The 57,671-nt window shown below is 59.9% G+C and carries 42 protein-coding genes and 1 tRNA gene (2 of these 43 running past the window's edge); 24 read left to right on the top strand and 19 right to left on the bottom strand.

The features are described from left to right. From JF535_RS01170 to JF535_RS01125, 10 genes are all read left to right on the top strand, one after another. Positions 1 to 297, top strand: partial view of a polysaccharide biosynthesis/export family protein gene (locus tag JF535_RS01170; RefSeq protein WP_206998122.1) — the 3' portion only. Its footprint begins 246 nt before the window's first position; the window shows 297 of its 543 coding nt (coding positions 247–543); its start codon lies off the left edge, out of view; the stop codon is at positions 295 to 297. A gap of 7 nt (positions 298 to 304) precedes the next feature. After that, positions 305 to 2,488 carry a GumC family protein gene (locus JF535_RS01165; protein ID WP_206998120.1) on the top strand — a complete coding sequence of 728 codons (2,184 nt, stop codon included), beginning with the start codon at positions 305 to 307 and terminating at the stop codon, positions 2,486 to 2,488. A gap of 101 nt (positions 2,489 to 2,589) precedes the next feature. Continuing rightward, positions 2,590 to 3,336 carry a tyrosine-protein phosphatase gene (locus JF535_RS01160; RefSeq protein WP_206998113.1) on the top strand — a complete coding sequence of 249 codons (747 nt, stop codon included), beginning with the start codon at positions 2,590 to 2,592 and terminating at the stop codon, positions 3,334 to 3,336. A gap of 229 nt (positions 3,337 to 3,565) precedes the next feature. Further along, a complete protein-coding gene (locus JF535_RS01155; RefSeq protein ID WP_206998112.1) occupies positions 3,566 to 4,021 on the top strand; it encodes a hypothetical protein in 456 nt (151 codons plus the stop codon). A 36-nt stretch (positions 4,022 to 4,057) separates the two neighbouring features. Further along, a complete protein-coding gene (locus JF535_RS01150) occupies positions 4,058 to 4,726 on the top strand; it encodes a PspA/IM30 family protein (RefSeq protein ID WP_206998110.1) in 669 nt (222 codons plus the stop codon). Next, a complete protein-coding gene (locus JF535_RS01145) occupies positions 4,726 to 5,385 on the top strand; it encodes a YqiJ family protein (RefSeq protein ID WP_206998108.1) in 660 nt (219 codons plus the stop codon). The genes JF535_RS01150 and JF535_RS01145 overlap by 1 nt, the downstream gene beginning before the upstream one ends. 15 nt (positions 5,386 to 5,400) lie before the next feature. After that, positions 5,401 to 7,095: a flotillin domain-containing protein gene (locus JF535_RS01140; RefSeq protein WP_206998106.1), complete on the top strand. Its 1,695-nt coding sequence runs from the start codon at positions 5,401 to 5,403 to the stop codon at positions 7,093 to 7,095. A 342-nt stretch (positions 7,096 to 7,437) separates the two neighbouring features. After that, on the top strand, positions 7,438 to 8,532 hold the full coding sequence (gene hppD, locus JF535_RS01135) for a 4-hydroxyphenylpyruvate dioxygenase (RefSeq protein ID WP_206998104.1): 1,095 nt from the start codon (positions 7,438 to 7,440) through the stop codon (positions 8,530 to 8,532). A 37-nt stretch (positions 8,533 to 8,569) separates the two neighbouring features. Next, positions 8,570 to 9,118, top strand: coding sequence for a VOC family protein (locus JF535_RS01130; protein WP_066959569.1), 549 nt, complete (start codon positions 8,570 to 8,572; stop codon positions 9,116 to 9,118). A gap of 31 nt (positions 9,119 to 9,149) precedes the next feature. Then, positions 9,150 to 10,157, top strand: coding sequence for a fumarylacetoacetate hydrolase family protein (locus JF535_RS01125; protein ID WP_206998102.1), 1,008 nt, complete (start codon positions 9,150 to 9,152; stop codon positions 10,155 to 10,157). Positions 10,158 to 10,214: 57 nt separating this feature from the next. Here the strand turns inward: JF535_RS01125 and JF535_RS01120 are convergent, their stop codons facing one another. From JF535_RS01120 to JF535_RS01075, 10 genes are all read right to left on the bottom strand, one after another. Then, positions 10,215 to 11,069 (bottom strand): carbon-nitrogen hydrolase family protein, encoded by an 855-nt coding sequence (locus JF535_RS01120; protein WP_206998100.1) that lies wholly within the window; start codon positions 11,067 to 11,069, stop codon positions 10,215 to 10,217. A 96-nt stretch (positions 11,070 to 11,165) separates the two neighbouring features. Then, on the bottom strand, positions 11,166 to 12,857 hold the full coding sequence (locus JF535_RS01115) for a hypothetical protein (RefSeq protein WP_206998098.1): 1,692 nt from the start codon (positions 12,855 to 12,857) through the stop codon (positions 11,166 to 11,168). Continuing rightward, positions 12,854 to 15,136 (bottom strand): hypothetical protein, encoded by a 2,283-nt coding sequence (locus tag JF535_RS01110; protein ID WP_206998096.1) that lies wholly within the window; start codon positions 15,134 to 15,136, stop codon positions 12,854 to 12,856. The genes JF535_RS01115 and JF535_RS01110 overlap by 4 nt, the downstream gene beginning before the upstream one ends. After that, positions 15,129 to 16,328 (bottom strand): BatA domain-containing protein, encoded by a 1,200-nt coding sequence (locus JF535_RS01105; RefSeq protein WP_206998094.1) that lies wholly within the window; start codon positions 16,326 to 16,328, stop codon positions 15,129 to 15,131. The genes JF535_RS01110 and JF535_RS01105 overlap by 8 nt, the downstream gene beginning before the upstream one ends. Positions 16,329 to 16,353: 25 nt before the next feature. Further along, positions 16,354 to 17,250: a DUF58 domain-containing protein gene (locus tag JF535_RS01100; RefSeq protein WP_206998092.1), complete on the bottom strand. Its 897-nt coding sequence runs from the start codon at positions 17,248 to 17,250 to the stop codon at positions 16,354 to 16,356. Between the two features lie 13 nt (positions 17,251 to 17,263). Beyond that, positions 17,264 to 18,271 (bottom strand): AAA family ATPase, encoded by a 1,008-nt coding sequence (locus JF535_RS01095; protein ID WP_206998090.1) that lies wholly within the window; start codon positions 18,269 to 18,271, stop codon positions 17,264 to 17,266. Between the two features lie 6 nt (positions 18,272 to 18,277). Next, entirely contained in the window at positions 18,278 to 18,991 is a 714-nt protein-coding gene (locus JF535_RS01090; RefSeq protein WP_206998088.1) for a DUF4159 domain-containing protein, read from the bottom strand. A gap of 86 nt (positions 18,992 to 19,077) precedes the next feature. Then, positions 19,078 to 20,709, bottom strand: coding sequence for a TldD/PmbA family protein (locus JF535_RS01085; protein ID WP_206998087.1), 1,632 nt, complete (start codon positions 20,707 to 20,709; stop codon positions 19,078 to 19,080). Between the two features lie 32 nt (positions 20,710 to 20,741). Continuing rightward, a complete protein-coding gene (locus JF535_RS01080; protein ID WP_206998085.1) occupies positions 20,742 to 22,073 on the bottom strand; it encodes a TldD/PmbA family protein in 1,332 nt (443 codons plus the stop codon). A 33-nt stretch (positions 22,074 to 22,106) separates the two neighbouring features. Continuing rightward, positions 22,107 to 23,738, bottom strand: a complete 1,632-nt coding sequence (locus tag JF535_RS01075; protein WP_206998083.1) for a TldD/PmbA family protein — start codon at positions 23,736 to 23,738, stop codon at positions 22,107 to 22,109. A gap of 359 nt (positions 23,739 to 24,097) precedes the next feature. Between JF535_RS01075 and JF535_RS01070 the strand changes: the two genes are divergently transcribed. The 4 genes from JF535_RS01070 (at position 24,098) to JF535_RS01055 (ending at position 28,559) form a co-directional block, all read left to right on the top strand. After that, positions 24,098 to 24,892 (top strand): SDR family NAD(P)-dependent oxidoreductase, encoded by a 795-nt coding sequence (locus tag JF535_RS01070; RefSeq protein ID WP_206998081.1) that lies wholly within the window; start codon positions 24,098 to 24,100, stop codon positions 24,890 to 24,892. A gap of 194 nt (positions 24,893 to 25,086) precedes the next feature. After that, positions 25,087 to 26,862 carry a DUF885 domain-containing protein gene (locus JF535_RS01065; RefSeq protein ID WP_206998079.1) on the top strand — a complete coding sequence of 592 codons (1,776 nt, stop codon included), beginning with the start codon at positions 25,087 to 25,089 and terminating at the stop codon, positions 26,860 to 26,862. Positions 26,863 to 27,102: 240 nt separating this feature from the next. Continuing rightward, on the top strand, positions 27,103 to 27,801 hold the full coding sequence (locus tag JF535_RS01060) for a pirin family protein (RefSeq protein ID WP_206998077.1): 699 nt from the start codon (positions 27,103 to 27,105) through the stop codon (positions 27,799 to 27,801). Positions 27,802 to 27,818: 17 nt separating this feature from the next. After that, positions 27,819 to 28,559, top strand: coding sequence for a sulfite exporter TauE/SafE family protein (locus tag JF535_RS01055; RefSeq protein WP_206998075.1), 741 nt, complete (start codon positions 27,819 to 27,821; stop codon positions 28,557 to 28,559). A gap of 38 nt (positions 28,560 to 28,597) precedes the next feature. Here JF535_RS01055 and JF535_RS01050 read toward each other — a convergent pair whose 3' ends face one another. From JF535_RS01050 to JF535_RS01025, 6 genes are all read right to left on the bottom strand, one after another. Next, positions 28,598 to 29,377: a CLCA_X family protein gene (locus JF535_RS01050; protein ID WP_206998073.1), complete on the bottom strand. Its 780-nt coding sequence runs from the start codon at positions 29,375 to 29,377 to the stop codon at positions 28,598 to 28,600. Positions 29,378 to 29,389: 12 nt separating this feature from the next. After that, positions 29,390 to 31,882 (bottom strand): ATP-dependent DNA helicase, encoded by a 2,493-nt coding sequence (locus tag JF535_RS01045; protein WP_340674097.1) that lies wholly within the window; start codon positions 31,880 to 31,882, stop codon positions 29,390 to 29,392. After that, positions 31,879 to 33,543: a VRR-NUC domain-containing protein gene (locus JF535_RS01040; protein ID WP_206998069.1), complete on the bottom strand. Its 1,665-nt coding sequence runs from the start codon at positions 33,541 to 33,543 to the stop codon at positions 31,879 to 31,881. Before JF535_RS01040 ends, JF535_RS01045 begins: the two co-directional genes overlap by 4 nt. A gap of 216 nt (positions 33,544 to 33,759) precedes the next feature. Beyond that, on the bottom strand, positions 33,760 to 36,504 hold the full coding sequence (locus JF535_RS01035; protein WP_206998063.1) for a TonB-dependent receptor: 2,745 nt from the start codon (positions 36,502 to 36,504) through the stop codon (positions 33,760 to 33,762). A gap of 264 nt (positions 36,505 to 36,768) precedes the next feature. After that, positions 36,769 to 37,602, bottom strand: a complete 834-nt coding sequence (locus tag JF535_RS01030) for a LytR/AlgR family response regulator transcription factor (RefSeq protein ID WP_206998061.1) — start codon at positions 37,600 to 37,602, stop codon at positions 36,769 to 36,771. Next, complete coding sequence (locus JF535_RS01025; protein ID WP_206998059.1) at positions 37,589 to 38,713, bottom strand: sensor histidine kinase; 1,125 nt, start codon at positions 38,711 to 38,713, stop codon at positions 37,589 to 37,591. Before JF535_RS01025 ends, JF535_RS01030 begins: the two co-directional genes overlap by 14 nt. 239 nt (positions 38,714 to 38,952) lie before the next feature. On the opposite strand from JF535_RS01025, the gene JF535_RS01020 reads away from it, so the two are divergent. Beyond that, positions 38,953 to 41,565: a glycoside hydrolase family 3 protein gene (locus tag JF535_RS01020; RefSeq protein ID WP_206998057.1), complete on the top strand. Its 2,613-nt coding sequence runs from the start codon at positions 38,953 to 38,955 to the stop codon at positions 41,563 to 41,565. A 246-nt stretch (positions 41,566 to 41,811) separates the two neighbouring features. After that, positions 41,812 to 44,067, top strand: a complete 2,256-nt coding sequence (locus tag JF535_RS01015) for a carbohydrate-binding protein (protein ID WP_206998055.1) — start codon at positions 41,812 to 41,814, stop codon at positions 44,065 to 44,067. A gap of 96 nt (positions 44,068 to 44,163) precedes the next feature. On the opposite strand, the gene JF535_RS01010 is transcribed toward JF535_RS01015, so the two are convergent. After that, complete coding sequence (locus tag JF535_RS01010; protein WP_206998052.1) at positions 44,164 to 44,865, bottom strand: putative glycoside hydrolase; 702 nt, start codon at positions 44,863 to 44,865, stop codon at positions 44,164 to 44,166. Between the two features lie 152 nt (positions 44,866 to 45,017). Between JF535_RS01010 and JF535_RS01005 the strand changes: the two genes are divergently transcribed. From JF535_RS01005 to JF535_RS00990, 4 genes are all read left to right on the top strand, one after another. Next, complete coding sequence (locus tag JF535_RS01005; protein ID WP_206998051.1) at positions 45,018 to 46,046, top strand: zinc-binding dehydrogenase; 1,029 nt, start codon at positions 45,018 to 45,020, stop codon at positions 46,044 to 46,046. 432 nt (positions 46,047 to 46,478) lie between these two features. Then, entirely contained in the window at positions 46,479 to 48,653 is a 2,175-nt protein-coding gene (gene katG / locus JF535_RS01000) for a catalase/peroxidase HPI (RefSeq protein ID WP_206998049.1), read from the top strand. Between the two features lie 143 nt (positions 48,654 to 48,796). Next, entirely contained in the window at positions 48,797 to 49,927 is a 1,131-nt protein-coding gene (locus JF535_RS00995) for a low temperature requirement protein A (RefSeq protein ID WP_206998046.1), read from the top strand. 44 nt (positions 49,928 to 49,971) lie between these two features. Beyond that, the gene (locus JF535_RS00990; protein ID WP_206998044.1) at positions 49,972 to 50,370 is read left to right on the top strand and encodes a GFA family protein; all 399 of its coding nucleotides are present in this window, start codon (positions 49,972 to 49,974) and stop codon (positions 50,368 to 50,370) included. Between the two features lie 258 nt (positions 50,371 to 50,628). Here JF535_RS00990 and JF535_RS00985 read toward each other — a convergent pair. Next, a tRNA-Arg gene (locus tag JF535_RS00985) sits at positions 50,629 to 50,705 on the bottom strand. Between the two features lie 633 nt (positions 50,706 to 51,338). Here JF535_RS00985 and JF535_RS00980 point away from each other — a divergent pair. From JF535_RS00980 to JF535_RS00970, 3 genes are all read left to right on the top strand, one after another. Beyond that, positions 51,339 to 53,576: a TonB-dependent receptor gene (locus JF535_RS00980; RefSeq protein WP_206998042.1), complete on the top strand. Its 2,238-nt coding sequence runs from the start codon at positions 51,339 to 51,341 to the stop codon at positions 53,574 to 53,576. A 150-nt stretch (positions 53,577 to 53,726) separates the two neighbouring features. Next, a complete protein-coding gene (locus JF535_RS00975; protein ID WP_340674096.1) occupies positions 53,727 to 55,217 on the top strand; it encodes an adenosine deaminase family protein in 1,491 nt (496 codons plus the stop codon). A gap of 24 nt (positions 55,218 to 55,241) precedes the next feature. Further along, a complete protein-coding gene (locus JF535_RS00970) occupies positions 55,242 to 56,354 on the top strand; it encodes a purine nucleoside permease (RefSeq protein WP_242523544.1) in 1,113 nt (370 codons plus the stop codon). Between the two features lie 25 nt (positions 56,355 to 56,379). On the opposite strand, the gene JF535_RS00965 is transcribed toward JF535_RS00970, so the two are convergent. Beyond that, on the bottom strand, positions 56,380 to 57,342 hold the full coding sequence (locus tag JF535_RS00965; RefSeq protein ID WP_206998040.1) for a transporter: 963 nt from the start codon (positions 57,340 to 57,342) through the stop codon (positions 56,380 to 56,382). A 306-nt stretch (positions 57,343 to 57,648) separates the two neighbouring features. Between JF535_RS00965 and JF535_RS00960 the strand changes: the two genes are divergently transcribed. Then, a protein-coding gene (locus JF535_RS00960) for a c-type cytochrome (RefSeq protein ID WP_206998038.1) crosses the window boundary here: on the top strand, positions 57,649 to 57,671 show its 5' end (the start). It continues 397 nt past the right edge of the window; 23 of the gene's 420 nt are visible here — the first part of the coding sequence; the start codon lies at positions 57,649 to 57,651; its stop codon lies off the right edge, out of view.

Here is a 57,671-nt window from a genome sequence, read left to right as displayed (position 1 = left end):
ATTTTGAATGGCCTTAAAGGTGACTATCTGATCAATCCTAGTGTGACCGTATCTATTACTCAATATCGCCCGGTGTTTATCTACGGAGAAGTGCAAGCACCGGGAGGATATAGCTATCAGCCGGGACTGACAGTCGGAAAAGCCACAGCCCTCGCCCAAGGAATCACCGAGCGAGGATCGGAAAATAGAATCTTTCTTACACGAGAAGGTGCTTCGGAAGAGGATAGGCAGCGTGTGGATATGTCCACCAAGCTCCGGCCCGGTGATGTAGTGACAATAGAACAGGGGTTTTTCTAGAATACCTATGGAGAATCGCACACATATCGACGAAGAGGGCGATGCCTCCCCTCTGGGCAACATCGACATCATTGCCCTGATTTTTGCCGTCTATGAAAAGAAGTGGTATATCGTCGCTTTCGCTTTGCTCGTCACTACAGCGGCCTATTTTTCAGTGCAAAGTATACGCGACAGGTATCAGGCCACCGCGACACTGTTGCTATCGCCAAGCCAAGCCAATCTGGTTTCCATCAGAGATGTATACGAGGCTGGCGCGCAACGTCGAGAGTTTCTAATGACCCAGGTAGAAATGTTACGGTCACGAGCAATCGCTGAGAGGGTCGTAGATGCTATCGGTCTTGAGAACCATGAAGAATTCAATCGGCCGCCAAAACCCTCATTTTCGTTAAAATTTAAGCGATGGATCGGAATTGAGCCCGAGCCAACGTCAATGGACCCAGAAGCTTTATCTCGTCGCAAGCGCGAGCAGATCGTGAATCACATCGTCAGTAAAATAAGTGTGAAACCGGTCAGGAATACCCAGCTGATCAAGCTTTCCTACGAAAGTTATTCTCCCCGGTTGGCGGCGGAACTCCCCAATGCAGTTGCTCAAGCCTATATAGCGGAGCAGCAGAGCGTCCGTACAGATGTGACAGAGAAGGCCACAAGCTGGCTGAGTGAGAGGCTAGAGGGTCTTCGAGAAAAGCTAGAGTCTTCCGAACATGCTCTTAACGCATTTCAGCAGCGCGAAGACCTGGTTGATCTACAGGGTGTACGCGGGCTGGCGTCTCAGGAACTGAACGAGACAATGAACCAGTTATTAGAGGCAAAGCGGGAGCTCAAAGACGTCGAGGCAATCTACCGTCAGGTAAAGAGGAAAGATGTCACTGCGGAGTCGTTACTCAGTCAGCCCGAAGTTCTTAGTAATCCTCTGATTCAGGCCGCACGGCAGGCAGAGAATTCTGCTTTGCTAGGCGTCACTGAGCTGGGACGCCGCTATGGCCCCAAGCATCCAGCTATGCAGGCCGCGCATGATGAGCTCGACAGTGCACGCGCAAACCTACGCGGTGAAATCAACAATCTCGTTGCGAGTATCGAAATTAACTTCGAGCAAGCGCGAGAAAAAGTGAGCGCGCTTGAGAATGAGCTGGCGATGGCCAAAAACGACCTGCAAACGGTGGCGCAAAAAGAGGTGCACTACGACGAATTGAAGAGAGAGGTTGAGATCAATAGCCAGCTCTACAATACATTCTTGACTCGATTCAAGGAGACTCGCGAGGTTTCCGGCTATGAGACGGCTGCCGCTCGGCTCGCGGACCCTGCGATCACGCCAAGACGCCCCCTGGCCTCCAAAAAAAGACTCCTGATCTTGTTTGCGTTCGTTGCAAGTGCCGGCTTGGGCGTTGCGCTTGTAGTTCTGATGGATCTTCTAAAAAACGGTATTCGTGATCCACAGGACGTGAGTAGAAAACTCGGTCAGCCGTTAATGGGTATGGTCCCGAGAGTGCCAACAAAAGATACTGATGGATTGGCGTTGTATAGCTACTTTGATGGGCAGGATAAACACTTTTCAGAAGCCATAAGGTCCTTGCGTACTGGTGTTGTGCTCTCACGATTAGATGATAAGGCAGAAATAATCTGTATCACTTCGTCAGCGCCAGAGGAGGGTAAAACCTCTATGTCTATTAATCTTTCTTTTTCGCTTGGGCAGCTCGAAAAAGTTCTGTTAATTGACGCCGATATGCGGCGTCCATCTATTGGAAGAAAATTTGATATTTCACCAAACCGGCCCGGTCTTGCTGATCTTCTGTCAGGTCGTTTTTCAACGGAAGAATGTATTGTTCGGGATGAAAGAAGTGGGATAGATCTGATGCCCTCGGGCATTCGTCCAGAAGATCCTCAGCGTTTGCTGGGCTCGGTGCAGTTCCAGAATATCTTGAAAGAGCTCAGGGGAAAATACGATCGTATTATTATCGATACGCCTCCGGTACAGGCGGTGAGTGATGTGATGGTAATCGCCAGGTTGGCCAACTCGCTGCTCTATGTGGTCCGTGCAGAGGAGACGAGGGTCGGTGTTATTCGTGCGGCAATCTCACGTTTGGCAAATATAGGGATCAGGCCAGAAGGTGTGATACTGAATTGCGTTTCAATGGAGAAGCGGGGCGCTTATTCTGATCAACATTATGGTTATTATCCCGAATACTCACAGTAAAATCGGCGTTAAAAAAGCATTATTTCAGGGTTGGCCTAACCGGCTTCATGGAGTACTCATGACGGCGGGAACACATACCCAAAATGCGATAATATACGTCAATGATTGATCTCCATTGCCACATACTTCCGGGCGTCGATGACGGACCCCAGACATTAGAGCAGAGTTTGGCGCTAGTTCGAGCGGCAGCCACGGATGGCATTACACACATGGTGGCAACACCACATATTCATCCGGGGCGCTATCCGAATACCGCAAGTTCAATTGCTCAGGCGTTTCGAGGTTTTCTTGACTCACTGTCTGCTCGCGAGGATCTCGGGGTTAAGTTCGCACTGGCCGCTGAGGTGCGCGTTTCGGACGAATTGATTTATCTTGCTTCTGCAAACAAGTTGCCAGCACTTGGATACTGGGAGGGAGATCTCTTGGTATTGCTCGAGATGCCGCATAGTCATATACCGGCAGGTCTGACCAAGTTGCTCGACTGGCTTGCACGACAGAACATTCGGCCGTTGATTGCCCACCCAGAGCGGAATAAAGACATTATCCGTGACTACGACCAGATAAAGCCGCTGGTGCATGCCGGTTGCCTTTTTCAGGTTACCGCAGGATCCCTTGTGGGACAGTTCGGGCAACCGGCGCGCATACGTGCCGAACAGATCGTGAAGCAAGGTCTGGCGACAGTCCTTGGGACGGATACCCACCATATACAACGACGCCCCCCAAATTTGGCGGAGGGACGACGTGCTGCCGAAGCATTAGTCGGAGAGAAGTCGGCCTGGGCACTGGTTCGCGAGAATCCGGCAAAAATCGTCGGCGATCGTGTTTTTGTCTCGCGGCTTGCCGATTGACGCTTCAGTAGTCGACTCCACTGCACTGTCGCGCTGCCAAGTTCTTAACTCCGGATTACTCCTTTTCTCATCTTCTTTCGCGCTCCTCATCCTCCCATTCATCTCATTACTGTATTTTTCGTGAATATGTGGCGAAGGGAGCAACCGCGTCCAGCAGGTGTAATGGCCTGTAATTGACGCGCCCGGGAACTGTGTGTACTTTTGTATACATTGCAAGCAAGGGAATATCATGCTCAATAAAAGTCAGTCGATTTCTGCGCGCCTTTCTGCCCAGGACTACACGTATCTTATGTCTATCGATCGCAATGGCGCGGTGACGCAGAGTGAGAAGGTACGTGAGCTCATTGCGATGGCGCGCGAATCCTTGGGGTCCGATAGTTTTGTGCGCACCTATCTCGCCGCTAGCGAGACTATGTTGCCAATCAGGGCGAAATATATCGAAGATGAGCAGCGCAGCTTGCTGGTCGAGGCATTGTTCGATCTGGTTACCGAAGGCGCAGCGGCAATTCAAGCCTGTGCGGATGACGAATCCTTTGCCTCTACTCTGGAGGACGTATCTCTGCCTGCGATCACAGCATTTCTGGAAAAAATTTCTCTGGTCTCTCTCCAGGAAGAACCACGCCTGGCTAACCCACAAACGTCGGAAAAAATACGGCGGTCGCTCAGGCAGCTCGTCAAGTCTTGACCGCCCAATTTTCGTTTCACAAGAGGAAGGAAAAAAATGAAAGAAGGATTGATGACACGTATTTCTCGAATCATCTCAGCCTCCGCCAATGCTGTAGTGGACTCCGTTGAGAATGCGACACCACAACTGGTAATGGAACAGGCTATCCGCGAAATCGAAGCCGCTATCGTCGATGTGCGAGATCAGCTCGGTAAGGCCGAGGCTGCCAAGTATCTCAGCAGCAAGGCGCTGAATAACGAAAACAGCCGTCATACGAGTTTGGCCGAGCAAATAGAGCTGGCGGTGCAGGAAGGACGCGATGACCTGGCGGAAGCTGCGATCGCGAAGCAGATGGATATCGAGGCGCAAATTCCGGTACTGGAGAAGGCCGTCGCTGAGGCTGACCATGAGATCAATGAGCTGAATTCCTATATTTCTGCACTGCAGGGTAAAAAGCGTGAAATGCGTCAGCAGTTGAACGAATTCATCAAGGCGAGCGAGCATGTTGTAAATGGGGCGACAGGCGACCAGCCTGGTGCCAGCCGCACTACTGAGCGAAAGGTGGAGCAGGCCTCCGGCGCGTTCAATCGAGTTCTCGAGGGTGCAGGTGTGCCTACGTCTGATTCAAGCGCCGATGCCAGCAAACTCGCGGAGCTTGAGGAGCTGGCACGCAGTAATCGCATCAAGGAGCGTCTGGCAAGAATCAAGAGTGAAACGGAGGCCTGATGGGTTTCTTCCTGCAGGACGGTAACCAGCTATTTACCGGCGCTCTCGTACTTATGCTAATGATCGCGGTACTTGAGGGAGTCATGATGCTGATCGGAGTTGGTATCTCCGACATGCTGGACAACTTGTTGCCCGACATGGACGTGGAGCTGGATGCGCCAGAAACAGAAGCTGGAGGCGTATTGACCAAGCTGCTCGGCTGGTTGCGTTTTGGTGAGGTCCCGGCGCTTATCTTGCTCGTGGCGTTTTTGGTCAGTTTCGGTGTAACCGGATTATCGATCCAGATGTTAAGTGAATCCATGCTCGGATTCCTCTTGCCTGGGTGGCTGATCGCTATTCCGGTCCTGGCGCTGGCACTGCCGCAGGTCCGCTTCGTAGGTAATGTGCTGCGCCGCTTCGCTGTTGGGGATGAAACCGAGGCGGTTGGCCGCAACACCTTTATCGGACGCGTAGCGGTGATCACCATTGGTGAGGCGAGGGCTGGATCGCCGGCGGAAGCGCGTTTTAGTGATGAATTTGGAACTACGCACTATGTCATGGTAGAGCCCGATACTGGAGAAATATTTTCACAGGGAGAGCAGGTGCTTCTAGTGGAAGAGCGAGGAGCGCATTTCCGTGTAATTCGCCCGCATAACGAACACCTGCTGGCAAAAAATTAAATGGGAGGCAACTCAGTGATTCATAATCTTTCCAATATAGCGATCATGGCCGGGGCAGTACTCATAGGCCTGATTGTCATCGGCACCATTTTTGCGCGCCTGTATACCCGTGCTTCCAAGGAGCGTTCTTTCGTCCGCACGGGTATGGGTGGCCAGAAGGTCATCATGAACGGTGGTGCGCTGGTGCTGCCGGTGTTGCACGAAATTATCCCGGTAAATATGAACACCCTTCGTCTGGCTGTGTCGCGTAAGGAGCACCAGGCATTAATTACCAAAGACCGTATGCGGGTGGATGTACTGGCAGAATTCTACTTGCGGGTAAAGCCGGATACCGATGCGATTGCCAACGCCGCTCAAACGCTCGGTGTGCGCACCCTGGACCCGGAAGCGCTGAAGGAGATGATCGAGGGCAAATTCGTTGACGCCCTGCGTTCCGTCGCTGCGGAAATGGAAATGGCGGAGCTGCATGAACAGCGCAGCCAGTTTGTGCAGAAAGTACAGCAGGTGGTATCCGAAGATCTGCTGAAGAATGGCCTGGAGCTGGAGTCCGTTTCATTGACCGGCCTGGATCAGACCGGCAAGGAGTTTTTCAACCAGGATAACGTATTCGATGCGGAAGGTCTGGCGAGTATGACTCGCTCCATCGAGGCCCGTCGTAAGGAAGTGAATGATGTTGAGCAGGAGACGCGGGTCCAGATAGAAACAAAAAATCTGGAAGCTGAGCGCCAGCGCCTGGAAATTGAAAAAGAGAAGCGCTATGCACACCTGGAGCAGCAGCGCGAACTGGAAAATCGTGAAGCAGCACAGAAAGCCGATATGGCCAAAGAGACCGCTGCACAGGAGCGAGCAGCACGCCAGGCTGAAATTGAGGCACAGCGCGAGGTAGATCAGTCCCGAATTGCCGCCGAACAGGCGACTCGTCTGTTGGAAATTGAAAAGGAAAAGCGCCTGCAAGAGCAGGAGATCGAGCGGGAGCGGGTGCTGGAAGAGCAGCGTATCTCGAAGACGAAATCCGTTGAAATTGCAGAGCAGGAGCGCGCTATCGCGGTTGCGGAAAAGTCCAAGGAGCAGTCGCTCGCGGATCAGCAGGCCAACGTCGCTCGCGCGGAAGCCGTGAAGGCGGAAGAGCAGGTTCTGACAGCGAAGGACGTGGAAGCAGCGGAGCGCGAAAAGCGTATTGAAATCATCGAGGCGCAGAAAGAGGCTGAACGTCAGGCGACCTCTATCAAAGTCGCCGCTGAGGCAGAAAAGGCCGCGGCAGAAGACAAGGCCGAGGCGCTGCGCCTGCAGGCCGCCGCAGAAGCGGAAGCGGTACGTATCAAGGTCGAGGCGGACCGCGAAAAGTATGCCGTAGACGCGGAAGGTCAGCGTCTGATGAATGAGGCGATGAACAGCCTGAGTGATGCGCAGATAGCGCTGAAGCGTGTGCTCAGCCTGCATGAAAATCTGCCGCATATTGTGCGCGAGAGTGTGCGCCCGCTGGAAAAGATTGACGGCATGAAGATCATTTCTGTGGAAGGGCTAAATGGCCTCGGTGGTCGGGCTAGCGGCGGAATTGCCGACGGAGAAGGTTCGGCGCAGAGCCAGAGTTTGCCGGAGGCGCTGGTAGGCAGTGCACTCAAGCACCGCGCGATGGCGCCACTGGTAGACTCGCTGTTGAAAGAGGCGGGCATTGACGACCTGAGTAAGGTGACCGAGCCGGAGCTTTAATTCCTTTTGGTTTGTGACTGCCGGGCGCCCAGGTGCCCGGCAGTAGCCCGTCCCGCCAGAATCGGCGCTGTCCCAGCGCCTGCCTAGTTCGCTTCCCTGTCCTGTCTTCGACATTTCGCAATATACGCACACGCCCTCTTGTGTTGGACCGATGGGTTCACTCTGGTCACAAAATCTTTCGCCGCCGCGCGCTACTGGATCTATCAGTCATGACGGCGCCTATCCAGCCCCTTGACAATGGTTACACACGTAACTAAATTCGTTGCACCTGAAACCACTCGACCCGGCGGCCACGAGCCGCGCTGCTGGTCGCGATAACGAATCCTATATAAGGAGGATCACATGGCTGATTTATTTGAGAACCCGATGGGCCTGGACGGCTTTGAATTCGTGGAATTCACCGCCCCGGAGAAAGGCATTCTGGAGACCGTTTTTGATGCCATGGGCTTCACCAAGGTAGCGCGTCACCGCACCAAAGACGTTGAGCTGTGGCGTCAGGGTGACATCAACTTCATCACCAACTATGAGAAAGGCAGTCACGCGGACTACTACGCGCGCGAGCACGGTCCCTCGGCCTGTGGCCTGGCGTTCCGCGTAAAAGACGCGACCTTCGCGTACAACGCGGCGATCGAGAAGGGCGCGCAGCCGGTTGAAGTGAAGACTGGTCCGATGGAACTGCGTCTGCCGGCCATCAAGGGCATCGGCGGTGCCACCCTGTACCTGATCGACCGCTACAAAGAAGGCGAAAGCATCTACGACATCGACTTCCACTGGCTGGAAGGGGTCGACCAGCATCCGCAGGGCTGTGGTTTCCACACCCTGGACCACCTGACTCACAACGTGTATCGCGGTCGCATGGACTACTGGGCCAAGTACTACGAAGATCTGTTCAATTTCCGCGAGATCCGTTACTTCGATATCAAGGGCGAGTACACCGGCCTGCTGTCCAAGGCGATGACCGCACCGGACGGCAAGATCCGCATCCCGCTGAACGAAGAAGCGGCCGGCGGTGGCGGTCAGATCGAAGAGTACCTGATGAAATACAACGGGGAAGGAATCCAGCACATTGCCTTTGCCTGTGACGACCTGGTGGCCTGTTGGGACCGTCTCAAAGAGCGCGGCATGCAGTTCATGACGCCGCCGCCGGATACTTACTACGATATGCTGGAAGAGCGTTTGCCGGGTCACGGCGAACCCACCGAAGAATTCAAGAAGCGCGGTATTCTGCTCGACGGCACCACCGAGGGTGGCCAGCCGCGCCTGCTGCTGCAGATTTTCTCAGCCAACATGCTGGGCCCGGTATTCTTTGAGTTTATCCAGCGCAAGGAAGACGAAGGTTTTGGCGAGGGCAACTTCAAGGCCCTGTTTGAATCCATCGAACGCGATCAGTTGCAGCGCGGTGTGATTGGCAAAAAAGGCGAGGAAGACGCGGCCTGATCGGCCGCGCCTTTTTAAACCAGCCGGGAGGCCAACCATGGCAATACAACGTATCCATCATGTGGCGTATCGCTGCCGCGATGCCAAGGAGACCGTGGAGTTTTACCGCGATCTTCTGGGCATGGATTTCCAGCTCGCCATCGCCGAAGACAAGGTGCCCTCAACCGGGGCGCCAGATCCGTACATGCACATCTTTCTCGATGCGGGGCAGGGCAATGTGCTGGCATTTTTTGAGCTGCCCAACTCGCCGGACATGGGCCGCGATGAAAACACCCCGCAGTGGGTGCAGCATATTGCGCTGGAAGTGGAGAGCATGGACGAGCTGCTGGCGATGAAGCAGAAGCTCGAAGATGCGGGTATCGATGTGCTCGGCCCCACCGATCATACGATCTTCAAATCCATTTACTTCTTTGATCCGAACGGTCACCGCATCGAGCTGGCTGCTAATACCGCCAAGCCCGGTATGCACAAAGAGCTGAAGCGCGTGGCCGAGGATATGCTGGAAGAGTGGTCGCGCACCAAAAAGGCACCGCGTCATGCGGCGTGGATGCACGGTGACGAAGAGTTCAAAGCACTCGACCCGTAAACCCAAAACACTATTTTTAGAGGAAGGCACAGTGAAGTTAGCCAGCCTGAAGTCCGGCCGCGACGGTCAGCTTGTGGTGGTCAGTGATGACCTGACCCGCATGGCGTCCGCGGCGGAAATTGCTCCTACCCTGCAAAGCGCACTGGACGACTGGGCGGAAAAATCCGTGCAGCTCGAAGCGCTACAGGAAAAACTCAACCGCGGTGAAATCGAAGGCGAAGCCTTTGACCAGGCCCAGTGTCACTCGCCGCTGCCACGGGCCTACCACTGGGCCGACGGCTCCGCGTATGTCAATCACGTGGAACTGGTGCGCAAGGCGCGCAACGCGGAGATGCCGGAAAGCTTTTGGACCGACCCGCTAATGTACCAGGGCGGTTCCGATACCTTCTTGGCACCGCGCGAGCCGGTCAAGATGCCGCAGAGCGAAGGCTTCGGCATCGATTTTGAAGCGGAAATCGCGGTCATTACCGACGATGTGCCCATGGGTGTGTCTGCCGAGGATGCGCTCAAGCACATCAAGCTGGTAATGCTGGTGAACGATGTGTCCCTGCGCGGGCTGATTCCGAACGAGTTGTCCAAAGGCTTCGGCTTTTACCAGTCCAAACCCTCCAGTGCGTTTTCCCCGGTGTGCGTCACGCCCGCGCAGCTGGGTGGCAACTGGAAGGACGGCAAGCTGCACCTGCCGCTGGTCTCCGAGTTGAACGGCGAAAAGTTTGGCGAACCGAAAGCGGGTGTCGATATGACCTTCCACTTCGGTCAGTTGATTGCCCACGCCGCAAAAACCCGCCCGCTGGGTGCGGGCACCATCATTGGTTCGGGGACGGTATCCAACAAACTCGACGGCGGCCCCGGCAAGCCGGTAAAAGAGGGTGGTGTTGGTTACAGCTGCATCGCCGAGATCCGTATGATCGAAACCATTCAGGATGGAAAACCGACCACGGCGTTTATGCAGTTTGGTGATCGCATTGCCATTGAAATGCTGGATGATCAGGGCCGTTCCATTTTCGGCCGTATTGAGCAGACGGTAGAGCAAGCCTGAGTGCGTGCTGTTGCCACAGAGGCCACCTTCGGGTGGCCTTTTTTTTGGCTGTCTTTTTTACGGGATTCTGCGCATGGACAGAAGCGGCATGCGCTGTCTTACCTTGGCGAGTGTGGCGGCACTCAACTGGGCGGTGATCACTGCCTCTCCCTCCTCCGCCTGCGCGAGAATGGTGCCCCAGGGATCGATGATCATGGAGTGGCCCCAGGTTCGTCGCTTTTCCGAATGCTGGCCGCCCTGACCGGCGGCAATCACAAAACTGCCGTTTTCGATCGCGCGCGCCCGCAGCAGGGTTTCCCAATGGGCCTTGCCGGTGGTGTGGGTAAAGGCCGCCGGCACCACAAAGACTTCGGCACCGGCCGAGGCCAGCTTCCGATACAACTCGGGAAAGCGCAGATCGAAGCAGATACTGAGGCCGATTTCTGCCCAAGGTGACGAGGCTACGCGTATTTCGTCGCCGGGCTCGATACTGGCGGATTCCCGGTAGCTGCCCGCGGCGTCTTCCACCTCCACATCAAACAGATGCATCTTGTCGTAGCGCGCGCGCAGCACGCCGCGGTCGTCGTAGAGCAGGCAGGCCGAGCGGCTGCGCTTGCCCTCGGCATAAGCGCCGTCGGGTCTTTCCAGTAGGGGCACGGCGCCGGCCAGAATCCACAGATTGAGTTCGGCGGACCAGGACTGCAGCGCGTGCTGGATCGGGTGCAATTCCGGGCTGGCGTTTCCATTCTGGGGAAAGGTTTCCGCTACGGCATAGCTGCCCTGATCTGACAGGTGCGCAAAGTATTCCGGCAGCAATGCCAGCTGTGCACCCGCCGCGGCTGCCTCTTTCAACAGGGCGTGGGCGCGGGCCAGGTTATCGGCAACACAGTCGCTGCTGACCATCTGTACCGCGGCGACGCAAACATCTTTCATGACGAGGTGCCCCTGATGTGGTTTCCGTGACGGGTAAGGCACACAGGCTAACGTCAGCCCGTCTGTGTTCGCAAGCCAGAGGTACTGGCCGCTGAGCTAGCGGAGGCTGCTGCGCTCCCGCCACCAGGTCAGCGTCAGCAGCGCAAGCAGTGCCAGTGCTAGCCAGGGGAGGGGAATCGGCTGTCGGACTGACTGGCTCTCGGTTTCCGGCCCAAGGCGTGCGCGCGCCATCTGTGCGGATTCCTGCCGTGTCATGCCGGCCTGCCATTCGCGCCAGGTATCTGCGGCAGACACGTACACGGAGAAGTCCGTGTCGCCCAGTTGATACCAGCCCGGCGCTGGCGGCCAGTAGCTGTAGCAGCGGCCGTGCGCGTCGGCACCGGCGGGTACGCCGCGCCCCCAGCCAGCGTCGCTGGTGCTTTGGGTGCTGCGCAGTGGCAGGGGTGTGTCGCCGAAGCCGCCGCTGCACAGGGTGAGCCGCTGCAGCGCGCGGGGCAAGATGGTGCGCACATGGATGGGGGTGTCACTGCCCTGGTAGGTCAGTTGTCGGTCGACAAGCTGTTTCCACAGCTGGGCGAATACTTGGGCGAACCCCGCGGTCTGCCATTGATAGCTGTTGCGGAAAAACACGAAGCCCAGGGACTGCCGTGGTTCCACCCGTGCCCAGTAGAGTGTGTTTCCGTCCTCGGTGATCAGCATGTCGCGATCGAGTATTGCCGCAGGCTGGAAAGCGGCAAGCTGCAGCGGCGGTGGTGTCGGCTTGGCGTCGCGGGCAGGGCTGCTGGCAGCGGGTCTGGACGTGATGAAGGCCGTGTAGCTGGCGGTGACGGGCTTGGTTGCCCGCAGCGGCATCTTCTGCGCGCGGGCGTAATCCACAAACTCCGCCGGGCTATCGCTGTCGACCAGCCACAGCAGCGACTTGGATGCGTGCAGACGGGTCAGCCGGCGTTGCTGCGCTGCATTCAGTTGCGACCACAGGCGACTGTCGAGCACTAGCAGGTCAAAAGGGCTATCGGCACCGAGTAGTTCTGCGTCGTGCAATGGCTGGCCATTGAAGGTTTCGCGCCGTTGCATGCCCGGGGCCAGCTGGGTGACCACCTGCGCCGGGGTGCCCGACTGGCGCAACCAGCGCGCCAGAGCCGCGGTTTCAAATCCCGGGCGCGACAGCCACAGCAGCACCCGGGGGTTTTGTGCCTCGCGCACGGTGACCGGCAGCAGCTCGCTGCGCCCGGACTCGGAGTGAATGCCCACTTTGCCTGCGGAAGCCGGGTCTTCTGAGCTGCTCTCAATACGCAACCGGTACAGCCAGTTGCCTGCCATCTTTGGCTGCGCCCGCAGCGTCGCCCGCGGGTGGTCGGCGCTCAGTGGCGCGCTGTCCACATCGTGCCCGAAAGGATCCTGCAGGGTGAGTGTGACCGGGTGCTGCTCGCCGTCTTGCAGGGCAATGCTCAGTACCAGTGGTTCACCCAGCGTCACTGTGCGCGACCACGCCATCTGCCATGCGGGGCTGGGGCCGGCAGCGAGGGATTGCAGGCGCACCGGCGGCAGGTCGCGCAGAGCGTCGCGGCTCAGGCCATCAGCTGCCATCTTGGGCGCGTCGGCTGTGGCGAAGGGTTCGGTGGGCGGCAGCACAGACGGTGGCTGCAGTAGCGACCACACCAGCAGCCAGATGACGGACTGCAACAGCGCAGCGCCGGCTCGCCGCAACAGCGGGGCATTGCGTTGTCGCAGCGTCAGCCACAGGGAGATCGCCAGCCCGGTGAGACACAGCGCGGTAAACAGACTCATAGCGCTGTACCCTCCGCGGATTGCCGCAACCAGTCCGCGTAGCTACCCGACGGGGCGCGGTTCTGCGGCAGCGCGGGCGCGGCCGTGGGTGGCGGCAGTAAGGCATAGAGGAATGCCGACAGTTGTTGACGGCAGTCGCCGCAGTCCGGCTGCTGGCGATAGCGACGCAGGTGCTTGGCCAGGGTGATCTGCAGGGTGCTGTCGTCGCGCAGTGAGGGCAGTTGCCGCAGCCCTTCTGCGGTGTCTTCCTCCAGTTGCCGGCCTGCTTGTACCTGCGCCAGCACCGCCAGTAACTGGTCCCGTTCGGGCTGCTGGCGATCGCGCTGCACCTGCGGCGGCGTTACCGGCTCGTGCTCACCAGATAGACGCCGGGTCTCATCCAGCGGCGGCGCTTCAAAGCCCACCCGCTGCAGGTAAATACGCGAGGCCTGCTGTACCTGTTTGATGTAGCGCAGTGCTTCGTGCTGGTGGGGAAGGGAAGCGCGGGGCTCGGTAATCGAGAGACTGCGCCACGCGCTCCACATGGCATTGAGCGCACTGCGCAGCAGCTCCTTGGTTTCCGGGTCGAACAGCGTGGCGTGTTCCGAGGTGTCGTGGGCGTGCCCGGCGGCGGCGATCACGCCGGTGGCATCGCCGAAGGTGCGGGTGCTTGCGCCATCCCCGGCATGCTCGTCGTGATGTGCGTGCGCATCGTTTTGTTCGTGCTGCTGGTCATCGTGATGTGGCGCATCGTGGTCATCATCAGCGTGCGCCTGTTCCAGTGTGTTATGGGTGTTATCGCTGTGTTCCATGGCCGAGTCCTCCTCACCGAGAAAGCGACCGTAGCGCATGCGCAGCAGGTTCTGCTCGTAGGCCAGGGACCCGGAGCGCGCGCGAAATTCCTGTGGCGGGATTGTGTCCTGCTCGGCCAGCAGCGCCTCGGTATCGATAATCAACTGGCGCTGACTGCGGAAATACTCCGGCAGTATCTTGATCGCCATACCCTCCGCATCGCTCACACCAAAAATTTCCTCCTGCGGCCAGCGCAGGATGAAGTGCTGGCTTTTGCCGACGTTGGCGCTGGGTGCGCGATTGTCGCGGGCTTCCAGGTGCCAGTAGAGCTCGTCGCCGGGTTCGATCTGGTAGCGGTCCACGGGAATGGCAAAGCGGTAGTGCTTGCGTGTGCCGCTGCCACTGTGCGGCTCTAGCGCTATGCGCTCGTTGCGGAAGCGCACGTTTTCACCGCTGCCACTGGCCAGGGTGAGCAGCAGGTGGGTTTCCCCGACCTGAAAATCATCCGTCACCGTCACACGCACGTTCAGCAGTGGGGAGCCGCTGGCCTGCGCGACATTGATGAGGGTGACATTGTCGCGGGGCGCGTCGAAGGCGAATGCCGGGGCGCGGTCAGCGGTGATATCGATGTTGTACAACTCGGGCAGCAGCGTGGGTTCAGTGCGCCCGTTGCTGGTGCCCGAGCTGGTAGCGGTGCCGGTGGGAGTAATTGCCAGCTGATAGAAATCCGATTGCGCCATGGTGCGGGTCAGCTGCCAGTGGCGGCTCGGCAGGTCGTCGGCAGGGGTAAGGGCCAGGGTCTGTTCCGCGGCGAGCATCGCCAGTGCCGCAGCGGGTGTATTGAGGGTGATTTGCCAGGTGATGCGCGCGTTCTCTGCGGCGGTCAATTCCAGCGCGGCCTGCCGCGGCGCCAGCCCGGTGTACGCCGGGGGCTGGATCTGGGTGACCGCGCTGTGGATAAACGCGGTTTGGGATTGCGACAACGGAGCCGTGTGCGCGGCATCGGCGCGGTGATCAGCAATGCCTTCGCGGTGATACAGTTGTTCCATCGCGAAGAACACCAGTAGCCCGAGTACTGCGCCGGCGGCGCTCATCAATGGACTGCGCAGCGGTAGCGGGCCGAAACCGCGGAGCGCACCGTCGGCCGCCAGTTGGTGCAGGGTAGTTTCTACGCGCTGTTGCTGCAGTTGCGCCACCGCGCCCAGATGTGTGGTAGGTGCCAGCAGCAAATGACTGCTGTCTTCCAGTGCCGGATAGCGGGCATCCAGTTTGCGGCAGAGTTCCGTGCGCGATGGCCGCCAGTGGCGATCTCCAACCCATGCCAGGGTCACCGCGGCGAGGCTGGCGGGCAGGGCCCAGGGCGGCTGCGACCAATAGTGCTGTGCCAGCGCAACCAGTAGTGCGCTTGCACAGGCCAGCAATCCGTAAGGCCAGCTGCCGGTGAGGTACCAGCGGAGCATCGCCCGCTTCAGCACGCTTGGGGCGCGGTGCGCGCTTGTGTCAGTCACGGGCACCTCCCTTGTGCAACAGGGTGGGGCGCGAGAGTGCGACGGCGCGCTCCAGCAGCAGTAGCAGTACAAACGCCAGCAGCAGGGGGTAGTGCAGCGGTTGCGAAAATTCGCGGCTCACCGCGGCATCTTCTACCGGTACGCCGGGAGGTTGGCCAACCGACCAATGGCCACGGGAGCGGTGCAGCCAGGGCCAGTCCTGTGCAGACCAGTGGGCCCACAGCTGTTGCGGCAGCGCGTTGTTGTGGAAAAAGTTTTCGTTGCTCCAGTCGCCCCGGTAGCGCAGCCAGCTGCCGCGACCGATAGCGACGGCCTCAAGGCCGCTGTCCGAACGGCCGCTATCAGCAAGGCCACTCTCAATAAAGTCACTGCCCGCGTCCACTTTCGAAAAACCGAGCGCGTCTTCCGCGGTGACCCGCGCATCGGTCACCAGCATGCCGCCGTCGCGCACAAATGCGCGCAGGGGCTCCGGCAGCGCACCGGGTATGGCGTAAATCACCCAGTCCGCATCCTCTAACCCGGTCAGCGCCGAGGCCGGACGCTGTTGCAGGGCCAGCCCCGGCAGCGGGCCTTCCTGCAGTTGCCCCAAGGCCGGTGCCAGCCACGCGGGCTCCGCACCCAGCTGCACGATTTTTGGCAGTGTCGGGTCGGCTTTGGCACCGCTGGTTTCCACCGCGTGCCACTGCCAGTGCGGGCTGACACGCAGGGCGCGATGCCCGTCGGGATTCTCCGTCTGGTTCAGCAGAATATGCGCGCGGCGGAAGCGAGGGTTGTGGGCGAGCTGCGACAGTGCCGGCCATAGCGCCACCGCCGGCGGCGGAGCATGGTGCAGCGGCTCGGGATTGGGGTGCAGCCAGAAGCGGTCGGTGAGCTGGGGGTGCTCTGCCAGGAACTGCGCGAGGGCCTGCGGCGGCACTGCCGGGTCCACCAGCAGGGTGTTGTCGGAGGGCGGTGCCTCGCGCAATAAAAGCGGCTGTGCCAGCAGCAGGGCCAGCAACAGGATCAGCAGCAGTCGCAGCAACAGTAACCACCGGTCGCGCAGAATCCATTTATTCCAGCGTCGCGCCGGTTTTTCCTGCAGCCAGCGCACCGCGGCAAAGGTAATTTCCCGGGGCTGGCTGCGGCGCAGCAGGTGGATCAGCAGCGGGATCGCGAGCGCGCTGGCGAGCCACAGCCAGGCGGGTGACTCCATTAGTAAAGCCGGGGGCCAGGCCATCTCAGCCAACCCTCCCGTGGGCGCGAATAAAGGCACGCAGAGAGTGTTCGATGGGGGTTTCCACGGTCGTGGTGGTGAGCGGGCATGCCCGCGCGGCAAAATCCGCGGCCAGTGTTTTTTGCGCGGCGGTAAACGCAGACAGATATGCCGCCCGCTGTTGGCGGGCGCCGAGCTCGGTGATGCCCGGTGCTTCCGGATCGCGAATCTTCAGCTCACCGTCAAAGGGAAAGGTCTGCTCCGCCTCCACCAGTATCTGCAGCGGCAGGCAGGGGCGGCCGGCGGCGGACAGGCGCGCGGCAAACTGACGCAGTTCTCCCGGCCCGTGGCGCTCGAAGAAATCGCTCACCAGCACCACCTGACAGGGCTGTTCGAAGTGCGCCCACACTGACGCCAGCTGTTCGCGGTCCGGCCAGTGGCCCGCCGCCTGCAGTGCGTCCAGCGCCAGCGCCACGCGTCGGTGATGGCCCTCGCCCTGCCCCTCGGGGACATGGCGGTTGCCGCGGTCGTTCAGTGCCAGCAGGGAAAAGCGATCCCCCTGGTTGTGCAGCAGCCAGCACAGGGTGGCCACCCAGCACTTGGCGTACTGCAGTTTGCTCAACGCCGGGTGGGTAAAACTCGGCTGGGCCATGGACGCGCTGGTGTCGAGCACGATGCACACGTGCATCTGGCTTTCCTGCTCGGCCTCGCGCACAAAGTAGCGGTCGGAGCGGGCAAACAATTTCCAGTCGATATGCCGGATGGCGTCGCCGGGTTCGTAACTGCGGTATTGCTGGAACTCGACGCCGGCGCCGCGACGCTGGCTGTGCTGCATACCCAGCAGCATGCCCTCGGCAATGTGTCGGGACAGCCAGGCGAGGTCGCGGGTACTGGCCAGCGTGAGCGGATCAATCAATTGCACAGGCCGGGCCTCGTCAGTCGCTGCCGGGTTCCGGCACGGTGCGCAGCAATTCCTGCAGCACCTGCTCCACGCCGATGCCATCGGCCTGGGCGTGGAAGCTCAGCAAAACCCGGTGGCGCAATACAGGCAGCAGCAGCGCCTGAATATCGGCGCGGGTCACTGCCAGCCGCCGCTGCAGGAAGGCGCGCGCCTTGGCGGCGAGAATCAGCGCCTGCCCGGCGCGGGGGCCGGCGCCCCACTTGATCCACTGGGCCAGGTTCCCCTCGCCGTGATCGGGGCGGGTTGCGCGCACCAGCTGTGTCACGTAGTGGTAGAGCCCGTCACTGACGGACACTTCCCGCACCAGGTCCTGCATGGCCAGCAGCTGCTCGGCATCGAGACAGGGTTGCGGTTGCGCGCCGGCGGCACCGGTGGTGGCGCGCAGGATGGCGACTTCGTCGGATTCCGCCGGGTAGTCGATATGGATATTCAGCAGGAAGCGATCCAGCTGTGCCTCGGGCAGGGGATAGGTGCCCGCCTGCTCGATGGGATTCTGGGTGGCCAGCACGAAATACGGTCGCGGCAGGGCCATGGTGTCACCGGCAACGGTGACGGCGTATTCCTGCATGGACTCCAGTAGCGCGGCCTGGGTCTTGGGCGGTGTGCGGTTGATTTCGTCCGCCAGCAGAATATTGGTAAAGATCGGGCCGGGCTGGAATTTGAAAAAGCGTTTACCGGTGGTGTGGTCTTCCTCCAGGATCTCGCTGCCGAGAATATCGCCGGGCATCAGGTCCGGCGTGAACTGCACGCGCTTGAATGTGAGGCTGGATGCATCCGCCAGGGTTTTCACCAACAGGGTTTTACCCAGGCCGGGCACGCCTTCGAGCAATGCATGGCCGCGGGCCAGCAGGCACACCAGCATCTGTTCCACCACCGCCTGCTGGCCGACGATGACCTTGCCGATTTCGCCGCGCAGGGTATCCAGTGCCGCGTGTTGTTGTTCGATCATTTGCGCAATCTTGTCTGGTGAGATGGTGTGCATGGTGTTTCAGCTTGTGAGTGCATAAATAACAATGTTGACCGCGAAGCGGGTGTTGTCGATGGCCAGCCAGCGTTTGTTGCGGTAGTCATAATCCCACTCGCAACCAAAATCCTTGTTGCTGTACAGCACCGCTATGCGACCGTTGACCACGATGGCCTTGAGGTAATCGTGCACCAGGTCATCGCCCCAGCCGTTCAGTTCAAAGCTGGTCACCGGCAGTTCGTCGAAGTGGAAAAAACTGCGATACAGTTCGTGGTCGTCGGGCAATTTCTGCAGGCAGTCCTCGCCAAACAGCTTGACCATCTGTGCCTCAAAGGATTTGGCAAACAGCCCGTCGATATCGTGGTTGCAGTCGTCCACAAAAACGAATCCGCCGCGATTGACGTAGTCGCGAAAATTGCGCGCCTCTGCCGGGGTGAACTCCACCAGCTTGTGTCCCGCCAGATAACAGAACGGGGCCAGCAGCATTTCCGGGTCTGCCAGAGGTACGATGCGTTCGTTGGGGTCGACCTTGAGCGTGGTGTACTCAATCAGGGAGTTGAGTACATTGGAAGGCATGCGCTGGTCCACATCCCAGTCACCGGATTCGTACATCAGGCGGGTAAAATAGAAATCGTAGTGGGGCGCAGCGTCACCCTGCGCGCGCAGGGCGGCGGGCAGTGCAAAACTGCCGCCGGCCAGCAACAGCTGTTGCAGAAATTGTTTGCGGGTAAGTGACACGGATACCGCTCTGAAATTTCGTGTTGGCTTGGCGGGTCTTGGCAGTCGCCCCGCCGGAATCGGCAGGGCGACTGCGGCACCCGGGATTAACCGAGTTTACGCTTGGTGTTGATCACGTTGACACCGTCAAAGCGCGTGGTGGAGCTACCGTGGGATACCGCGCTCACCTGGCTCGGCTGGCCCTTGCCATCGAAGAAGGAACCGCCGAGGCGGTAGTCACTCTTGTCGCAGATTTGCGAGCAGGAATTCCAGAACTCCTGGGTGTTCGACTGGTAGGCGACGTCTTCCAGCATCCCGGTAATCTTGCCGTCCTCGATTTCATAGAACAGCTGGCCGCCGAACTGGAAGTTGTAGCGCTGCTGGTCGATGGAGAAGGAACCGTCGCCCACGATATAGATGCCTTTTTCCACATCCTTGATCATGTCGTCCACGCTCAACTTCTCTTCCCCAGGTAACAGGGAGACGTTGGCCATGCGCTGGAACTGCACGCTGGACCAGCTGTCCGCGTAGCAGCAACCCTGGGATTCTTTCTGTCCCAGCATATGCACCTGATCGCGAATGGCCTGGTAGTTGGTCAGTACCCCGTCTTTCACCAGGTCCCAGCTACCGGTTTTCACACCTTCGTCGTCGTAGCCGACCGCGCCCAGCGAGCCCGGCTGCACCTTGTCGGCAAACAGGTTTACCTTGTCGCTGCCGTACTGGAATTTACCGGTTTTCCATTTGTCGAGGGTGGCGAAGGAAGTGCCGGCAAAGTTGGCCTCGTAACCCAGCACGCGGTCGAGCTCCAGCGGGTGCCCCACGGATTCGTGGATAGTGAGCCACAGGTGTGACGGGTCCAGTACCAGATCGTATTTGCCCGGCTTGACGGACTTGGCGGTGAGTTTTTCCTGGGCCTGCTGTGCGGCCAGTTTCGCATCCTCGACCATGTCGTAGGAGTCACCGTAGAGTACCGTCTGCGACTGAACCTTGTGCTCGGCGCGGCCATCGAGATACTCGAAGCCGCGGCCCACCGGCATACCCAGGCCGTCGCGGGTGCGGAAGCCGCCATCTTTCTTGTCGACCGCAGTGACGCTGAACGGCGACCACAGGCGGTGTACATCCTGATCGATGTAGGAACCGTCGGTAGAGGCAAAGTACTTCTGCTCGTTCACCAGGAACAGCATGGAGTTGATAAAGCTGGCCCCGGCATCCAGTGCCGACTTGTTGACTTCCATCAGCAGGTCGACCTTTTCCGCCAGTGGAATGGTCATGGCATTTTTCTGAATCGGGGTTTTCCAGCTGACTTCGCCGTGGCCTTTTACCGGGGCCAGTTGCACCGGCTCCTGCTGGTATCGGGCATTGGCCTTGGCGGTGGCAACCGCCTGCGCGGTGGCGCGGGCAATACCGTCGCTGGTCAAATCGTTGGTGGCGGCGAAGCCCCAGGTACCGTTGGCGATCACGCGCACACCGGTGCCGATGGACTCGGTATTCACCACGTTCTGCACATTCATCTCACGGGTGATGACGTACTGGTTGAGGTAACGACCGATACGCACATCCGCGTAAGAGGCGCCCAGTTTGGTGGCAGTATTCAGGGCGGCATCGGCGAGTTCTTTTTTGACCGCGATATCCAGTCCGCTCTGGGTCAGCTGGCTTTCGGCAATCACATTGCCAGACAGTGGCAGCATGGACACACCGAGACCGGCGCCGCCCAACTGCAGAAATTTTCTTCGATCCATTGTTCGCTCCTATTATTTTTCTGCAGGTGTGATTAAACGGCGTCGGACAGACTGCTGAAGGTGAAATCGCGCACTTTCAGCGCGGGAATCATGGCCGGGCCACCCCACATGCTGACGCGCTCCGGGCGCCCCATGTCTTCGATGTTGTTGAGCATGATGACGGGGCTCTCGTTGAACCGGAAATTCTTGATCGGGTATTTGATTTTGCCGTTCTCGATATAAAAGGTGCCGTCGCGGGTCAGTCCGGTCAGCAACAGGGACTGCGGGTCGACCATGCGGATATACCAGGTGCGGGTGACCAGCACGCCGCGGCGGGTTTTCTTGATCAGTTCGTCGGTGGACTTGTCGCCACCCACCATGATCAGGTTGTTGGGGCCGGGCATTGCAGTGCCCTTGGATTTCTCTGCCCAGTAGCGGCTGCACGGCAGGTTTTGCACTACGCCGTCTTTGATCCAGTCCACTCGCTGCATCGCCATATAGTCCTCGTCGGACCAGGGCTGCACCGGCACGTTCTGGTCCGCGGGGTCGGAATACAGGTGCACGCGCTTGTCGAACATCTTCTCGCCAATGCGGTTGCCGCCACCTTTCTTGCTCATAAAGCTGCGGCCTTCGTCGGCGCTGCGCGCATCGAAGTTGCCCATCATGTAAGCCACCAGGCCGGATACTGCACTGGGCTCCAGAATTACGGTGTACTTGCCCGGCTCCAGTGCGCGTGCTTCCTGGGAAAGGACGGCCTTGTCGATGGCCACTTCCGAGCTGGAGGCGGTATTCATGTTGCCGAAGTCCGTCACATCGCTCTGCGCCCAGCCGGAGCCGAGGCCGTTTTCGGTGCGCATGGTGACGGTGAAATTGGCCGAGGTGGAGGCGTGGTAGCCGAACAGGCCTTTGGTGTTGGCCACGGCGGCAAAGGAGCGGGCGTCTTCCAGGTAGCCTGCGGCAACCACGTCTTTTTTCATCGCTGCCTTGATGGAATCCGCTGCGGCCTTGGCGCGCTGGTCCGGCGTGATGTTGGCGGTGGACTTGGCGAAGCCGTCAACGGCCATGTATTTCTGTTCACCCAGAAGTGGCATGGCCTCGGGGTTGTCCGGAGAAAGCTTGGCCAGCTCTTCTGCGCGGCGCATGACCTTTTCCAGCGACGCATCGCTGAACTCGTTGATGGTGGCGATGCCGGACTTCTTGCCAAAGCGCGCTACCACCGCCAGCTCGATATCGTTGACGATACCGCTGGTGGACACGCTGTTGCGTGCATAGCGGATATTGCCGGTCTCGGCGCCGGAAAGCTGCGCGCTGGCACCTTCCGCCTTGCTGTATTTCAGCACCTTGTCGAGAATTTTTTTGGCTTCACTTCTGGATAAAATGGCCATCTTGTTTGCTCCAAAAAATTTATTGTTGTCCGTTTAGCCGATCTTACGTTTGGTATTGATCACGTTAATGTTGTCGAAGCGCGTGGTTGCGCACCCGTGGGAAACTGCACTGACCTGGCTGGGCTGGCCCTTGCCATCGAAGAAGGTGCCGCCGAGGCGGTAATCGCTGCTGTCACAGATCGCGCTGCAGGAATTCCAGAATTCCTGGGTGTTTGACTGGTAGGCAACATCTTCTACCTGGCCGACAATCTCCCCGTTCTTGATCTCGTAAAACAGCTGCCCGCCAAACTGGAAGTTGTAGCGCTGCTGGTCGATGGAATAAGAACCGCGCCCGACGATATAAATGCCTTTCTCGACATCAGCGATCATGTCGTTCACCGAGTACTTATCCTTACCCGGTGCCAGGGAGACGTTGGGCATGCGCTGGAACTGCACACTGGACCAGCTGTCGGCGTAGGAGCAGCCGTGGGATTCCTTCTGGTCGATCATATGCACCTGGTCGCGGGTGGCCTGGTAGTTCACCAGCACGCCGTCCTTGATCAGGTCCCAACGCTTCGCCTTGACCCCTTCATCGTCGTAGCCCACGGCGCCCAGTGAGCCCGGCTGTGTGCGGTCGGCGAAGAAGTTGACCCTGTCGCTGCCGTACTGAAACTTGCCGGTGCGCCATTTGTCGAGGGTGGCGAAGGAGGTGCCCGCGTAGTTGGCCTCGTAGCCCAGTACCCGGTCGAGCTCCAGCGGGTGGCCCACGGATTCGTGGATGGTCAGGCGCAGGTGCATCGGCTCCAGTACCAGGTCGTACTTGCCGGGGTCGATGGATTTGGCCGACAGCTTGACCTTGGCCTGTTCCGCCGCCAGTACCGCATCCTCCGCCATATCGTAAGAATCTTTGTACAGGGTGGTGGGGCCGGCGATCTTGTCGGCTGCGCGGCCGTCGAGGTACTCGTAACCCATGCCCACCGGCGTGCTCAGCCCGTCACGGGTCTTGAACTGGCCGCTGTCCTTGTCCACCACCGTGACCTGCATCGGCGCCCACAGGCGGTGGATATCCTGGTCGATGTAGGAGCCATCACTGGAGGCGAAGTATTTCTGCTCGTTCACCAGGTAAAGGGCGGAATTGATAAAGCTGGCCCCGGCGTTCAGCGCGCTCTGGTTCACGTCCATCAGGAAGTCCACCTTTTCGCGGATGGGCACTTCGATGGCGTTCTTCTTGATGGGCGTCTGCCAGGAAACCTCGCCCACGCCTTTCACCGGCGCCAGTTGCACCGGCTCGGTCTGGTAGCGGGCATTGGCCTTGGCCACTGCCACGGCCTGGCGCGCGGCACGGGCCAGCCCGTCCTCGGTGAGATCATTGGTGGCGGCGAAGCCCCAGGTGCCCTGGGCAATCACCCGGATGCCGGCACCGAACGACTCGGTATTGACGATGTTTTCGACGTTGGCTTCGCGGGTGAGCAGGAACTGGTTGAGGTAGCGGCCGATGCGCACATCGGTATAGCTGGCGCCGGCCTTGCGCGCGGCATTCAGAACGATGTCGGACAGGGCTTTCTTCCTGCCCACGTCCATACCGCCATTGACCAGCTGCTCGGCGGAAACCTGCGCGCCATAGAGGGGCAATGCAATTCCACCCGCACCGACGCCGGCGAGTTTGATAAAGCGTCTTCTATCCATTGTCCTCCCCGCATAACCGCGCCAGCTGTGCCGCCGGGATACGGGGGCTGCGGCGGGATGCCTGCTTATTGTTATCGGGTTATTGCCGCTGGATCACAGCGGTTTAGCCGGATAGGTAATCGCGTTGGCGGGGGTTTGTAAAGTAACAAGTCGGTGAAAGGAAGGCTGGCAGGGCTGAGTGGTTGCGCTGGGCGGCGGTGCACGCAGCTGGTGCGCGGCGGCAAAAATGGCGCAGGCGCGACCCTGGCTGCGGTGGTGAGTCTACGCTCAGTAGTGGGGCCGCCGGCCGGCGCAGCCCCGCTCACACAGGTCATCACCGACGGTGCGATACACAGTTCAGCAACAGGGAAGGAAGTGCAATGGATCTGCAGCTTGATGGCAAACTGGTATTTATCAGTGGTTCTACCAAAGGCATCGGGCGGGCCATTGCCGAAGCCCTGCTGCCAGAGGGCGCCCGGGTAATCATCAACGGACGCTCGGGCACCGCGGAGGTGGCGCAGGAGCTGGCGGGCCTCGGCGAGGTGATCGCCATCGAAGGCGACCTCGCCGACGCCGAAGACAGCGCACGGGTGTGCGGTGAAATCGAACAGCACGGCCCATTGCACGTACTGGTGAACAATATGGGGATCTTCAATCCCCAGCCATTTGCCGAGATTTCCGACGACGAGTGGCGCCGCTTCCTCGACATCAATGTGCTCAGCACCGTGCGCCTCAGCCGGCACTTTTTCCCCAAAATGCTGGAGCAGGATTTTGCCCGCATCATCAATATCGCCAGTGAGGCCGGCATGCGCGGGCTGGAAAGCATGGTGCATTACTCGGTGACCAAGGGCGCGCAGATCGTGATGGGGCGGGGACTGGCGAACCTGACCCGGGGCTGCGGCAACAATGTGACGGTCAATTCGGTACTGCCCGGGCCGACGCGCACCGAGGGGGTCACTCAATGGCTGAAGGAGAGTGCCGCGGGGCAGGGGAAAACCGAGCAACAGTTTGTGGGGGAATTCTTCCGGGAAACGGAGCCGGATTCACTGCTGCAGCGCTTTATCGAGCCGGACGAAATCGCCGCGGTGGTCGCCTTCCTGGCGTCGCCACTGAGTGCCGCGGTGAATGGCGCAAGCGTCAGGGCCGAGGGTGGCCTGATCAAGAGCATCGGCTAACATCGAAACCGGCCCGGTTTTGTACCGGGCCAACCCACCATCCACAGGATATTTCCCTGCGCGCCGCCGGTTGGTCGAGCGCAGCTGTCATTTAGCCCCGCGGCGCTTCTGCGGGGCCTCTCTAGCGGGTGCCGCCGTGGTACAGTCGTGCGCAAACTCACCACGATCGATTGTGCATTTCGGAGAGGTTCAACATGTTCCGACGGTTCCTGGCGCAGCCTGCGCGGCTGTGGTCTTTTTTCCTGCTTGTGACCGCACTGGTCGCCCCTGCCGTACACGCCGATACGGCGTCGGCACAGCTGCAGGCCATTATTGACGACCACTGGCAGTACAGCCTGCGGGAAGACCCCATCACCGCCAGCCGCATGGGCGAAAAAGGGTACAGCGACCGCCTGCCCGGTGTGTCGCCGGCGGACCGCAGCCGCCGCCTGCAGGCGGAAGAGGCGTTTGTTGCGCGCCTCAACAAGGTGGACAGCCGCCAGCTGAATGAGGCCGAGCGGGTCAACAAGGATCTGCTCACCTGGGTACTGAAAAACTCCATCGAGTCGAACAGGCTGTATCTCGAGCGCATCCCGGTCAATACCTTCTACAGCTTCTGGAGTTCGGCGCTGGATGCCAGCAGCGGCCTGAATATGCCGCAGGTGTCCGACTACGAGGACTACATCAAGCGCATCCAGGATTTCGGCCGCTACTTCGACGAGAATCTGGCGAATATGCGCGCGGGCATTGCGGACGGCTTCGTGCTTCCCAAAATTGTGGTGCAGGGCATTGCCCCAACGGTACGCGCCCAGGTGTACGCCGACCCCAAAGAAAGCAGCCTGTACGAGCCCTTCACCGACCTGCCCGATAACTTCCCGGCCAGCGAAAAACAGCGCCTGCAGAAGGCCGGGGCCGCGGCGATCCGGGAGCACGCCATTCCTGCGTTTGACCGCGTGGCAACCTTTCTCGAAGGTGACTACATGAATGCGGCCAGCGAGTCCCTGGCCGCAGAAGACCTGCCCGCTGGCGAAGATTACTACCGCCACGCAATCCGTACCTATGTCACCCTCGACATGGCGCCCGCGGACATCCACAAAATCGGCCTCGCGGAAGTGAAGCGTATCCGTGAGGAAATGAACCAGCTGATCGCGGAGTCCGGCTTTGATGGCGGCTTTGACGAATTCACCGAATTCCTGCGCACCGATCCGCAGTTCTATGCCGAGACCCCCCGGGAGTTGCTGAAAGAGGCCTCGTATATCGCCAAGCGCATCGACTACCGCCTGCCCGAATTTTTCGGCAAGCTGCCGCGTCTGCCCTACGGCGTGGTGCCGGTGCCGGACGAGATCGCCCCCAACTACACCACCGCCTCGTACAACCCGGCGGCCATCGGTGGCACCCGCGGCGGCGCCTACTGGTTGAATACCCACGCGCTGGACCAGCGCCCCATGTACGAACTGGTGGCGCTCACCCTGCACGAGGCCGCGCCCGGCCACCATCTGCAGGGCGCCCTGTCGCAGGAACTGGAAAATGTGCCGGACTTCCGCCGCGGCCTGTACCTGAGTGCCTACGGTGAGGGCTGGGCGCTGTACACCGAACGTCTCGGCGTGGAGATGGGGGTTTACGAAAATGCCTATCAGCAGTTCGGTCGCCTGAGCTATGAAATGTGGCGCGCCGCGCGCCTGGTGATCGACACCGGCATCCACTCCCAGGGCTGGACCCGCCAGCAGGCGCTGGACTTCCTTGCGGACAACACCTCGCTGTCCAAGGCGAATGTGCGTGCGGAAGTGGACCGTTACATCTCCTGGCCGGGACAGGCGCTGTCGTACAAGATGGGCGAAATCAAGATTCGCGAACTGCGTGCGAAAGCGGAAAAGGCACTGGGTGATCGCTTTGACCTGCGCGCTTTCCACGATGCAGTACTGGCCAACGGCGCACTGCCGATGGAAATGCTGGAAGTGCAGATGGATCGGTTTATCGCCGCCAATCAGTAACGCCCACCAGCAACACCAAACCGCAACCGGTTGGTGCGGCCCCGGCGGATACCGTCGGGGCCGTTTGCCTGCCTGCCGTGCCACAGCACAGCAGCGCAACTGCGCAATAGCCCGCTCTCCCCAAATCGAACGATTTATCCCAATAAATTCAATTTATCCCCGGTGTCTGCCTTCGTATAGTGAGGCCATGTCAGTCAAACGGGCCATTCACAACAGGCCCAGCATAGGGAGGACGGCAAGATGCTTTACCTACGACGTGCCGACGAGCGCGGCAAGGCGAATTTCGGTTGGCTGGACTCACGCCACAGTTTTTCCTTCGGTCACTACTACGACCCGAAGCACATGGGCATTTCCGCGCTGCGGGTGATCAACGACGATACCGTCGCGCCGGGTGCGGGTTTTGACACCCACGGCCATCGGGATATGGAAATTATTTCCTACGTGCTGGCAGGGGCGATCGAACACAAAGACAGCATGGGCAATCGCTTTGTGGTACCTGCCGGCGAAGTGCAGCGCATGACCGCAGGCACCGGGCTCACCCATTCCGAGTTCAATCATTCGACCAGCGAACCGCTGAAGTTCCTGCAGATCTGGATTATCCCCAACCAGCGGGACCTGACTCCCGGCTATGAACAGAAAGCGATTGCGCAGAACGGGGCACTGACCCCGCTGGTGACCCCGGACGGGGCAAACGGATCACTGACGGTTCACCAGGATGCGGCGATCTCCCGCCTGCAACTGGCGCCCGGCGAAACCATCGATCTCACCGCCGACAAGGGCGTGGGCTACCTGCACCTGATTGATGGCGGTGTCGGTGTGAACGATGGCCAGCTCGCCGCCGGTGACGGACTGGGGGTGATGGAAGAAACCCTGCAACTGACAGCGGGCGCAGAAGGTGTCAGCGCCCTCTGGTTCGACCTGCCGCGCACGCCGGGCTAGACCATGCTGGACAGCCAATGACCGTCATCAGTAGCAGCCCCCTGTTCTGGGGGCTTGCCCTGTTGGGCGTGGTGCTCACCGGCATTTCCAAATCCGGCTTTGCCGGCGGCGCCGGCGTGGTCGCGGTGCCGCTGTTGGCGCTGGTGCTGCCGGTGGAAACCGCAGTGGCGTTAATGCTGCCGATCCTGCTGATCATGGATGGACGCACCATTGCCTATTACTGGCAGCACCGTAATGCCCAGGAACTGAAAAAACTGCTGCCTGCGGCGGTGCTCGGCATTGCGCTGGGTGGCTGGCTGCTGGCCTGGGTATCGCCGTTTGCGCTCACCCTGTCACTGGGGGTGTTGAGCCTGTTGTTCGCCTTCTGGCAGAAGCTGGCACCGCTGGCCGCGCGACTGCCCGGCAGCGCCTGGCTGTGGGGCTCTACAGCGGGGCTTACCAGTACCCTGATTCACGCCGGCGGCCCGCCGCTGAATATGTACCTGATCGGGCGCGGGTTGCCCAAGCTCACCTGGCTGGCCACGGCGGGGGTGGTATTCGGGGTGATGAACCTGGTCAAACTGGTGCCCTACACCCTCGCGGGTTTGTGGAGCCGGGAATTGCTGGTGACCGCGCTGGTGCTATCGCCGGTGGCCTACCTTGGTGTTTACCTCGGCTATCGTGTGCAGCGACTCCTTGATGAACGCGCGTTCCTGCGCATCTGCCGCTGGCTGCTGGCGTTATCCGGTGGGGCGCTGCTGTTCAAGGCGCTGGCCTAACCCAAGTCCAATCCCAATTCCCGGCAGCCGGTGCATTGTCACACCGGCTGCCCATGCAGGGCGCGCCCCAGCAAATCAAAATACCGGCGAAATGCCCCGTTGATCCGCACCCGGTGCGCACCGCTGGGGTAGAGCCCCAGCTTGGCCTCCTCCGTGGCCTTGGTGCCCGCCACCAGAAAGTTATTCGCAATACTCGCATCCTGCACAAACGCCTCGAAGGCGCGCGCGCACATTTCGGCGGGTTCCGCGTAGTAGAGGCAACCGTTGGCCGCATCTGCGGCCTTGGATGCGCGAAACAGGTCGCTGGGGTTTTCCCCGCTTTCATCCAGCATGATCGCGCGGAAGCAGGCGAACAGTGCATCGTTGATGGGGTGGGGCACCGGCGTGGCATCGCGCAACCAGGCCTCGGAGGCAAAGCGCTTGCCGGATGCATCGCTGAAGGCCTTGTCCGCGAGGTAATGGTCCAGTGCGTGAAACCACTCGTGGGCGATGGAGCCGGGGCCGGCATTCTTGGCCAGGGCAAAGGTGCGCGTCGCCGGCTCGTAATGGGCGGAGACACCGGGGCGGCCGCCGGTGCCGTACTGGAAGGCGAGGGTGCCGCGCAGGGAGACCAATAACTCCGGCCCCTGCAGTATCGTCATCAGGTCGACCAGCGCATCGTAAAACAGGCCCGCCGCGCGCGCTTTTTCCGCTTCGGTCACCCAGCGGCCGATGGCAATGGAGCGAAAATCAAAACGCTTGCGCACATCGTTGAAGGTGACGTTTTGCTGCGGTCGCTGTTGCGGGCTGCGGCGGTAAAAGGTGCGGTCTAAACCCATGGCGTTTGCGATTTACCCATTCCAGAAGTGATCGAGGGCGGCGGAAAGTGCGTGGCCATTATTGCAGGTCTGCGGGTGCCAGTGCTGCGGATACAGCGCGCGGTAAAACGGATCGGCAAAACGGTTGTCGGCCAGGATGACCACGCCGCGGTCGCTCTCGCTGCGGATTACCCGGCCGGCGGTTTGCAGCACGCGGGTCAGGCCCGGGTAGCGGTAGGCCGCATCGAAACCGTTTTCGCCCCGCTGTTCGCAGGCCGCACGCAGCAGTTCCTGTTCTTCGTTGACCTGCGGCAGGCCCACACCCACCACAATGGTGCCCACCAGCTGTTCGCCCACGTAATCCACGCCCTCGCCGAACACCCCTCCCATGATGGCAAATCCCAGGCTGCGGCGGCCACTCTGGAAGTTGTCCAGAAATGCGCTGCGCTGTGGATCGGAACTGCCGGAAGCCTGCTGCACCAGCGGAATTTCCGGGTACTGCGCGGCAAAGCACTCGGCCACTTGCTGTAAAAAGCGGTAGGAGGGGAAGAACACCAGATAGTTACCCGGGCGGCTGTGATAGGTGCGCGCAATCATGTCCACCAGGGTGTCACTGGCCCGTTGGCGGGCGCGGTAGCGGGTGTCGACAAACGGGCACACAAACAGCCCCAGTTGCTCGGCCGCAAACGGCGAGGGCAGGGCGAGATAGGGCGCCTCCGCCTGCAGTCCCAATTGCCGGACCACATGGCTCGGCGGGCGCAGGGTGGCAGAGAAAGCGATGACGCTGTGAAACAGCGCGTAGGCCTGTTGCAGGTAGTCGGCGGCACTCAGGCACAGCAGTTCGATTTCCTGCTCCCGCCAGCGGCTGTCGCGATTTGGCAGGTGTTGCGCACGGGTAATACAGCGGTGGTGCTCTGCCGCCAGCTGTTCCACAGTCTGGTAGCGGAACAGGGCCCGGAGCCAGTCGGCAATGGCTTCCGGTGGTGCCTGCGACTGCTCCCACAACTGGCTCACCACCAGCAATACCTTGTGCACCGCCGCGCTCACCTTGTGGGGCGCGCCGTCGGTGAGCGCGGTGATCCACAGTTCGGTTGTTTTGCCGTTTTCTTTCTCGTCTATTTTTTCAATCTTTTCTGGCTTGCCCGGCGGCGCGGCCTGCTGCCCCGATTCCCGCCGCTGCTCTACCCAGCTATCCAGTGCGCGCACCAACGACTGAATAGCGCGCTGCAGCGCGGGATGGGAACCCTTGCAGGCGGCAGCAGCGCGGCGGCTGTCCGCGCGGCTGAGTTTCGCGCTGAACATGGCGCGCGCGCGATCGCTGAGGTTGTGCGCCTCGTCGATCAGCAGCGCGCGTTGCAGGCGTGTGTCGCGCAGGCCTTGCATTTGCACCAGCGGATCGAACACGTAGTTGAAGTCGCACACCACCAGGTCTGCCCACGGCAACATCTGCAGCGACAGCGCAAACGGGCACAGCTGCAGGCGGTCCGCCTCTTCGGCAATCACTTCTGGCGTCAGCAGCGGGCGCCCCAGCAGCGCGCGGCGCGCTTCCGGCAACCGGTCGAAGAAACCGCGGGTGCGCGGGCAGATACCGGCGTCGTCGCGGCTGCACAGGCCCAGATTGCAGGAACAGGTTTTGTCCCGCGCCTGCAGTTCCAGTACCGACAGGGTCAGCCCGCCGGCGTGCAGCCGCGCGGCGGTTTCCCGTACCACCTGGCGGCCGGAATTTTTCGCGGTGAGATACACCAGCTGGTCGAGAGTTGTTTCCCCCACGGCCTTGATTGCCGGGAACAGGGTGCTGATGGTTTTGCCGATACCGGTGGGTGCCTCCACCAGCAGTTCACCGCCATCGCGCAGGCAGCGGTAGGCCGCTACCGCCAGCGTGCGCTGGCCCGCCCGGTATTCTGCAAATGGAAAGGGCAGCGTGCGCGCGGAGGCGCGCACCGCCTGCCGGTGGGCCTGCCAGCGCCGGTGCCATTGCAGGTAGGTGGAAAGCGCGGTTCGGGCGAAGGTTTCCAGCTCGTGCCAGCGGAACTCGCGGGATTCGGGGTAGGTCTTTTTTTCCTTCAGGTTGTGCCACAGCATCTGCAGCGCCAGCGGCGTGTCGGCGGAGAACTGCTGTTGCAGCCCGTAGCAAAAACCGTAAATTTTCAGCTGTGCCCAGTGCAGGTCGCGGGCGGATTCCGCCAGTTTGTGCGGCGGCACATAGGTGGTTTTTATCTCGTCCAGCTGCGCCGCGCGGTGCAGGTCCGGCTGGGGGTGCAGGATATCCACCCGGCCTCTGAGTACCACGGTGTGGCCATCCTGTTCCACGGTTTCCTGCAGGCGGTATTCCGCTTGACTGCCCGCGGGGCGCTTTTTCTGCAGTCGCTGGTGCGCACGTATCCCCTCCTGCGCGCTGGGCCCGCCGGAGAGCTCGCCCACCAGGTCGCCGCTGCGACAGGCGAAGGCCACCAGCTCGCCCACGGAAAGCGACAGCGTGTTGTCGAGCGCGGTTTGCGCTTGTAGCTCTGCTGGAGACTCACTCACGGTGTTGCCCACTCCACATGCAATACCCGGTGGGGGATCTGGTGCGTGGCGAAGTAGGCCAGCCAGCGCTGTTGGTTTTGCTGCAGGCGATCGCCGGGGCCTTTGACTTCCACCAGTTCGTAGCTGCCCGCCGCGGGGAACCGGATCAGGTCCGGCAGGCCGTTGCGGTGATGGGAGATATCACCCAGCAGGCGGCGGAACAGCGCCAGCCAGTGCTGCGTGGGTATACGCTCCAGCGCCAGCGTCAGCAGGGATTCCGGCAAGGCTTCCCAGGCCACCAGCGGGTTGGCAATACCGTGCTTTTCGTGAAAGTGCTGCCAAACCCAGCGGCTCAGGTTTCCCCGCGCCAGTTCTGCCAGGCGGCCCTCGAATGCGGCGCTGCGCTGTGGATAAAAATCGGGGGTGCGGAAGTCGCTCGGCGCTACCTGAAAGGGGTTGAAGAAAGCCCCCGGCACCGGCGCGAACAGAATGTCCCAGATGGCGAGACCCAGCACGCCATTAAACAGGGTGTTTTCCACATAAAAGCAGTGATCGTCCGGGGGCCGCGCAAGGTGTTCCGCGGCGAGCAGTTCTACCCGCGCCCCGTTAGGGGGAAGCGCGATGGTGTCCGTCGGCGGTTTGTGTCGGCGCGGTGGTGGCCAGGTATCACCGTCGCCGGTTTTCTTCGCGGTGCGGTGCCCGAAATTCCGTGCAAACGCGCGTTCCGCTTCGTTGAGCGGGTTGGCGAGTATCTCCGCGCACAGGGCCAGTGCGGCCGCGGCTTCGCCACGGGCCAGCGCGATCCGCGCGCGCCGCTCCCGCGCCGGCGGGCGGCTGCACAGGCGGTACAGCGCATCGGCGTCGTCCAGCGCTTCGAATCGCTCCAGTTGGCGCGCCAGGGTCAGGCGCAGCCGGTCCAGGCGTCGGTGCAGGGTGCGGTCGCCGTCGATGCCGACGGGGAGCTGCGCCGCCAGTGCATTGATCGCGGCCGCATCGGCGGCCAGCGCGCCCTCGGCTTCTGCCAAGCAGTCGTAATAGCGCAGGTGCTGTTCGATCTGCGCGCGGCTCTTAAACGGCAGCTGTTCCCGTTCCAGCGGATAGCGTTCATAGCGGAACAGCCCCAGGTCCCGCAGCACATAGTCGGTCAGGTCCTGGTTCAGGTTGCCGAAAAACAGCAGCTTGAAGGTTTCGAAGTGCGCCGCCGCCTGTACCGCCAGCAGCGGTTCGTCCACTGTCAGTGCGTCTTGGATGGGCGCCGCCTGCTGCGCGAGCAGCGCCTGTTCCACGGCAGGGCGTTTCAGGGTTTTCGCCAGCGGCTCGGGGCTGCTGGCGAGCAGTTCGTGCTTGGTAAACAGGGGCAGGATTTCGTCCAGTGCCAGCGACGGGTTGCGCTGCAACAGGCCACTGATCACCAGTTCTTCCACCGCCGCAGGCAGATCGCTGATCTCCCCATACGCCAGCTTGTGTTGCCGGAACAGGGCGCCGGCGGAAGAGGGCACGCCCTTGCGCGACAGCAGGCGCACATAAAGACGCTGGCTGTCGGTCGCCAGCGCCCGGAACTGGCGGTAGAACTGCCGTTCGTCGTCGCTCAGCAGCGCTTCATAACGCGCCACCACAAAGTCCACCAACGCGTGGAAGTTGCTGAGGTAGTAGTCCGCAGGAAGTTCACTGGAGGGCGCCATGCATTTGGCCTGCTAAAGGCTGGGGGTAGCTGTGGTTACTGTGTTTTTATACAGCAAACCGTCACTGCGAACAAAGCAAAGGCTGACCGGCTGGCCGGCAAAGGTATTTGGTGAGCAAGGTTTCGATAGGGGAGGAGAAGAGGCGTATAGAGAGGGACTTAAAAAGCGGCCCGCATCGCTGCGGGCCGTAAAATGGGAGAGTTGACTATCGGAGGCTTACCAGTGGTAACCGAAACTCAGGCCATAGCTGCGCTGTGCCTTGCCGGCCATCGGCGTGCTGCCGCCGAAGCCCTGCCACCAGTTCACATCCTCATCGGTGAGGTTGTATACCCAGGCCTCGGCGTACCAGTCCTGGCTGGCGGAGGTGTAGTTGAGGTTGGCGGTGGCCATGGTCCAGGCATCGCGCTTGTCAGTAAACCAGGCGATATCAACCCCCTCTCTCATATCCTCCTCTGGAATAACCCACTTGTCGCGGTTGTCGATGTCGAGGTAGGCGTCATCTTCCCAGTGTACGCTCAGGAAGGGGGTCAGCGAGGAGCCGTCACGGAATTCGAAGGTATGGCTCATGTTGACGGTCAGTGACGCGTTCGGGGAATAGGCCAGCTCATTACCCTTCAGGTTGCGGTAGCTCGGGTAGCGCGGATCGTAGTAATCGCTGGAGTTCCCGAAACTGCTGTCCGACGGATTTGCATCGTTATTGAACACCTGCCCGGGTTCACTGCCCCACTGCTTCCAGTAGTCGGAGGTGATTTCGGTATCCAGGAAAGTCACGTATCCACCAATGTGGCCGCCGGCCCAGGGAGCCCATTCCATTTCCAGTTCAAGACCCTGGATTCTGGAACTTGCCGCATTGCGGGTCAGGAAGGTGCCGTGATCCTTCCGGACTTCTTCGAGCACGGGGTCACCGTTGGCATCAAAGATTGGCTCACCGACATCATCACGTGCAGGTTCGTACGTGAAGGTGACGTCGTAGATGGTCCAGGTAGAGAACTGCTGGTCTTTGTAGTCGTTATAGAAGTAGTTAGCGCGGAGGTTCATGTCGCCGTCGAGCAGCGATGTCTTTACGCCAACTTCATAGGTGACCACAGTTTCCCCATCATAGCTGGTGTCAAAGCGATCGCCGGTCGGGTTCTCCGGGCTAATGGTTGATTGCTTATACAGTACGTCACCAATGCCGCCGCCCTTGTAGCCGTTGGCTACGTAGCCGTACACCATCGTGTTGTCAGAGAGGTCGTGGTCGATACCGATACGCCACGTAGTTTTAGACCAACTTTCATACACGTCATTCTGGGTGTCGATAACGAACCCTTCACGCGGCTGGTCATAGTAGTCTGCGGGCAAGGCGTTCAGCGTATTGCGAGGGGTCTGGGCGGTGCCGTCGCCAAACCACGCGTCGGGATTACCCCAGGGCAGGCCCCAGTCAACGAAGCCCCACGCATTGATGGGGCCAGAACACGCATCCCAACAGCCCCAGTTTCGACCGCCGATATCTTCTTTGCTGTCTTCAGTGTGGCGCAGGCCGAGCGTCAAGTGCGTCTGCTCGGTGACAGAATAGGTTGCCTGTCCAAATACCGCCTCAGACTTGATGACACGTTCGGGCTGGATCCATAGGCTTGCACCACCCATGGCCCCCTGGTAGTGCCCGTTCATGTAGTTGTCTTCTTTAAAGTTAAAGTAGCCGGCAATCCACTGGAGACGGCCGTCCCCGGTAGATTTCAGCTGTAGTTCATGCGACCAGGAATCGTAGTCCGTATCGACCCACTTGAGCATCTGGTCCCAGGCATAGTAACCCTGGTCAATATCATACTGGCCGGTGCGCTCCTGGTTCTGGTAGCCCGCGTTATAGACGAACTGCAGCTCATCGCTGATATCGTAAGTGAAGTGCGAGCGCACGCTGTCCATGGTCATGTCGTTTTTGCCCGGCACATTCACATAGGCGACGAAATTGTCCTCGCTGCCCCAGATGTCGGTACAGGTACCACCCATTTCGACGGGGCGATCCTCGATGCGTTCACAGTCGCGTTGCCCGATACCCCCTGCACTATCGTCGCGGAAACGCTCCACGGTAACCAGCCAGCTAGCCTTTTCGGTCGGTGTCCAGCTGGCAGATACACGGGCAGCCCACTGGTTGGCGTTGTTGTAGAAATCAGCCGGATCGGCTTTGACTTCCTGATAGTACTGCTGGTCGAACAGCCACGCCTCAAAGCCATTGGCCGCTGGACTTACCGCTGAGTCCGTCGGGGTCAGTTCATCCATGGGCAGGTAGCGTTGGTCCCACTGGTTGGGATCGTAATAGCCGGTGAGGTTGGAATCCTTTTTCTCGGTCATGTAGGCCGCGCGCAGCGCGAAGGTATCCGAGACCGGTATATTGATCATGCCCTTGAAGGCGCGCTGGTTGAAACGGCCCGCTTCGAACCTCGTGGAAGCCTCGAATTCGTCGGTTTTAGGTTTCGCAGAAATGATGTTGATCGAGCCAACGGTGGAGTTGCGGCCGAACAGGGTGCCCTGTGGGCCCCGCAGCATCTCCGCACGTTCGATGTCGAACATCAGCGCCATGGCGCCCTGCGGCCGGGGAGTGTAGATCCCATCGAAGTGTACGCCCACGGCCGGGTCGCCCCACTCGGTGGTGTTGGTGGAGCGCACGCCACGCATGGTGATGATCGGCGCGGACGACTCATTGTCCACCATGATGCTCATGTTCGGCACCAGGTTGTTGAGGTCCTTGATGTTTTTCACCCCAAGCTTGTCCAGCGTCTCCTCGGAGAAGGCGGAGATGGCAATGGGGGTGTCCATCAGGTTGGTCTCCCGCTTGGTGGCGGTCACGATGACCTGCTCCAGAGCGGAATCATCGAGGCGGTCTTCGACCTTGTCGGTATCCTCGGCCTGGGCCAGTGCCGCAGCACCGTAGGCAAGGTTCGACAGCGCGATCGCTGCGGCTAGGGTTTTATAGCGCATCATCATCAGGGCTCTCTGTAGATTGTTATCATTTTTTTTGGGCGGTCTCGCCCAAGTGGCAGCGGCGATGTTCGGGTCAGTGGCCGTGGCCAGCGAACCCGGGTCGTACATTCACCCAATGCCGCTAGTGTTTAGTTTGTGGAGCTGGTGGGTATCACTCAATGGCAATTCGGTGTCGGGAGAGAAGCCCTAGACATCAGGAGGTGATTGGTGCCGATTGCGACAAGGCGAGACTGTCGCGCGATAACAGGGGCGGCGTTGTGCGCTGCTTCACGTGCGGTGGCGGGCGCGCAGGGCCTGTACCTGTTCGCGGAAGTTGCGACTCGCCTTGAGCTGCACGTCACCATCGAGTACCAGCTGGCACTCGGTATTGCGCAGGGGGATGATCTTGCGCACCCGGTCTGCATTCACGATGGTCGATTTGTGAATACGGAAAAAAACCCGTGGATTCAGTAACTCCTGTAATTTTTTGAGCGTTATGCGCAGGATATGCGTTTCGCCGCAGGCATGGATACACATGTAATCTCCTGCCGCATCCACCCAATCAATGGCCGCCGTCGGGACCATCACTGTTTCATTATCGCTGTTTTTGATCTCCAATTTCTCGGGGAAGCTGGCCGGGAGAGGGGCATCGCTCTCTAGCCAGTCTTCAAGCTCCGTTCGAGAAATCCCGGAAACATTGTGCAGTGCTGTCAGTAGCTTTTCCTGGCTGTTGTCGTGCTCGGGTAGCGCGGCACGGCGCTGAACTACCCGTTCCACTGCCTGCTTAAGGCGCCCAAGGCTTGCGGGCTTGACCAGGTAATCCTCCGCGCGCAGCTCGAAGGCCTCGACTGCGTAGGTGTCATAAGCGGTCACAAATACAACGGTGGGGGCAGATGCCGCCCGCAGCTCTTCCACGACTTCGAGCCCGTTGAGCCCTGGCATTTCCATGTCGAGAAAGATCAGGTCGGGGGCGAGGCGGGCATTCAATTCAATGGCCTCTTCACCACTGCCGCATTCGCCGACAATCTCAATTTCCTCGATTTGCGACAGGCGCAGGCGCAGGCCTTCCAGCGCCAGGGGCTCGTCATCGGCGAGCAGGGTACGCAACTTAGTCAGAGTCATGGGAAGAAGTACCGGTTTCGAAAGGAATGCGAATGAGGACTGAAAAACCACGCGTACGATTTTCAAGCCGCAGGGAATGACGATCCCCGTACAGTGCACTGAGGCGGGTCCGAGTATTGCTCAGGCCGATGCCGCCGCGCGGGTCTTTCCTGTTTGACCGGGGCGCCATACCGGGACCGTCATCGTTGACCTGAATGACCAGTGTATGGTCCTCCCTCCAGACCCGGACCTCGAGCGTGCCACCCTCGCGGCGTGGGGATACGGCGTACTTGATTGCGTTCTCTGCGAGTGGTTGCAGCAGCAGGTTTGGCACCAGGGCATCCAGGGTCTCCGGCTGAATCGATTTATGGATAGTCAGCCGGCTGCAGAAGCGTACTTTTTCGATGTTCAGATAAAGGTCGAGCGACTCGAGCTCGCGCCGCAGCGGCACACGGGTGTCTGGATTGCTGTCGAGTGAGCTGCGCAGGAATTGTGAAAGCTGGTCCATCATTTCGCCAGCGGTGTCGTTCTCCCGCTTCAGGATCAGGGTGGAGATTGCATTCATGGTGTTGAACATGAAATGTGGATTGAGCTGGTAGCGCAGCATCTTGAGCTGCGCCTCGCGGGCCGCGCTCTCTGCCTGCAGCGCCTTGTGATGCTCCGTCTGCAGGGCGCCGTAGAAGCGAAATACAAAGTAGAGACCGGTCCAAGCCATCATGGTGGCGAGCGAGAACAGATACCAGCCGCCGAAGTCCTGCCAACTCCAGCTCAGGAGGGGGTGTTGATAGAGCAGGTCAAAAGTACACAGCTTGGCCAGGTTCCACAGAGCTGCTACCAAAGCCGACAGCACCAGAGCAGCGAGTGCGGCACTGGTCGTTGGCCAGCGAATGGCTCTGCGCAGCATTTGCTGTAGGCATGCCGTCAGGATCAGTCCGCTTGCGGTCTCAAGCCCGAGATGAATATGCGACTGGATGAAATTCCCAGAATGGAGCTGTGGCAGAACCACGGAGAGGTAGACCAGCAAGAAGTAGCCGCTCCAGCCTGCGGCTTGCAGGCTCCAGAACAGTCGCCGGCGGCTGCTGAATAGGGAGAGTGCAATGCTGTCATTCAGTGGCGGGAGTGTCGCGTCCATAATTTTTCTTTTTCTTTTTAACCCGAGGTTAGCGGCAGGCGCCAATCGCTGTCAACGCGGTCACTGATATCCGTGAATTGTCCATTCGGAGCTCTCGCCTGGTCATGAGGTGAATGGGTTGTCGTGACGATGTTCCGCCTTGTCGCAACTGCGTGGAGCCCCGGGAAGCCAGTTTGCTACGGTGCCCATGGTCCGGAGGTCCGGATCTCCATAGCCATTGTTGAGTAGAAAGGCTAACGATGAAGAATAACGTCCTACAAAAATTGCTCGCCATTTGCCTGGCTTCACTGCTTGTGGCTTCGTGCAGTCCGCGAGGTTCCCAGGTCACCGAAGAGCAGGGCCATAATCGCTACCGCCACTACCAATTGAGTTGGCCCAGTGCGGCGGTACCCGATGCGCAAACAGTCGGTACGGCGCGCGCGGAGCCGGTGCGCTGGCCGGTGACCAATAGCGAAGTGGAGCCGGATCAGGCGCTGGAGCAGCGTGCTCAGCGGTTGCTGGGTGCGATGAGCCTGGAGCAAAAGGTTGGTCAGATTATTCAGACCGAGATCAAGTACACCACCCCCGGAGATGTGCGCGACTATCACCTGGGCTCGGTGCTCAATGGCGGTGGCAGTTTTCCGGGCAATGACAAGTACGCGACCCCGCAGGACTGGGTCGCCTTGGCCGATGCCTATTACCACGCATCGATGGACACTTCAAAAGGAGGGCTGGCGGTTCCCATTATCTGGGGTACGGATGCAGTACACGGGCACAACAATGTGATCGGCGCGACGCTGTTTCCGCACAATATTGGCCTGGGAGCCACCCGCAACCCGGAATTGATGCGGCACATTGGCAAGGTAACCGCACGTGAGGTGGCCGCCACCGGTATCGATTGGATCTTCGCACCGACTGTCGCCACTGTGCGTGACGACCACTGGGGCCGCACCTATGAAGGTTACGCGGAGGACCCTGCGCTCGTGCGTGATTATGCCGGAGAAATTGTGCGTGGCATCCAGGGCAGTGGTGAGGAGCGTTTCAGCGGCGACCATCTGGTTGCTACAGCCAAGCACTTTATTGGCGACGGTGGTACCGACGGCGGTGTCGACCGGGGTGATACCCGTGTAACCGAACGCGAGCTGCTGGATATTCATGGACAGGGTTATGTTTCGGCACTGGATGCGGGTGTGCAGACCGTGATGGCATCTTTTAACAGTTGGAACGGGGAGAAGTTACACGGCAGCCGCTACATGCTGACTGAGGTCCTCAAGGAGCAGATGGGTTTCGACGGCTTTGTCGTTGGCGACTGGCTCGGGCACGCCTTTGTTCCGGGTTGTAGCAACGTCAGTTGCCCAACCTCGATCAATGCCGGCCTGGATATGTTCATGGCCTCCAATCACGACTGGAAATTGCTCTACAGCAACACTCTCGAACAGGCCCGGCGCGGTGAGATTCCAATCGAACGCCTGAATGATGCGGTGTTGCGCATCCTGCGAGTCAAACTTCGCGCGGGCCTTTTCGATGCGCCGCCGTCGGCCCGCGCATTGGCTGGCCGCACCGACATCATCGGTTCCGAGGCACACCGGGAAGTTGCTCGCCAGGCCGTGCGCGAATCCCTGGTACTGCTGAAAAACCATGAACAGTTACTACCGCTCGCACCGGGACAGACCGTACTGGTCGCCGGCGATGGCGCGCACAACATTGGCAAGCAGTCCGGTGGATGGACGTTGTCCTGGCAGGGTACTGGCAACACCAATGCAGACTTCCCCGGTGCGAGCTCAATCTTCGATGGTATCAAGGCCGTAGTCGAAGCCGGCGGGGGGCAGACAATCCTCAGCGCCGATGGTGCACTCCCTGCAGATATCAGCGCCGATGTGGCCATTGTCGTGTACGGCGAAAACCCCTACGCGGAGATGCAGGGCGACCTGAAAACACTGGAATACCAGGCGGGCAGCCACAAGGATTTGAAATTGCTGAAGCGATTGCGGGCGCGCGGCATACCGGTAGTTTCTGTGTTCCTCACTGGGCGTCCGCTGTGGGTAAACCCGGAGCTCAATACCTCGGATGCATTCGTGGTGGCCTGGCTGCCCGGCAGTGAGGGGGCGGCGGTGGCGGATGTCCTGTTCCGTACGCCCAGCGGTGATATCCGCCACGATTTCACCGGTACTCTGCCGTACTCGTGGCCAATGGACCTCGCGCAAAAGCCCCTGAATTACGGCGACCCGGACTACGCTCCGCTGTTTGCTTACGGTTTTGGCCTCACCGCTGACGACACCGACACTCTCGCCAGCAACTTGCCCGACATCCGGGCGGAAAGGGACAAAGTGGACGCTGAAACCATGGATCTGTTTAGCGCTCGTCCCATGGCCCCATGGCACCTGTTCATCAACGACGATGACGGAGCGGAAACAGAGATAACCGGCAACCGCCACGCACATCGTCGAGTGCGGATTGCGGCAACCGACCGAGAAACACAGGAAGACGCCCGCACACTTGAGTGGCTCGGTGGCGGCGAGGGCTCTGTTTACCTGCGTGCCTGGAGCCGGATTGACCTATCGGAATTCCTGCTGGCTAACGCTGCACTGGTCGCCGACGTGCGCCTCGAACGTGCGGCGGATGCGGTTGTGCTGGCGCGCATGCAATGCGGCGATGACTGCGAGGCAGAGGTTGATGTCAGCGCGCTGTTTTCCGAATTGCCTCTGGGCGAGTGGCGACAGGTCAGTGTGGACCTGCGCTGTTTTGCCGATGATGTGGATTTCAGCAAGGTCAACACCCCGTTCCACCTGTCTACCACTGGCGAGATGCAACTGACCTTCAGCCGCATCGCCATTGCCTCCGCGACGGCCTCTCATCTGGCGTGTACGGACTGAGGGCCGAGGATCCGCGACTAGTTGCCCGAGTAATTTGAAAGGAGCTAAGTGCAGCGTCCAGTGTAAGGGCCGCGCTCCGCACGAGCAGTAAGGGCCGGTTTCCGCGTGAGGCTGGCCTGCAGTACCGGCAGTTGCGCACAGCGCATAACCGCGGTGTTCAACTGGCATGCGACCGGAGCGAAATGCAGTACCTGTGAACAGCAGGTTTTTCGCGCGGATTGATAACAATAATCAAGGAAATCTGCGATGAATCTCTTAAAGACCCGAGTCCTGCCCCCGCGGTGGCGACAAATACTTTGCGCCTGCACAACCCTGTGCGTGGTGCTCGCAAGCAATGACGCGCTGGCCGTACGCGACCGCCCGCACATAGACCAGTCCCTCGGCTACAACGTCATTCTGTCCGACCGCGGTACCACGTTGCGCGGTGTTAGCCTCTCGTTCGACGGCGGTGACCCCTACGGTACCCTGCCGGCGGTCATGCCTTCGGTGGCATCGCTGACCAAGCTCTCCACCGAGTACGGCTACAACACGGTGCACCTGTACCTGGAGGGCGATGCCGGTCAGAACCCGGACCCGGTGGGTGTCAATCTGGCGCTCGCCGATGAGCTGGTGCAGCGCACCCGAGACACTGACCTGTATCTGATCATCACCGTTGGTAACAATGGCGAGAACGGCGCGATTCACAGCATGCAAAAGACCCTGGATTTCTGGTCCCTGTACGGTGAGCGCTACAAGCATGAGACCCATGTGATCTTCGAGGCGCATAACGAGCCGGCGCCGTCGACCCTGTCGAACTGGACCCAGCAGGACTGGGACAACCAGCTGATCATGTACAACCACATCCGCGGGATTGCGCCGGATACCATGATCCTGTTGGGCTCTTTCATGTCGTTTTTCCCCGGTAGCGCCGCCATCGAAGGCGCCGACATGCTGAAGGCTCAGGGTGTGTCTTGGGACAATGCTGGTTTTGCCTTCCACGGCTACTGGAATCTTCCGGACATTGAAAAGACCATCGCGCCTTTTCTGGCCAGCACCGATTACCCTGCGCTGATTTGTACGGAGTTCTGGCCGGGGGATACTGAAAACGGCTACAACGCGGCGTTTGAGACCTACCATATCGGTTGGCAGCAATTCCAGTGGCTGGCTGCCAACGATATGGATCTGGAAAACCTGAAGAACAAGCTGAATGTTGCCGGTACCGTATGGAAGCCGGAACTGGCCGGAACCAGCTGGCCGGCGAGCGGCGCACCGAGTATTCCGCTGGGAGCCGAGATCGGTATTTTCAGTCGCGCTGCCGGCATGTTCGTGAGTCTCGATGGCACCAATTTGAAAGCCAACAAGGCTAGCTACAGCAAGGCGAGTGGCGAAAACTTCACGGTGGTGGATGTGGGTAACGGCCATGTGGCGCTGCGGGCGGACAACGGCAGCTATGTCTCTGCCGGCGGCGATGGCCTGCCGATGACTGTGACCGCAAGCACTATTGGCAATGCCGAGAAGTGGGAGTGGCTGGAGCTACCCTCTGGTGACTTCGCCCTGCGTCCCTGGGGGGGTGGTGGCCACCTGTGGGGCACCGTCGATCGGGGCCAGCACGCCGGCAAAATTACGGCCAATGGTGACGACGCCTCGCTGAATGGCCCGGCGACCCTGGCGTACCTGACTGAAGCTGGCAGCGCCCCAGCTGCGCCGACTCCGCCGCCGCCGCCATCTGCCGGCCCCTTCTATGGCACACCGACCGTAATTCCGACCACCTCTATGCTGTTTGCGGCGGATTTTGACCACGGTGGTGAAGGCGTTGCCTACCACGATATCGACGATGAAAACTGGGGCGGCCAGTACCGCTTCGATGTGGGTGTCGATATCGAGGCCACAAATGAAGGAACCACGAACGTGGGTTGGATTGATCCGGGCGAGTGGCTGAACTACACCGTGGACGTTCAGGCTGCCGGTACCTACACCTTTACTTTCCGCGTGGCCTCCGCGGCAGATAACGGCAGCTTTCATATCGAGTTTGACGGCGTGGATGTGACCGGCCCGATAACCACCCCGAACTCCGGAGCCTGGAATAACTGGGTCAATATCACCAGGGAAGTCGAGCTGGTTTCCGGTGTGCAAGTCATGACTATGCAGAGTGCCGGCGGCTTTAACCTGATCGGCTTTGACATTCAGCAAGGCAGTGCACCGCCGCCACCCCCGGCTACCGACATGTATGCTTCCAGCGTGGTGGTGGGCACAGCACCGGCCAGCCGCGGGCAGAAGTATGGCACCGCGACGGTGACGGTACTCGACAACAACGCCAGCCCGGTTGCTGGTGCCACGGTCACTGGCAACTTTACCAGCGGCATTGTTGAGGGTGGCGTGAGTGCCGTGACCGATAACAATGGCGTCGCGGTTCTGCAGAGCTCAGTGAGTGCCGGCGGTAACCTGGTGGTCGAGTTCTGCGTGGCTGATATCAGTGGCAGCCTGAACTACGACGAGAGCTCCAGCGTCAACCGCTGCTTTTAATGGTTCATCTCACAGGATGACATGTGGCCTGCGGGCCACGCAAAACTAAGAGGCCTCACCGCGGATGCGGTGGGGCCTTTTTCATGGGGCGCCTTTTTACGAGGCACAATTAACCAGGGATTCGGCTGGCAACTGCGGCTCGAGTCGAAGATCGGCGATCGACAATTGCATTGTACCGGTGGTGAAAAACAGCACAGGTGTGTCCACGCGTTTCAAATGGGTGCCGGCATCGGCAAAACAGGACAGTGGGATGCCGAGACGCACCCACTGGCCGGCCGGCAGCGCCGAGAGCACATTCGCGAACTTGAATGAGCCGGTGCAGGGATAGCCGCAATCCATACGCAGGCTCACAGCTTCGCTCGGCGCCTCGTCCACGCGCACCACCAGGCTCAGGGCGCCGCCAGCGGCCGCGATGGCGCTGAAATCTTGGGCCGAGCGGTTGTGCCACAAAACCTGTCCGGCGGGCCCGCCGTTCCAGCTGGCCCTAACCACCTGCATGCCGCTGGCGTCTTCTGCAATTTCCACGTGCACGTTGGACGGCGAGCGGGTCTGCCCGCTCACACCCCGAACCGGTTTCATCCAGTCATCCGGGTTGCCCACGTACAGTTTCCAGTCAGCGCGGCTCTCTCCAGCGGCGAACACCAACCGAGGTGATTCCGCTTGCGCGGGCTTGTCTTCATTCGCTATTACCGCCGCCGTAAGTGGTGCCAGGCACAGGCTTGCTACACAGGCGTAAAAGTTTTTCTTCACGTTGACCTCGCAAATCATCTTGTTTTCAGAGTATTGAAATCGTCGCACGTTCGCCCCGGCGGGTGTCCGATTCTCGGCGAAAGGGTATCCGCGTGAGTCCACAGGGTGCCCGAGCCATGCGTCAGCCGTTCAGAAACTTTCAGCACATGGAACTGTGTGTGGGACAATGCTTTTGGTAAGCCGAAATAGAGGGTAACAGCATGCGTGACGTTCGCCGGGCATGGCGCATAGATAGGGCGGGCGCCATCAGCAATCTCAAGCTGCTAGAGGAGCCGATGGGCACGCTGGCTGACGATGAGCTCCGTATCGAGGTGCGCTCGGTGGGCCTCAATTTCGCGGATATCTTTGCGCTCACCGGACTCTACTCCGCAACACCGCAGGGCAGTTTTATTCCCGGGCTGGAATTTGCCGGTGTGGTCACCGCGTTGGGGGAAAACGCAGTAACCGATTTGCAGGTGGGGGATCGGGTTTACGGCTGCACCCGTTTTGGCGGTTATGCCACGGTGGTGGATGTGCCGCCGCAACACTGCCGGAAAATCCCCGCACACTGGGGCTTCGCCGAAGGCGCCGCCTTTCCCGCGCAGAGCCTCACCGCTTACTACGCCCTTGCCACGCTTGGGGCGGTAAAGCCCGGGCAGGTGGTGCTGATCCAGAGTGCCGCCGGCGGCGTCGGCTTGCAGGCCATGCGTATGGCCGCGCAGATGGGGGCCATCCCCATCGGCACCGTCAGCGCCCAAAGCAAGCGCGCGTTTCTCGCCGAGCAGGGGTTTTCCGAAGTCATCCTGCGTGGCAACGATTTTGCGGAACAACTACACACACAGCTGAACGGTCGACCGCTACACGCGGTCCTCGATGGCATCGGCGGCGCAATCCAGAAGCAGTCGTTCGCCGCTCTGGCACCCACCGGGCGAATGGTGGTATTTGGTGCGGCCGAATTCACTCCCGGCGACAAACCCAACTGGCTCAAGGCGGCCTGGCTCTACCTCAAACGCCCCCGTTACGACGTGATGGACATGATCAGCAGCAATAAATCCGTGCTCGCATTCAACCTCATCTGGCTGTGGCAGGAGCAGGCCCTGTTCGAGGAATTGCTGGATGGCTGCGCCGGGCTGGGTTTGCCGGCTCCGCATGTGGGGCGTGAGTTTCCGTTTGCCCAGGCCCATGAGGCCATCGAACATCTGCGCAGTGGTGGTTCAGTGGGCAAGGTGGTGCTGACGATCGAGCACTGAGCCAGTTCGCCAGAGGTTAATCCTCCCCAAATTTCCCGTCCGATGATAAATCCTCACCGGGTTCCACTCGTCCCGTTCCAACAATCGACGTGGCTAGTGCCGCGGCCGGTGGCGCAAATTCAACCACCACAGCCATGTCGACGGCACCACTGGCCCGCTGCGGGATATCCAGTAGATATGCACAGGTCTATCCCGCGAAACTGTGGGGAACCTGGTTGTGGATAACTGTATGCACAGGTTTTCGTTTTCTTGGTGGCAAGGCGCAAGCCGCTGGCCGGGAAATTCTGGCGCTTAAGCGGACACCGGCACCGGCGAGGGGCGTCATAGTGACCTGTCAAAGGCTAGCGCAAGGCGCGGCTGCGTCCGCGTAGCCGTCTGCGATTGGCCTAAACAAATAACACGCATTGATCGCTCAGCAAAAGGATTCGGACCATGACGGAAAGCACAACACAGTCGCGCGGCCAGTGCCCGGTTGCCCACGGTGCCCTCACAAACAGCGGTGCATCGGTAATGGGCTGGTGGCCGAAGGCACTGAATCTCGACATCTTGCACCAGCACGACCGCAAGCCGAATCCGATGGGCGTCGATTTCAATTACCGGGAAGCGGTCAAAACGCTGGATTACGCAGCACTCAAAAAAGACCTGCACGCGCTGATGACCGACAGCCAGGCTTGGTGGCCGGCGGATTGGGGCCACTATGGCGGCCTGATGATTCGGATGACCTGGCATGCGGCCGGGTCCTATCGCATTGCCGATGGGCGCGGTGGCGCGGGAACCGGCAACCTGCGTTTCGCGCCGCTGAATTCCTGGCCCGACAATGGCAACCTGGACAAGGCCCGCCGACTGCTGTGGCCGATCAAGAAAAAATACGGCAACAAAGTGAGCTGGGCAGACCTGATCGCCTATGCCGGCACCATCGCCTACGAATCCATGGGTCTGAAAACCTTCGGTTTTGGCTTTGGCCGGGAGGATATCTGGCACCCGGAAATCGACACCTACTGGGGCTCGGAAAAAGAGTGGCTGGCGCCTACTGGTAGTGAGGGCAGCCGCTATTCCGGCGAGCGCGACCTGGAAAACCCGCTGGCGGCGGTGATGATGGGGTTGATCTACGTGAACCCGGAGGGCGTGGACGGCAACCCGGACCCGATCAAGACCGCCCACGATGTGCGTGTCACATTCTCCCGCATGGCCATGGACGATGAAGAAACCGTGGCCCTCACCGCCGGTGGTCACACCGTGGGCAAAGCCCACGGCAATGGCGATGCAGCACTGCTCGGCCCGGAACCGGAAGCGGGCGAGCTGGAAGACCAGGGCTTTGGCTGGCTCAACAAGAGCAAGCGCGGTGTCGGCCGCGATGCGGTCACCAGTGGCCTGGAAGGCGCCTGGACCGCGCATCCGACGCAGTGGGATAACGGCTACTTCGAGATGCTGCTCAACCACGAGTGGGAGCCGAAGAAAAGCCCGGCCGGTGCCTGGCAGTGGGAGCCGGTGGACATCCGGGAGGACGACAAGCCGGTAGACGTCGAAGACCCCTCGATGCGCACCACGCCGATCATGACCGACGCCGACATGGCGATGAAGATGGACCCGGCATACCGCAAAATCTCCGAGAAATTCTACAAAGACCCGGCCGCGCTCGCAGACGCCTTTGCCCGCGCCTGGTTCAAACTCACCCATCGCGACATGGGCCCGAAAGCGCGCTATATCGGCCCGGATGTGCCTCGGGAAGACCTGATCTGGCAGGACCCGGTACCTGCCGGCAACACCGACTACGATGTGGAAGCGCTGAAAGCGAAGATTGCCGCCAGCGGCTTGAGCATATCGGAAATGGTGGCCGCCGCCTGGGACAGTGCGCGCACCTTCCGTGGCTCGGACAAGCGCGGTGGGGCAAACGGCGCGCGTATTCGCCTGGCGCCGCAAAAAGACTGGCCCGGCAACGAACCCGAGCGTCTATCCAAAGTTTTGGCAGTGCTGGAACCCATCGCTGCGGAAAGTGGTGCGAGTTTGGCGGATACCATCGTGCTGGCTGGCAACCTGGGAGTGGAGCAGGCAGCCAGGGCGGCAGGTATTGCGATCAACGTGCCTTTTTCCCCCGGCCGTGGCGATGCCACCGACGCGATGACCGACGCGGAAGCCTTTGACGTACTGGAGCCGCTGCACGATGGCTATCGCAACTGGCTCAAGAAAGACTATGTGGTTCAAGCGGAAGAAATGTTGCTGGATCGCACCCAGCTACTGGGCCTTACCGCACCGGAAATGACCGTACTGGTGGGCGGTATGCGAGTGCTCGACACCAATCACGGCGGCACCGCCCACGGTGTCTTCACGGACCGCAAGGGCCAACTGACCAATGATTTCTTTGTGAACCTGACCGACATGGGGAATACCTGGAAGCCGGCCGGAAAAAACCTTTACGAAATTCGCGATCGCAATACAAACCAATTGAAGTGGACCGCAACGCGGGTAGACCTGGTATTCGGCTCCAATTCGATTCTGCGCGCTTACGCGGAAGTGTATGCACAGGACGACAGCCAGGAGAAATTCGTGCAGGACTTTGTGGCGGCCTGGGCCAAGGTAATGAATGCCGATCGGTACGATCTGGCCTGACTACCGGTAACCGAGGTGCCGTGGACGTTAAAAAATATATGGGCGAGGTCTACACTGCGGGAATGTCCGGCGCTTTTTGTGGAGGCGTCATTTAAGACATAGGCTCGACTGAAAAGAGCTGACGAGATCGGGAGTGATAGCCAATGGCCGATAGTCTCTATCGCTCGGAAGGGCGGCATGCGACTTGGCTGGAATTATTTTTTGACCTTGTATTCGTTGCCGTCATCGGCGTGGTGGCGCACGATCTCGCGCACACTCACGATCGGCATATTGGCGTAGAGCAGCTGTTGCGTTTTCCACTGGTATTTATTCCCGTGTGGTGGATATGGATTACGCACACGCTCTACGCCAATCGCTTCGATACCGATAGTCGTCATCACCGCATATTCAGCCTCGCTATTATGGCGTTGATGGTGGTTTTCTCCACCTTCGCTGAAGACAGTCTTGAAAGCGGCTTTGCCTACTTTGTTGTGCTGTACACGCTGGTGCGCCTGCTGCTCGCATATCGGTACTGGCGCGAATACCGTAATTCCGACCGAAAATTGAAGCTTGCCAGAGACCTGAGTCTGGCGATCGCCATTGGGGGCCTGATCAGCCTGACTGCAATCTGGTTGCCTTCGCCCACCAAGTACGCTGTTTTTTATCTTGGGCTCGCGGTCGATGCGGGTTGGCAGATATCACGCAGACGCCGCTTACAGTTCTGCCCTGTGGATCGGGAGCATTTGGTGGAGCGAATGGGCCTGCTGGCCATCATTATCCTCGGCGAATCTGTCATTGCGATGGTGGCGTCGCTCAATCACGAAGTCTGGGACCTGATGGATATCATTCCCGCTGCCACCGGATTTCTACTGATTGGCGCCATCTGGTGGGTATATTTCGACAGCTTTCCCAAATTGGAACACGCGAAGCGGTTCACCTCGGGCAATGCGCTGATCTATCCGCATCTGCTGGTGTGCATGGGTTTGCTGATTCTGGCAAACATGATTCGCCACGCCATTCTCGGAGATCTGGACCGTCCCACCTTCGGCCTGTTGGCCGTTACCGGCCTGGTGATGTTCTATCTTGGAAAACAGATTCCCTACTGGTACGCCTTTCCACCATGGCGAGGGGCGATTATCACCAACTCATTCGTTTGTATCGGCATTACCGTCGCGAGCACATTTTTGCCACGGGTCGAGTATTCCCTGATCGGAATGACACTGGGCATGTTTGTCTACGTCTATCTCACCTTTAACCGAATACTTTCGGTGGATGTAAGTGAGTATCTCAATTGAGAGAGCGGCGTTGATTTATCACGCCCCTACAAAAGGAGAAAAAAGTGCGCACGAGTAAAATCCACTGCGATTGCAATGCCGTACACGTCACCATGTCTGGTGACCCCAAAGTGCATGCCTATTGTCACTGTGAGGACTGTCGCGAGCTGTTGCAGGTGCCATTTCACTCGGTCAACGCCTGGGACCCGGAGAAGGTCGAGATCACCCGTGGGCGGGAGGCGGTGGTGGAATACCAGCACCCGCACAAGAGAATGACGCGAGTATTCTGCAAGCACTGCGGTGAAGTGCTCTACAACACCAATGCGATGGGCTGGAAGCTGGTGTCACAGCTGCTGTATCGCAAATGCAATGCAGGGCCTCTGCCGGTGTCTTTCCAGTCCAATGCGCACTTTTTTTATGATCGGCGGGTGATTGATATTGATGATGGGTTGCCGAAGCAATAGCTGGGGCCCGACAGGATGCGCTCCGGATAGCTCGCTGGTCTGCGACTTTGCCGCCTTCGGCTCGAATCTGGGAGTTGGGCGAAGCCCTCTGGTTTGGGGCGGTATGAGAGAGATGGCTGCCCGAGAGGATGAGCTCCCTTCGGTCCCTGGTCTCCGGCGCTTTGCGCCTTCGGCTCGAACCTGGGAGTTGGGTGAAGCCCTCGGGCTTGGGACGATATAAAAGAAAAGGCCACCCGTTGGGTGGCCTTTTCTTTTATATGGCCCGCCCGAGAGGATTCGAACCTCTGACCTTCGCCTCCGGAGGGCGACGCTCTATCCAGCTGAGCTACGGGCGGAAAACTCTGATTTTCAAACTTGCGTCGTGCCTGAGTCAGGGCGGGAAGCCTGTGGCTTCCGGCGACGCTCCCCTCGCGTTGCTCGGGACCGGCCACCAATCACAGATTGGTGTCGTTCGGCTGCGCGCAAGGCGGTGCCTTGCAAACGCTTGCCTCACCCAGCTGAGCTACGGGCGGTTGTTACGCGCCACGGCGATGCCGGCGCGGAGGCGGATTATACAGAAGCACCCGGATGGGGCAAAGCGGCGATTGGGGTTTTGTGCAGGTGCTGGCCAGTGGATGTGTACAACGCTGGCGCCCCGATTTGGGCGGTAGGCACCAAATTGGTGCTTTAGGGGGCGCCGACGGGTTTTCGGGGGCTTTGGCGCCAGGGTTGACGGTTCCTGGGCAAGTGTACTCCGCCGGCTTATGTGCCTGAAAAATGATAATTATCAGTGGGCAGGTCGGGTTTCGGGCGCGAATGGCCGGGCGTGGGCGACGGTGGCGCAAGTGGCACGTTCGTTGCTCTTGTGAGTGTGACCCTGAGCGGCCGCGCGGTATCGCAGCGGCGCCAGTGCATATCAAGAGCACACGATAACGAGAACCGAGGATTCCGGGTGAGTAGCCCCGGGGTCCTGCAAAGGAACCGACCCAATGAGCAAGGCTATCACCCCGACCCTCCTCGCCACGGCCATCGCCGCAACCCTGCCGCACGCGGCGTTTGCCGCCGCAAGTGACGATGCCGCTGCGGCGAAACGCAAACCGGCGATGCTGGAAGAGGTCACCGTCACCGCACAGAAGCGCGCGGAAGGTTTGCAGGAAGTGCCGATTTCGGTCGCGGCGCTGTCCGGTGAGCGCTTTGACAGTGTGTTTGCCGCCGGCGACGACATTCTCGCCCTGGCGGCCCGGGTGCCGAACCTCTACGCCGAGTCCTCCAATGGCCGCGCCGCCCCGCGCTTCTATATTCGCGGGTTGGGCAATTCGGATTTCGACCTCGCCGCGTCACAGCCGGTGTCCATCATCTTCGATGATGTGGTGCAGGAAAACGTGGTGCTGAAAAGCTTCCCGATCTTTGACGTGGAGCAGGTGGAAGTGGTGCGCGGCCCACAGGGCACGCTGTTCGGGCGCAACACTACCGCCGGCGTAATCAAGTTTGATAGCCGCAAGCCCACCATGGACAACACCGGCTACATGAAGGTCGGTGCCGGCGAGCTGGGTACCGCGAATGTGGAAGGCGCGTTTGGTGGCGCGCTGGTGGATGGCGAACTGGCCGGCCGCGTGTCGGTGCTGCGTCAGGAGCGCGCCGACTGGATCGACAACACCTACAGCGGTGAAGAAGATGCCCTGGGCGGCTTTACCGAACTGGCCGTGCGCGGGCAGTTGCTGTGGACCCCTTCGGAAGATTTCTCCGCGTTGCTCAATGTGCATCAGCGCGACCTCGATGGCACCGCCAGTGTGTTCCGCGCGAATATCTACGAGCAGGGCGAACAGGGCGAATTGAGTCCGACGTTTGACCGCGACTCGGTGTATTTCGACGATGGCGACAATAACCCGCAGATGTACGAGAGTGCCGGCTCATCCCTGAAGCTCGAATGGGATCTGGGCGATATGGTGCTGACCAGCATTTCCGCCTACGAAGGCGCCGAGGGCTCCAGCAAGGGCGACATCGACGGCGGTGTCGCCGGCGACGGCCCGGGCTTTATCCCGTTTGGCGCGGTCACCGAAGACCAGGCGGACGTGTCCCAGATCACGCAGGAAATTCGCCTGGCCAGCGACACACCGGATCCCCTGCAGTGGCAGCTGGGTGGCTTTTACTACGACGCCGATCTCGATGTCACCAGTATCGATGGCTTCTTCGGTGCCACCACCGTCAGCCACGGCAATACCTCCTGGGCCTTGTTTGGCCAGACCTCCTATGACTTCAGCGATGCCCTGACCGGCACCGTGGGCGTGCGTTACACCTATGATGAAAAGTCGCTGGTGGTGGGCGAGCAGAATGTGGACGGCTTTGCGCTGGTGATCGGCGTTGCCGCCGTACAGGATTACGCTCCGGTAGAGATTGATGATGACCAGCTCAGCTGGGAGACCAGCCTGAATTATGCGCTGGATGACGACGCCAGCATCTATGTGCGCCTGTCGGAGGGCTTCCGCGCCCAGTCTATCCAGGCCCGCGATGTGGCCTTCGAGGGCAGCCCCTCGGTGGCGGACTCGGAAACCATCACGTCATTTGAACTGGGCTACAAGGCCGACCTGTTACAGGACACCCTGCGCCTGAACACCGCCGTATTCTATTATCAGATTGACGACATCCAGCTAACCGCAGTGGGTGGCGGTGGCAACTTCAACCGCCTGCTGAATGCGGACAAAGGCGTGGGCAAGGGCTTTGAAGTGGACCTGGAGTGGGTAGCCAGTGAAAACCTGCTGATTACCGCCGGTGCCGGCCTTGCCGATACCGACATTCAGGATGCGGACCTCAGCACCGCGCCCTGTGGCTCGGGCCAGTGTACCGTCACCGATCCGCTGACCGGCGATGGCCTGGCGCTGATCGACGGCAACCCCTTCCAGTCTGCACCGGAAACGGTATTCAACTTCACGTTGCGCTACAGCCTGCCTGTTGGCAACGATGGCGAGGCCTTCTTCTACACCGACTGGGCCTATCAGGGGGAAACCCACCTGGCCCTGTATAGCGCGCAGGAATACACCATCGATAGCCAATTTGAAGGCGGGTTGCGCGCCGGTTACACCAGCTTCTCCGGTGATTACGAGCTGGCCTTCTTCGGCCGCAACATTACCGATGAAGAAAATATCAAGGGCCAGATCGACTTCAACAACCTCACCGGGTTCGTCAATGATCCGCGTATTCTCGGCGTGGAGTTCCGTAAGAACTTCTAAGGTGTGTGCATATCTCGCGAACCGGATGCTGCGCAAAACCGTTGCAGGTGTTTGCGCCGGTGAATCTGGGATCGTGGTTTAGCCCGGTAAAGTCTCGCCAGTTGAGGCTTTCACCGGGTTCGTTGTTTGGCCGGATGCTGGAGATTGATTGTGAGTAACACCCGGGGGCGCCGCCCCGTATTTCTTTCTGTGATTCCTGTGATCGGTTGCCTGTTCGCGCTGCTGGGGTTTGCGGCAGATGCCGCCGCCGGTCCCCGGCAACACTGGTTTGAAACGTTCAAGCGTTCCGCGGACGACCGCGATCTTTACCGCTTTCTGTACGCGCTGCCCAAGGGCGGCGACCTGCACAACCACCTGACCGGTTCCAATTTCAGTGAGTGGTGGTATGAACTGGCCACGGATAAAGCCCTGAATGGCGGCTACGAGTATTACACCCGCGTACGCATCGACAACTGTGTGGGTTACGGCCAGGATATGTTCGGCTTCGCGCCTTACCTGCTGTACTTTCGCAATCTGCAGGCATCCTCTTACCAGAAGCTTTCCGAGTGTGAGCAGGGCGAATACAAAAAAATCAGCGCACTGAATGCCGCGGAGAAAGCCGCCTGGATGGACAGCCTGCGGCTGGATAAACAGCACGAGGGTCGCGAGGAATTTTTCCAGACCCACTGGCAGCGTCTCAACGAGCTGGGCCGCAACCCGTATATCAATGCGGAAATGCTGGTGAAAAACATGCAGGCCTTCGCCCGCGAGGGGCTGACGTATCTCGAGACCATGGAGGGAACCCGCTTTTATACCCGACCGGACGGCAGCACCTTTGCCCCGGACGAAGTGGCAGATATTTTTCGCCAGCGTCTGGCGGAACCCGACGCAGTGGCTACCGGGGTGACCGCGCGCATGCAGTATTACCTGCTGCGCTTTATCGACAATGCGGAAGAGGATCTGGAATGGATCTACCGTTTTGTGGATGCCAACCGGGACCTGTTTGTGGGCATCAATATGGTTGGCCGCGAAGACAACGACAAGGGCCACCCGCGACGTTTTCTGCCGACCCTGCGCAAACTGCGTCGGGACATTCCCGGCGTGCCGTTGGCGATTCACGCCGGTGAAGTGGATGAGCCCAATCACCATGTGCGCGACACCCTGTTGCTGGGCGCCACCCGTATCGGCCACGGCGTCAATCTGATTGACGATCCGGATACGCTGTTGCTGATGCGCAACAGCGATTACCTGGTGGAAATCAACCTGATCAGCAACCTGTTGCTGGAGTATGTGGATGATTACCGGGAGCATCCATTCCCGGAATACCTGCGCATGGGCATTCCCGTTGCGTTGTCGACCGATGATCGCGGCATGTGGGATTCCAACATGACCGATGAATATTTTGTCGCGGTCAAAGAGTTCAACCTGTCGTGGAAGGAGCTCACCTCGCTCGCCCACAATTCCCTCAAGCACAGTTTTGTCGATGACGAAACCAAACAGGAATTACTGCAGGATTACGCGCGTCGCCTGGAACGCTTTCAGAAGCGTTTTCAGCGCTCGGGTATGCAGGGGCTCAGCGATGTGGTGCCGCGCAGTCACAGCTTTATCTGCCAGCAATACGCGCTGTGTGACTTTTCCTCGCCGGTGATGGCCGCTCATTAATTTGTTTGAAAAACCAAGAGAAAAATGATGTTTAAAAAAGCTCTCTGTCAATCGCATCTTTCCCGCACCTTACTTGTACTGCTTGCGCTGCTAACGGTGACAGGCTGCGGAAAAAACGCAGCCGGCCCGGTAACCGCGCCCATCCCGGTTAAAGTCGTGGTGGTGAATATGTTCGAAATCGGCGAGGACGAGGGGGACACCGCCGGTGAATTCCAGCTGTGGAAAGAGCGTCAGCAGCTGAGCCAGCGATTTGCCTTTCCCCAGTCCCATCACGATTTGTTTTTGAATCCCGAGACCGGGGTGCTGGGCATGGTGACTGGTATGGGCACCAACAAATCCGCCTCCGCCGTGATGGCGTTGGGGCTGGATCCGCGCTTCGATCTCAGCAAGGCCTACTGGCTGGTGGCAGGCATCTCCGGGTTTGACCCGGCCGATGCGTCCATTGGTTCCGCGGCCTGGGCCGAGTGGCTGGTGGACGGCGATCTGATGCACGAGATCGACAGCCGTGAATTGCCGGAAGACTGGTCGACGGGCATTTTCCCGCTGTTCAGCAAGGGGCCCTATCCGGAAAAACGTCCGCCGAACCTGGGCGAAGTGTTTCGCATCAACGGTGACCTTACCGAGTGGGCCTATCAGCTGACCAAGGATACCGAGCTCGGCGACGATGCGACCATCGCCGAAAACCGCCAGGCATTCACCGATTTTCCCAACGCGCAGCGCAAGCCGTTTGTATTGAAAGGAGACAACCTGGCCGGCATGACGTTCTGGCACGGGGACTACCTGAACCGCTGGGCCAACCGCTGGGTGGATTACTGGACCGAGGGGCAGGGCCGTTTTGTTTCCTCGGCGATGGAAGACACCGGTACCGCCCAGTCCCTGCTCTATCTCGACCGCGCGGGCCGGGCAGACTACGACCGCCTGATGGTGCTGCGTACGGCGAGCAATTTTACCGTGCCGCACCCGGGCATGACTGCGGCGGAAAGCCTGCTCAGCGAGGGTGAGGATTACGCCGGGTTGCAGCTGTCACTGGAGAGCGCCTACCGGGTGGGTAGCCGCGTAGTGGATACGCTGGTGGAGGGCTGGGAAACCTATCGCGACCAGATGCCCTACGCGGTGGAGGCCGTGCAGGGCGAATAGCTGCGGGCCGGTTACGGCTGTTGCGTCACTGCCACTGGTAGACAAATTTGAGCCAAACATAGTCCCCGTCGGGCGTGTTGCGGGTATCGGTCTGTGGCAGCCAGCTAAGCTCCAGCACGATATTGTCGGTGCCCATGGGCAGCATATAGCCAACCACCGGACCGATACCGGATGAGCGCATTTTGAATTCATCGATGAAAATCCCCGGGCCCGGGTTGCGGTCCGGGCTGAATTGTTGCGCCCAGAAGCCGTTGAGCCCGAGGGTGACGAACCCGGAACCTGCCTTGATCATCTGCTGCACACTGGCATCCAGGTGAAAGGTGCGGCCGCTGCGGTAATCCGTATCCGAATTTTCATCATTGAACATCACCCCGGCAAACACCGAAGCATTGAAACCGGCTTCCAGATTGCTGTAGCCGATACCCACCACCGGGTCTATGGCCCAGTAGTTTAGCCCCTCGTTGGCCAGCCGCCCCTCCTCGTAACCGCCGGTGGGCACATATACTGGCAGGGCAAAGTTGTACTGCCAGCAGTCTTCCTGCCAGGCCATCAGAACCGGTATCAACGTGGTGTCGCCGAGCCCGGAGACGGAATCGCGACGGTTGAAGTTGCCGAGATTGCTCTCCACAGTGCCGGTAACGGTCACGTCCACCCACGAGGTTAAGGCGCCAATGGTGTAGTGGGCACCGAGTACTTTGTTTTCGAAAGTGTAGGTGAGCCCCGGCACGACGGCATCAATTTCTACATTGAGCCCCAGTGCCACTACACCGGCTATGGGGGTCTCGGAGGCGGTGCCAAAATCGCCCTCGTAGTGCATGTACTGGGGCTTGAACACCCAGCCTTGTTGCACCGGTGCGCGGTCGATCAGGGTGGCCATTGCACCCGGCACATAGTAGCCGATACCACCTTCGGTGGCGCTGGATGGCGCTGGCAGCGCCATCGCGGTCACCAGAACCGCCAGTAGCGGGATGAGGGGGAGGCTAGGCACAGTGTCTTGTGTCCGGTGCATGGGGAGTACCATCCTTAGTCTTTCACGATGTATTTCCAGCAATCCCAGTCAGTGTAGCTACCCGGTGGGGCCCTGCTCGGGCTCGATAGTCTTTGGGACGCCGGCCGCTCTGTGTATGCAGGGTACACGGCTTGTTATCCAGTGCCGCGGGATCGCGCAGCGAGAGATGTCGGTGCAGGCCTTCGCAGAATGCGGCGCTATGCTTATAATGCGCGGCTGGTAGAAGTATGTGGCACCTCAGCCGGAATACGTCAGGCCGCGAAAACAGGCCTTCAGGGGGATTTGATGAAAGTTGTACTGAATTTTGT

The sequence above is a fragment of the Microbulbifer salipaludis genome (assembly GCF_017303155.1).
GTDB classification, from domain to species: Bacteria; Pseudomonadota; Gammaproteobacteria; order Pseudomonadales; family Cellvibrionaceae; genus Microbulbifer; species Microbulbifer salipaludis.
The sequence above is the reverse complement of the archived record's forward strand: the minus strand, read 5'-3'. Positions and strand labels throughout refer to the sequence as shown.

Bases quoted from the DNA above. Each gene is read 5' to 3' on its own strand.
- JF535_RS01130 (WP_066959569.1), top strand. From the start codon at position 8,570: ATGGCAATACAACGTATCCATCATGTGGCGTATCGCTGCCGCGATGCC.
- JF535_RS01155 (WP_206998112.1), top strand. From the start codon at position 3,566: ATGCTCAATAAAAGTCAGTCGATTTCTGCGCGCCTTTCTGCCCAGGAC.
- JF535_RS01040 (WP_206998069.1), bottom strand. From the start codon at position 33,543: ATGGCGCCCTCCAGTGAACTTCCTGCGGACTACTACCTCAGCAACTTC.
- JF535_RS01075 (WP_206998083.1), bottom strand. From the start codon at position 23,738: ATGGATAGAAGACGCTTTATCAAACTCGCCGGCGTCGGTGCGGGTGGA.
- JF535_RS01080 (WP_206998085.1), bottom strand. From the start codon at position 22,073: ATGGCCATTTTATCCAGAAGTGAAGCCAAAAAAATTCTCGACAAGGTG.
- JF535_RS00970 (WP_242523544.1), top strand. From the start codon at position 55,242: ATGATGTTTAAAAAAGCTCTCTGTCAATCGCATCTTTCCCGCACCTTA.
- JF535_RS01025 (WP_206998059.1), bottom strand. From the start codon at position 38,713: ATGGACGCGACACTCCCGCCACTGAATGACAGCATTGCACTCTCCCTA.
- JF535_RS01095 (WP_206998090.1), bottom strand. From the start codon at position 18,271: ATGCACACCATCTCACCAGACAAGATTGCGCAAATGATCGAACAACAA.
- JF535_RS01150 (WP_206998110.1), top strand. From the start codon at position 4,058: ATGAAAGAAGGATTGATGACACGTATTTCTCGAATCATCTCAGCCTCC.
- JF535_RS01015 (WP_206998055.1), top strand. From the start codon at position 41,812: ATGAATCTCTTAAAGACCCGAGTCCTGCCCCCGCGGTGGCGACAAATA.
- JF535_RS01145 (WP_206998108.1), top strand. From the start codon at position 4,726: ATGGGTTTCTTCCTGCAGGACGGTAACCAGCTATTTACCGGCGCTCTC.
- JF535_RS01085 (WP_206998087.1), bottom strand. From the start codon at position 20,709: ATGGATCGAAGAAAATTTCTGCAGTTGGGCGGCGCCGGTCTCGGTGTG.
- JF535_RS01165 (WP_206998120.1), top strand. From the start codon at position 305: ATGGAGAATCGCACACATATCGACGAAGAGGGCGATGCCTCCCCTCTG.
- JF535_RS01005 (WP_206998051.1), top strand. From the start codon at position 45,018: ATGCGTGACGTTCGCCGGGCATGGCGCATAGATAGGGCGGGCGCCATC.
- JF535_RS01060 (WP_206998077.1), top strand. From the start codon at position 27,103: ATGCTTTACCTACGACGTGCCGACGAGCGCGGCAAGGCGAATTTCGGT.
- JF535_RS01120 (WP_206998100.1), bottom strand. From the start codon at position 11,069: ATGAAAGATGTTTGCGTCGCCGCGGTACAGATGGTCAGCAGCGACTGT.
- hppD (WP_206998104.1), top strand. From the start codon at position 7,438: ATGGCTGATTTATTTGAGAACCCGATGGGCCTGGACGGCTTTGAATTC.
- JF535_RS01030 (WP_206998061.1), bottom strand. From the start codon at position 37,602: ATGACTCTGACTAAGTTGCGTACCCTGCTCGCCGATGACGAGCCCCTG.
- JF535_RS00980 (WP_206998042.1), top strand. From the start codon at position 51,339: ATGAGCAAGGCTATCACCCCGACCCTCCTCGCCACGGCCATCGCCGCA.
- JF535_RS01020 (WP_206998057.1), top strand. From the start codon at position 38,953: ATGAAGAATAACGTCCTACAAAAATTGCTCGCCATTTGCCTGGCTTCA.
- JF535_RS01105 (WP_206998094.1), bottom strand. From the start codon at position 16,328: ATGGAGTCACCCGCCTGGCTGTGGCTCGCCAGCGCGCTCGCGATCCCG.
- JF535_RS01065 (WP_206998079.1), top strand. From the start codon at position 25,087: ATGTTCCGACGGTTCCTGGCGCAGCCTGCGCGGCTGTGGTCTTTTTTC.
- JF535_RS01055 (WP_206998075.1), top strand. From the start codon at position 27,819: ATGACCGTCATCAGTAGCAGCCCCCTGTTCTGGGGGCTTGCCCTGTTG.
- katG (WP_206998049.1), top strand. From the start codon at position 46,479: ATGACGGAAAGCACAACACAGTCGCGCGGCCAGTGCCCGGTTGCCCAC.
- JF535_RS01160 (WP_206998113.1), top strand. From the start codon at position 2,590: ATGATTGATCTCCATTGCCACATACTTCCGGGCGTCGATGACGGACCC.
- JF535_RS00995 (WP_206998046.1), top strand. From the start codon at position 48,797: ATGGCCGATAGTCTCTATCGCTCGGAAGGGCGGCATGCGACTTGGCTG.
- JF535_RS01035 (WP_206998063.1), bottom strand. From the start codon at position 36,504: ATGATGATGCGCTATAAAACCCTAGCCGCAGCGATCGCGCTGTCGAAC.
- JF535_RS01070 (WP_206998081.1), top strand. From the start codon at position 24,098: ATGGATCTGCAGCTTGATGGCAAACTGGTATTTATCAGTGGTTCTACC.
- JF535_RS01115 (WP_206998098.1), bottom strand. From the start codon at position 12,857: ATGAGTCTGTTTACCGCGCTGTGTCTCACCGGGCTGGCGATCTCCCTG.
- JF535_RS01050 (WP_206998073.1), bottom strand. From the start codon at position 29,377: ATGGGTTTAGACCGCACCTTTTACCGCCGCAGCCCGCAACAGCGACCG.